54 protein-coding genes (2 of these 54 running past the window's edge) are annotated in these 56,890 nt (G+C 60.6%); 23 read left to right on the top strand and 31 right to left on the bottom strand.

Annotated features, from left to right (window positions below):
• The 4 genes from P2T68_RS34870 to P2T68_RS34885 form a co-directional block, all read right to left on the bottom strand.
• Positions 1-2,384: the 5' portion of a fimbria/pilus outer membrane usher protein gene (locus P2T68_RS34870; RefSeq protein WP_227496830.1), read on the bottom strand. It extends 124 nt beyond the left edge of the window; the window shows 2,384 of its 2,508 coding nt (coding positions 1-2,384); its start codon is at positions 2,382-2,384; its stop codon lies off the left edge, out of view.
• A gap of 6 nt (positions 2,385-2,390) precedes the next feature.
• The gene (locus P2T68_RS34875) at positions 2,391-3,107 is read right to left on the bottom strand and encodes a fimbria/pilus chaperone family protein (RefSeq protein WP_024078027.1); all 717 of its coding nucleotides are present in this window, start codon (positions 3,105-3,107) and stop codon (positions 2,391-2,393) included.
• A gap of 98 nt (positions 3,108-3,205) precedes the next feature.
• Positions 3,206-3,850, bottom strand: coding sequence for a DUF1120 domain-containing protein (locus P2T68_RS34880; protein WP_277378882.1), 645 nt, complete (start codon positions 3,848-3,850; stop codon positions 3,206-3,208).
• Positions 3,851-3,989: 139 nt separating this feature from the next.
• A complete protein-coding gene (locus P2T68_RS34885) occupies positions 3,990-4,643 on the bottom strand; it encodes a DUF1120 domain-containing protein (protein WP_024078029.1) in 654 nt (217 codons plus the stop codon).
• Positions 4,644-5,142: 499 nt separating this feature from the next.
• Here P2T68_RS34885 and ppx point away from each other — a divergent pair, with 499 nt between their 5' ends.
• Both ppx and P2T68_RS34895 read left to right on the top strand, forming a co-directional pair.
• A complete protein-coding gene (gene ppx, locus P2T68_RS34890; protein ID WP_069077252.1) occupies positions 5,143-6,645 on the top strand; it encodes an exopolyphosphatase in 1,503 nt (500 codons plus the stop codon).
• Between the two features lie 228 nt (positions 6,646-6,873).
• Positions 6,874-8,115 (top strand): hypothetical protein, encoded by a 1,242-nt coding sequence (locus P2T68_RS34895; RefSeq protein WP_024078031.1) that lies wholly within the window; start codon positions 6,874-6,876, stop codon positions 8,113-8,115.
• A gap of 997 nt (positions 8,116-9,112) precedes the next feature.
• Here the strand turns inward: P2T68_RS34895 and ppk1 are convergent.
• Both ppk1 and hemB read right to left on the bottom strand, forming a co-directional pair.
• Positions 9,113-11,341, bottom strand: coding sequence for a polyphosphate kinase 1 (ppk1, locus tag P2T68_RS34900; protein ID WP_024078032.1), 2,229 nt, complete (start codon positions 11,339-11,341; stop codon positions 9,113-9,115).
• A gap of 18 nt (positions 11,342-11,359) precedes the next feature.
• The gene (hemB, locus tag P2T68_RS34905; RefSeq protein ID WP_069077254.1) at positions 11,360-12,373 is read right to left on the bottom strand and encodes a porphobilinogen synthase; all 1,014 of its coding nucleotides are present in this window, start codon (positions 12,371-12,373) and stop codon (positions 11,360-11,362) included.
• 207 nt (positions 12,374-12,580) lie between these two features.
• Between hemB and P2T68_RS34910 the strand changes: the two genes are divergently transcribed.
• Positions 12,581-13,228, top strand: coding sequence for a DedA family protein (locus tag P2T68_RS34910; protein WP_024078034.1), 648 nt, complete (start codon positions 12,581-12,583; stop codon positions 13,226-13,228).
• Here the strand turns inward: P2T68_RS34910 and P2T68_RS34915 are convergent.
• The gene (locus P2T68_RS34915; protein WP_024078035.1) at positions 13,209-14,444 is read right to left on the bottom strand and encodes a sterol desaturase family protein; all 1,236 of its coding nucleotides are present in this window, start codon (positions 14,442-14,444) and stop codon (positions 13,209-13,211) included. The genes P2T68_RS34910 and P2T68_RS34915 overlap by 20 nt on opposite strands.
• Before the next feature lie 116 nt (positions 14,445-14,560).
• On the opposite strand from P2T68_RS34915, the gene elbB reads away from it, so the two are divergent.
• Positions 14,561-15,226, top strand: coding sequence for an isoprenoid biosynthesis glyoxalase ElbB (gene elbB / locus P2T68_RS34920; RefSeq protein ID WP_041161052.1), 666 nt, complete (start codon positions 14,561-14,563; stop codon positions 15,224-15,226).
• A 280-nt stretch (positions 15,227-15,506) separates the two neighbouring features.
• Here the strand turns inward: elbB and P2T68_RS34925 are convergent, their stop codons facing one another.
• Positions 15,507-15,962, bottom strand: coding sequence for a YaiI/YqxD family protein (locus P2T68_RS34925; protein WP_024078037.1), 456 nt, complete (start codon positions 15,960-15,962; stop codon positions 15,507-15,509).
• Between the two features lie 2 nt (positions 15,963-15,964).
• Positions 15,965-17,860 carry an FTR1 family protein gene (locus P2T68_RS34930; RefSeq protein ID WP_150054581.1) on the bottom strand — a complete coding sequence of 632 codons (1,896 nt, stop codon included), beginning with the start codon at positions 17,858-17,860 and terminating at the stop codon, positions 15,965-15,967.
• 316 nt (positions 17,861-18,176) lie between these two features.
• Between P2T68_RS34930 and P2T68_RS34935 the strand changes: the two genes are divergently transcribed.
• From P2T68_RS34935 to P2T68_RS34950, 4 genes are read left to right on the top strand one after another with little or no spacing between them, the layout of a single operon-like run.
• A complete protein-coding gene (locus P2T68_RS34935; RefSeq protein ID WP_069077257.1) occupies positions 18,177-19,574 on the top strand; it encodes a hypothetical protein in 1,398 nt (465 codons plus the stop codon).
• A gap of 10 nt (positions 19,575-19,584) precedes the next feature.
• Positions 19,585-19,956: a YcfL family protein gene (locus tag P2T68_RS34940; RefSeq protein ID WP_024078040.1), complete on the top strand. Its 372-nt coding sequence runs from the start codon at positions 19,585-19,587 to the stop codon at positions 19,954-19,956.
• Positions 19,957-19,991: 35 nt separating this feature from the next.
• A complete protein-coding gene (gene lpoB / locus P2T68_RS34945; protein ID WP_024078041.1) occupies positions 19,992-20,579 on the top strand; it encodes a penicillin-binding protein activator LpoB in 588 nt (195 codons plus the stop codon).
• Between the two features lie 3 nt (positions 20,580-20,582).
• Positions 20,583-21,323 (top strand): penicillin-binding protein activator LpoB, encoded by a 741-nt coding sequence (locus P2T68_RS34950; protein WP_277378883.1) that lies wholly within the window; start codon positions 20,583-20,585, stop codon positions 21,321-21,323.
• Between the two features lie 93 nt (positions 21,324-21,416).
• Here P2T68_RS34950 and P2T68_RS34955 read toward each other — a convergent pair whose 3' ends face one another.
• The 3 genes from P2T68_RS34955 to P2T68_RS34965 form a co-directional block, all read right to left on the bottom strand.
• Positions 21,417-22,049: a LysE family transporter gene (locus P2T68_RS34955; RefSeq protein ID WP_024078043.1), complete on the bottom strand. Its 633-nt coding sequence runs from the start codon at positions 22,047-22,049 to the stop codon at positions 21,417-21,419.
• A 172-nt stretch (positions 22,050-22,221) separates the two neighbouring features.
• The gene (locus P2T68_RS34960; RefSeq protein WP_024078044.1) at positions 22,222-22,788 is read right to left on the bottom strand and encodes a mechanosensitive ion channel family protein; all 567 of its coding nucleotides are present in this window, start codon (positions 22,786-22,788) and stop codon (positions 22,222-22,224) included.
• On the bottom strand, positions 22,788-24,698 hold the full coding sequence (locus tag P2T68_RS34965; protein ID WP_277378884.1) for an ATP-binding cassette domain-containing protein: 1,911 nt from the start codon (positions 24,696-24,698) through the stop codon (positions 22,788-22,790). Before P2T68_RS34965 ends, P2T68_RS34960 begins: the two co-directional genes overlap by 1 nt.
• Positions 24,699-24,748: 50 nt before the next feature.
• Between P2T68_RS34965 and P2T68_RS34970 the strand changes: the two genes are divergently transcribed.
• Positions 24,749-25,216: a TIGR02444 family protein gene (locus P2T68_RS34970; protein WP_069077261.1), complete on the top strand. Its 468-nt coding sequence runs from the start codon at positions 24,749-24,751 to the stop codon at positions 25,214-25,216.
• On the opposite strand, the gene P2T68_RS34975 is transcribed toward P2T68_RS34970, so the two are convergent.
• Positions 25,213-26,382 carry an AlgP family protein gene (locus P2T68_RS34975; protein WP_277378885.1) on the bottom strand — a complete coding sequence of 390 codons (1,170 nt, stop codon included), beginning with the start codon at positions 26,380-26,382 and terminating at the stop codon, positions 25,213-25,215. The genes P2T68_RS34970 and P2T68_RS34975 overlap by 4 nt on opposite strands.
• A 193-nt stretch (positions 26,383-26,575) precedes the next feature.
• On the opposite strand from P2T68_RS34975, the gene P2T68_RS34980 reads away from it, so the two are divergent.
• Positions 26,576-27,253 carry an FKBP-type peptidyl-prolyl cis-trans isomerase gene (locus tag P2T68_RS34980; protein WP_277378886.1) on the top strand — a complete coding sequence of 226 codons (678 nt, stop codon included), beginning with the start codon at positions 26,576-26,578 and terminating at the stop codon, positions 27,251-27,253.
• Positions 27,254-27,308: 55 nt separating this feature from the next.
• Here P2T68_RS34980 and P2T68_RS34985 read toward each other — a convergent pair whose 3' ends face one another.
• The 7 genes from P2T68_RS34985 to P2T68_RS35015 form a co-directional block, all read right to left on the bottom strand.
• Positions 27,309-27,767, bottom strand: coding sequence for an Rsd/AlgQ family anti-sigma factor (locus P2T68_RS34985; RefSeq protein WP_024078049.1), 459 nt, complete (start codon positions 27,765-27,767; stop codon positions 27,309-27,311).
• A gap of 209 nt (positions 27,768-27,976) precedes the next feature.
• Positions 27,977-28,498, bottom strand: coding sequence for a disulfide bond formation protein B (locus P2T68_RS34990; protein ID WP_277378887.1), 522 nt, complete (start codon positions 28,496-28,498; stop codon positions 27,977-27,979).
• Between the two features lie 237 nt (positions 28,499-28,735).
• Positions 28,736-29,977 carry a heme biosynthesis protein HemY gene (locus tag P2T68_RS34995; RefSeq protein ID WP_024078051.1) on the bottom strand — a complete coding sequence of 414 codons (1,242 nt, stop codon included), beginning with the start codon at positions 29,975-29,977 and terminating at the stop codon, positions 28,736-28,738.
• A 5-nt stretch (positions 29,978-29,982) separates the two neighbouring features.
• Positions 29,983-31,098 (bottom strand): uroporphyrinogen-III C-methyltransferase, encoded by a 1,116-nt coding sequence (locus tag P2T68_RS35000; protein ID WP_024078052.1) that lies wholly within the window; start codon positions 31,096-31,098, stop codon positions 29,983-29,985.
• Between the two features lie 42 nt (positions 31,099-31,140).
• Positions 31,141-31,890, bottom strand: a complete 750-nt coding sequence (locus tag P2T68_RS35005; protein WP_102624921.1) for a uroporphyrinogen-III synthase — start codon at positions 31,888-31,890, stop codon at positions 31,141-31,143.
• Positions 31,887-32,828, bottom strand: a complete 942-nt coding sequence (hemC, locus tag P2T68_RS35010) for a hydroxymethylbilane synthase (protein WP_024078054.1) — start codon at positions 32,826-32,828, stop codon at positions 31,887-31,889. Before hemC ends, P2T68_RS35005 begins: the two co-directional genes overlap by 4 nt.
• 138 nt (positions 32,829-32,966) lie before the next feature.
• A complete protein-coding gene (locus P2T68_RS35015; protein WP_024078055.1) occupies positions 32,967-33,713 on the bottom strand; it encodes a LytTR family DNA-binding domain-containing protein in 747 nt (248 codons plus the stop codon).
• 502 nt (positions 33,714-34,215) lie between these two features.
• On the opposite strand from P2T68_RS35015, the gene argH reads away from it, so the two are divergent.
• Positions 34,216-35,610: an argininosuccinate lyase gene (argH, locus tag P2T68_RS35020; protein ID WP_024078056.1), complete on the top strand. Its 1,395-nt coding sequence runs from the start codon at positions 34,216-34,218 to the stop codon at positions 35,608-35,610.
• 38 nt (positions 35,611-35,648) lie between these two features.
• Here argH and P2T68_RS35025 read toward each other — a convergent pair whose 3' ends face one another.
• On the bottom strand, positions 35,649-36,308 hold the full coding sequence (locus P2T68_RS35025; RefSeq protein ID WP_024078057.1) for a glutathione S-transferase: 660 nt from the start codon (positions 36,306-36,308) through the stop codon (positions 35,649-35,651).
• Between the two features lie 125 nt (positions 36,309-36,433).
• Here P2T68_RS35025 and P2T68_RS35030 point away from each other — a divergent pair, with 125 nt between their 5' ends.
• From P2T68_RS35030 to P2T68_RS35040, 3 genes are all read left to right on the top strand, one after another.
• The gene (locus P2T68_RS35030; protein ID WP_024078058.1) at positions 36,434-36,718 is read left to right on the top strand and encodes a hypothetical protein; all 285 of its coding nucleotides are present in this window, start codon (positions 36,434-36,436) and stop codon (positions 36,716-36,718) included.
• A 152-nt stretch (positions 36,719-36,870) separates the two neighbouring features.
• Complete coding sequence (locus tag P2T68_RS35035) at positions 36,871-37,125, top strand: TIGR02647 family protein (protein ID WP_024078059.1); 255 nt, start codon at positions 36,871-36,873, stop codon at positions 37,123-37,125.
• A 168-nt stretch (positions 37,126-37,293) separates the two neighbouring features.
• On the top strand, positions 37,294-40,134 hold the full coding sequence (locus P2T68_RS35040) for a class I adenylate cyclase (RefSeq protein WP_277378888.1): 2,841 nt from the start codon (positions 37,294-37,296) through the stop codon (positions 40,132-40,134).
• On the opposite strand, the gene rnk is transcribed toward P2T68_RS35040, so the two are convergent.
• The 3 genes from rnk to cyaY all read right to left on the bottom strand — a co-directional run bounded on the left by rnk (position 40,131) and on the right by cyaY (position 41,241).
• Positions 40,131-40,541, bottom strand: a complete 411-nt coding sequence (gene rnk / locus P2T68_RS35045) for a nucleoside diphosphate kinase regulator (RefSeq protein ID WP_024078061.1) — start codon at positions 40,539-40,541, stop codon at positions 40,131-40,133. The genes P2T68_RS35040 and rnk overlap by 4 nt on opposite strands.
• Positions 40,542-40,672: 131 nt before the next feature.
• A complete protein-coding gene (locus P2T68_RS35050) occupies positions 40,673-40,891 on the bottom strand; it encodes a DUF1289 domain-containing protein (protein ID WP_024078062.1) in 219 nt (72 codons plus the stop codon).
• A 2-nt stretch (positions 40,892-40,893) separates the two neighbouring features.
• Positions 40,894-41,241: an iron donor protein CyaY gene (cyaY, locus tag P2T68_RS35055; RefSeq protein ID WP_024078063.1), complete on the bottom strand. Its 348-nt coding sequence runs from the start codon at positions 41,239-41,241 to the stop codon at positions 40,894-40,896.
• A gap of 238 nt (positions 41,242-41,479) precedes the next feature.
• On the opposite strand from cyaY, the gene P2T68_RS35060 reads away from it, so the two are divergent.
• Genes P2T68_RS35060 through P2T68_RS35085 form a run of 6 tightly spaced genes read left to right on the top strand, consistent with a single transcriptional unit; the run spans position 41,480 to position 46,053 of the window.
• A complete protein-coding gene (locus tag P2T68_RS35060; RefSeq protein ID WP_024078064.1) occupies positions 41,480-41,638 on the top strand; it encodes a lipoprotein in 159 nt (52 codons plus the stop codon).
• Between the two features lie 9 nt (positions 41,639-41,647).
• Positions 41,648-42,895 carry a diaminopimelate decarboxylase gene (gene lysA, locus P2T68_RS35065; RefSeq protein ID WP_024078065.1) on the top strand — a complete coding sequence of 416 codons (1,248 nt, stop codon included), beginning with the start codon at positions 41,648-41,650 and terminating at the stop codon, positions 42,893-42,895.
• Between the two features lie 3 nt (positions 42,896-42,898).
• Positions 42,899-43,729, top strand: coding sequence for a diaminopimelate epimerase (gene dapF / locus P2T68_RS35070; RefSeq protein WP_024078066.1), 831 nt, complete (start codon positions 42,899-42,901; stop codon positions 43,727-43,729).
• A gap of 13 nt (positions 43,730-43,742) precedes the next feature.
• Positions 43,743-44,459, top strand: coding sequence for a DUF484 family protein (locus tag P2T68_RS35075; protein WP_024078067.1), 717 nt, complete (start codon positions 43,743-43,745; stop codon positions 44,457-44,459).
• Between the two features lie 2 nt (positions 44,460-44,461).
• Complete coding sequence (xerC, locus tag P2T68_RS35080; protein ID WP_024078068.1) at positions 44,462-45,361, top strand: tyrosine recombinase XerC; 900 nt, start codon at positions 44,462-44,464, stop codon at positions 45,359-45,361.
• Complete coding sequence (locus P2T68_RS35085; protein WP_069077279.1) at positions 45,358-46,053, top strand: HAD family hydrolase; 696 nt, start codon at positions 45,358-45,360, stop codon at positions 46,051-46,053. Before xerC ends, P2T68_RS35085 begins: the two co-directional genes overlap by 4 nt.
• Positions 46,054-46,184: 131 nt before the next feature.
• Here P2T68_RS35085 and sutA read toward each other — a convergent pair whose 3' ends face one another.
• The 4 genes from sutA to glnK all read right to left on the bottom strand — a co-directional run bounded on the left by sutA (position 46,185) and on the right by glnK (position 48,961).
• On the bottom strand, positions 46,185-46,511 hold the full coding sequence (gene sutA / locus P2T68_RS35090) for a transcriptional regulator SutA (RefSeq protein ID WP_010567186.1): 327 nt from the start codon (positions 46,509-46,511) through the stop codon (positions 46,185-46,187).
• Positions 46,512-46,613: 102 nt separating this feature from the next.
• The gene (locus P2T68_RS35095; protein WP_017845176.1) at positions 46,614-47,039 is read right to left on the bottom strand and encodes a secondary thiamine-phosphate synthase enzyme YjbQ; all 426 of its coding nucleotides are present in this window, start codon (positions 47,037-47,039) and stop codon (positions 46,614-46,616) included.
• A gap of 211 nt (positions 47,040-47,250) precedes the next feature.
• Positions 47,251-48,588 (bottom strand): ammonium transporter, encoded by a 1,338-nt coding sequence (locus tag P2T68_RS35100; RefSeq protein WP_024078070.1) that lies wholly within the window; start codon positions 48,586-48,588, stop codon positions 47,251-47,253.
• A gap of 34 nt (positions 48,589-48,622) precedes the next feature.
• Positions 48,623-48,961 carry a P-II family nitrogen regulator gene (gene glnK / locus P2T68_RS35105; protein WP_002555808.1) on the bottom strand — a complete coding sequence of 113 codons (339 nt, stop codon included), beginning with the start codon at positions 48,959-48,961 and terminating at the stop codon, positions 48,623-48,625.
• 422 nt (positions 48,962-49,383) lie between these two features.
• Between glnK and P2T68_RS35110 the strand changes: the two genes are divergently transcribed.
• Positions 49,384-49,644, top strand: coding sequence for an accessory factor UbiK family protein (locus P2T68_RS35110; protein WP_010567183.1), 261 nt, complete (start codon positions 49,384-49,386; stop codon positions 49,642-49,644).
• Positions 49,645-49,797: 153 nt separating this feature from the next.
• Complete coding sequence (locus P2T68_RS35115) at positions 49,798-51,315, top strand: YifB family Mg chelatase-like AAA ATPase (RefSeq protein WP_069077278.1); 1,518 nt, start codon at positions 49,798-49,800, stop codon at positions 51,313-51,315.
• A gap of 91 nt (positions 51,316-51,406) precedes the next feature.
• Here the strand turns inward: P2T68_RS35115 and P2T68_RS35120 are convergent, their stop codons facing one another.
• On the bottom strand, positions 51,407-52,657 hold the full coding sequence (locus tag P2T68_RS35120) for a benzoate/H(+) symporter BenE family transporter (protein WP_277378889.1): 1,251 nt from the start codon (positions 52,655-52,657) through the stop codon (positions 51,407-51,409).
• A gap of 142 nt (positions 52,658-52,799) precedes the next feature.
• Here P2T68_RS35120 and P2T68_RS35125 point away from each other — a divergent pair, with 142 nt between their 5' ends.
• On the top strand, positions 52,800-54,299 hold the full coding sequence (locus P2T68_RS35125; protein WP_150054425.1) for a PLP-dependent aminotransferase family protein: 1,500 nt from the start codon (positions 52,800-52,802) through the stop codon (positions 54,297-54,299).
• A 20-nt stretch (positions 54,300-54,319) separates the two neighbouring features.
• Here the strand turns inward: P2T68_RS35125 and P2T68_RS35130 are convergent, their stop codons facing one another.
• Positions 54,320-56,296, bottom strand: coding sequence for a methyl-accepting chemotaxis protein (locus P2T68_RS35130; RefSeq protein WP_277378890.1), 1,977 nt, complete (start codon positions 56,294-56,296; stop codon positions 54,320-54,322).
• Between the two features lie 177 nt (positions 56,297-56,473).
• Positions 56,474-56,890, bottom strand: partial view of a LysR substrate-binding domain-containing protein gene (locus P2T68_RS35135; RefSeq protein ID WP_024078075.1) — the 3' end only. Its footprint extends 504 nt past the window's final position; only the last 417 of its 921 coding nucleotides appear in the window; its start codon lies beyond the right edge, outside the window — the gene reads right to left on this strand; it ends in the stop codon at positions 56,474-56,476.

The raw sequence follows: 56,890 nt of genomic DNA on the forward strand, positions 1-56,890 counted from the left end.
GCATTACTCAGGAAAATCATGCCGTCACCCACTACCGTGGTCAGGAAAGTATTGTCAGCTCCAAGGACCGCAGCGCCCTGGGGCAAAGGGTTACCCCACGAGTCGGTGGCACGCAGCAGCACTCGTCGCACCTTCACCACATCGAAGTTGACCTGACTGAACGAACCTCGCCCTGCCTCCAGGGTCCGGGTGCCATTCTTGATATCCACTTGTTTCGGCAAGCTTTTGCCTTCGACTTCCAACTGGCTGGTTTGATAGGCCGGCAAGGCGGCAATGACCGCATTGCCCCATGGGTCGGTCCATACGGGGCCTTGCGGCGTGGTAATCCGTGCGCCAGGGATATCGCCGACCGAGACCACGCCAAACGTGTCCTCGACAGGGTAAGGCGATAGCGTGACGCCTTCCGAGTGAGCAACCACACCGCCTTGCACCTGTCCGCTGTAGCTGGTGTTGTAAGAATCGCGGTTGATTCCCAGGCCCACCTGGGCATAGCGGGATGTCGTATTGAGCGTTGCGCCCAGTGTGTTTCCAGCAGGTTCACCCAGCTCATGATCACTGCGGACCTGGTAGTTCAGCGTTTCATCGACGCGCTCGTCATAGGCGGTACCGATGCTGGATCGCAGGCCCTGGCGGCGGGCATACGTACTCAGGGAACGATCGCCACCCAAGGGCACGCTGACCTGCAAGCGCACACCTACGCCGTCGTCGTTTCGGCCCTTGTCCTTTGCCTGGCTGGATTGGCCTACTTGCGAGTCCACCGTCACGCCCACGTTGGCGTACAAGAAGTTCTTGTTCCATGAGCCATAGACGTGTTCGGAAGTGCGGCTGTTGAAATGCGATCCACGCGTATAGCCGATAGAGAAGCCACCGAATAGCGGGTCTGCCCAACTGAAACCCGCGGTGTACTGGTTCTTGAAGCGCGAGCCTTCATGCCCTTCACGGGATACGGCATCGAGTACGTCCCGGTAACCCTGCGTCTGGGTCGTGGCGCTCAACGCCATCTGCACATCCCAGGGCAATGCAGCGCCTACGGAAATACTGCTTCGGGCGCCCTGCACTTTTTTCGAATGGTCTCGAGACAGGTTATTACGCACCCCGACGGAAAAGCGCTGGGAGAAATTACTGTCCAGCGCCCATCCCAACGAGTTATAGCCTTCAGTGGCCTGCACACCTGCGCTGAGCGCGCTGTTCCTGCCCACCGCCCAAGTGCCACTCCCCATGGCCATCAAGGGCTCCCTGGCGCCTCGCCGCTCGACATCGCGAATCTTGCCCACCGACGCGGCGTAGCCCGACTTGACGGGCACTGCCGCACGAAACGAGGCGGCGGGTACCACAAAGCTGCGCTGGCCACCGCGAGTGTCAATGACGGTGACGTTAAGATCGCTGGTGCCATTGAGCAAGGGCAGGTTCTTCAAGGCGAAAGGCCCCTCTGGCACCACTGTTGTGTAGATCAGGGCACCGGACTGCCTCACCTCGACCCGTGATTGGCTAAGAGCCTGCCCTTCCACCAGGACGCCTGCGTTGGCCGCACGGTTTTCTATACCGTCAGGGAACAGCTGTGCCCCCATCAGTTGCACGCCACCAAACACAGGACTGGTTCCAGAAACCTGTCCGACTTGGAATGTAGAAGCCAGCGGCGCAAAGTCGCGCTGTGCATAGGCGTACAGATGCTCGGACGTGGTGTTACGGTCGTTGGCGATGTAGAGCTGGCGACTGCGGGCAATCCAGTCGCCCAGGTTGAAACCCACCTCGGTGGAGGCGGACATATAACGGTTGGTGTCTGCTCGCGAGTGACTATTGACTGCCTGAATGTCGTAATTGAGCAGTGCGGCGGTGCCCCCCCGAGCGTAGCTGCCGGAACCTCGCTGACCATCGTGCAGCGCGTCCGTGGGCACCACTAACGCCACTTCTTCACTTCCAGGACGCAGGGTCGTGACCGTCTTGGGGTACTCGGCCCGAAAATCATGGCAGGCGTGATCAGCGGCGGCCCCCTTGTCAATCACCGAGGAAGGCACACGCAGGCCTGCGCGCTCCAGCAAGGCACGGGTAAAACACAATTCGCCCTCGCTATCGAAGCGTGCATCCGTCAAGCCAATACGTTCACCATTCACGGTCAGGTCTACGACCCTCAGGCCCTCGCTAAAACGCGGGGCGCTACGGAAATACTGGGCAACCGAAGGGCTGATGCCACGCGCCTGCAACGTCGCCAGATCAAAACCCGCGATGGTCGATGTCGGTGCCGCATAAGACCCCGTCGCCACACCCGACATCATCACTACACACACCGACAGGCTCAGGCCATTGACGCTGAACAGCGGCTGGGGTGTTTGTTTTTCACGTGAACGACTACGAACCGTGCCGGTGACTCCGTTGATATCACTCATGGCGGATTACGGTGCGTTCGCTACGAGCAACGCTTCGTAGCTATCGACGGAAAAACCATACACGGTGGCAGGTTCGAGGGTGACGGAGGTCGCCCCTGGTGCCGCTGTCTTCAACTCCACGCTCAATACTTCGCCCGGCAGGATGTAGGTACGGGGAAGGCTGGTGCTGATTTTCTGCGGATTGAGCCGTACTTCAGCCGCCAAACGAACCACATAGGGGCTGTCGTTACGCACACTCAAGGTTTTGTTCCGGAGTTGCCATGCCAGCAACTCCCAGGGTGCCTCGTGCCGCGGCAGTCCCTTCGGATGCAGGATCAGCGGCAGATTCTGTCGAAGGCTGATACCGATGGTTGCGCCCGAACCGGGTTGAGCCTGGGGAATGCCTTCGAAGGAAACGCGCTTCAACCGCTGGGTCTTGAGCGGTTCCTTGGCGGTTATCAGGAACCTCACCATTTGCCGCTCACCACCATCGACCCGTGCAACCGGCGGGGTCAACACCACCAGGGGCTCAAGATCTTCTGGAATATCCTCGATGGTCGAATGCAGCAACGCGGGTCGGGCATCCGTATTTGTCACATTGATGCTGGCCTCCCCATCGGCCTCATTCAAAACGACGACAGTGGTTTCAGGTTGCATGCCATCGCCCACCGCCACGCTGCATAAAAGAAAGTTGAAGCATACAAACAACGAAAGGAGAGCCTTTGCCTTTGACACTATTATCATTTGTTCTTCCCTTCATTTAACGAGCATCAAAACGATTGGTGCAACTTCCAGCACGCCACGCAAGAGCACCGATTTGCCCTGACCACACCCACTACCCCTTAGAGATAGCGCAACTCCAAAGTCGCGAGACCGTCCAACCTGGCCACATCCTTAAAATTCAATTCGGAGGTTTTATTGATGACGGCTTGAAACTGTAGATCTCCAGAAATAACAGTAAGCCGCACAGGCGCCATTGTTCCTGAATACCAGCTGGTTAAATGTCCCCCCTGCCCCAGCGCACCCTCACCCCCCACCCAGCGTCCTTGACCGTCCCCATAAAGAGGCAAAACAGGCCTTCCGTCAGCGGTGGAATTAAGCAATTGCATTATGTAACCACCAATCTTTTGATTCGCCGCGGTCAACCCAAGCCCGAAATTGAAGCGATCAGTAACCGGATGATCGAACTGACGCCTCATCATGTCCGGAATTTTACTGGCGACGCGATTATCTACAGCGGTCACAGCCAACTGGGTTCCAGAAGAGCACTTAATGTTATAAGGCGTACTTTTCGCTTCCAGCGTGGTGTAGTTTGTAGCGCTTAATAGTTGAGGGTCAATGGTGCCATAATCGATGACCGCATTGACCAATGTGAAGCTGCAACTTGCAGGCACAATAAAGCCCTTTACACGCACATCAATAGCCTGGGCATTAAAACCTGCGACAACCAGAAATATGCCCATCATCACTGCAACTATTTTTTTCATACAATTTACCGCTCATAAGACTGTCTGTTGCAGGTTTTGTAGTCCTGCCCCAATCACGCCTCTCTGACAGGTAATGAAATCCAATACTGTTAAAGGGAACGTTCACGAGACAGGAACCTGTAGCAGGTGGGCACACGTCTTAGAGGTAGCGCAGCTCCAGTGTGGCCTGACCATCCAGGCTTACCCGGCTACTCAAGTCGAGCTCGGACGTTTTATTGATGACGGCCTGGACTTCCAGGTTTCCGGAAAGGGTATTGAGTTGAATAGGGGTAGCGGTGCCCGAGTACCACGAGGCAACATTGGAAACGAGCCCCAAGGCTTGGCCACCCGCCGACCAACTTGCACCATTATTGGTGGAGGTCAGAACGCCGACCGCTTTACCATCCGCTACCGAATTGCGCAGGTGAACAACATAGCCGCCAACCTTCTGATTTTTGGAATTAACGCCCAGGCCGTAGTTGTAAGTATCCGTGTAGCTACTACCGAACTGAGACACCATCAAGTTAGGGATGCGGGTACTGGCACGGTTATCGACTGCCTTGATGCCCACTTTGGCCTTGGCGTGAGATCCGCACCTTATTGCATACGGCGTGCTTTTCTTTGCGAGCTTGGTGTAATTTGTTGCACTCAGTGTATTCGGATCAATACTGCCATAATCAATAACCGAGTTAGTAATAGTAAAGCTGCAGCTGGGAGGAGCAATGGATCCTTTTACGCGTAGATCTGCCGCTTGAGCTGTCAAGCCAGCAACAGCCAAAAATACACCTGCGAATATTGCTATATTCTTCTTCATCTAAAGCGCACCTTAATCAAGAATTAGAGGGTGTATCAATAAAGATCAAAAAGCTCCTCATGCGCGCCCGGCGACGACGCCTACCAATATCTTCTTCCTGAAACGCTGACCGATAGATCAATAACACCACGGCACAATCGCCGGTCGGAAGTATCAACGCTTCACATCGGCGATAAAGCCGGAAAAAATATCAATTTCCGTAAGAACCATCAGCCGCGTAACGCGAAACCTTCAACCAGAGCCGTACGAATAAAAGCGCCACCAATAAGGTACAAAGATAAATCAAGTAGGACTTAGCCAATAAATCAGTAAATTCACGGGTAGCGGAACATGTCTTACAGCGGCTATCCGCCTTGCAATACAATATTTATGAACATTTCTTACATCCCTTACTCAATTGCCCTACCGAGCACGCAGCAAAAATCCCCTGGCACTACGCGTTGGCTCCAGCGGTCGATCGTGGCACGATGGTCAGGTTATCGACCGAGACCCCCAAACCATGCCGCAATCCCAAGCCAAGAATCTGTCCCTGATCGCCGCCATCGACCTGGGCTCCAACAGTTTTCACATGGTCGTGGCCAAGGCCCAGAACGGCGAGATCCGCATCCTTGAGCGGCTCGGCGAGAAAGTACAACTGGCAGCCGGGATCGACGATGAGCGCCAGCTCAATGAAGAATCCATGCAACGCGGCCTCGACTGCCTCAAGCGTTTTGCCCAACTGATCAACGGCATGCCCCAGGGCGCCGTGCGCATCGTCGGCACCAACGCTTTGCGCGAAGCACGCAACCGTGGCGAATTCATCCGCCGCGCCGAGGAGATCCTCGGGCACCCAGTAGAAGTCATCTCCGGCCGTGAGGAAGCCCGCCTGATCTACCTCGGCGTGTCCCACACCCTGGCCGATACCCCCGGCAAGCGCCTGGTGGCCGACATCGGCGGCGGCAGTACCGAATTCATCATCGGCCAGCGCTTCGAACCGTTACTGCGCGAAAGCCTGCAGATGGGCTGCGTCAGTTATACCCAGCGTTATTTCAAGGACGGCAAGATTACCCCGGCGCGCTATGCCCAGGCCTACACGGCGGCACGCCTGGAAATCATGAGCATCGAGCACGCCCTGCACCGCTTGACCTGGGATGAGGCTATCGGCTCTTCAGGCACCATTCGCGCCATCGGCCTGGCCTTGAAGGCCGGTGGCCATGGTACCGGCGAGGTCAATGCCGAGGGCCTGGCCTGGCTCAAGCGCAAGCTGTTCAAGCTGGGGGATGCCGAGAAAATCGACTTCGATGGCATCAAGCCGGACCGTCGCACCATCTTCCCCGCCGGCCTGGCGATCCTCGAAGCGATCTTCGACGCCCTCGAACTGCAACGCATGGACCACTGTGACGGCGCTCTGCGCGAAGGCGTGCTGTACGACCTGCTGGGCCGTCATCACCATGAGGACGTGCGTGAGCGCACCCTCAGTTCGTTGATGGAGCGTTATCACGTCGACCTTGAACAAGCGGCACGCGTGGAGCGCAAGGCCCTGCATGCCTTCGACCAGGTGGCCGAGGACTGGGATCTGGAAGACGGTGTATGGCGCGAGCTGCTCGGCTGGGCGGCCAAGGTGCATGAGGTGGGCCTGGACATTGCCCACTACCATTACCATAAGCACGGCGCCTACTTGATCGAGCACTCCGACCTGGCCGGCTTCTCCCGGGAAGACCAGCAGATGCTTGCGCTGCTGGTGCGCGGCCATCGCCGCAATATCCCCAAGGACAAATTCGCCGAGTTCGGCGATGAAGGCATCAAGCTGATTCGCCTGTGTGTGCTGCTGCGTTTTGCAATCCTGTTCCACCACATCCGTGGCACCCAGGAAATGCCCCAGGTGACCCTGCGCGCCAACGGCGACAGCCTGGACGTGGTGTTCCCGAAAGGCTGGCTGGACGAAAACCAGCTGACCCAGGCGGACTTCGCCCAGGAAGCGGAATGGCTGACACGGGTGGGTTTCAGCCTGAACCTGCGCTGAGCCGATCCAAGACACACCGCAAACCAAATCTGGGAGGGGCGCACCGCCCCTCCCACATTGGCTCGCGTAAGACACTTCGCTCTTCCCCCCGTCACCACTCGTACAGACCTGTCAAATATGACAGTTGCGAACGCCTGCCGATCAGTTTTTACTCACACTCACCCCCTCGCGTAACAGGCAGTAACGCCAAGGGCCAACAGACCGTCTCGTTCCAGGGAAGGGCACACTATGAAATTATCAGCGATCACGCTTACAGGCCTAGGCCTCTGGACAGCTGGCCTGAGCATTGCTCATGCAGCCACATGGACACCTTTCTCCGCAACCGTAGGTGCACAATGCGCGCCGGTCGACATCAACGATAGTGGCACGACCGTGGGCAACTGCAAGCCGGCCAGCGCCACCGCCAACAACATCCCATGGGTGGCCGACGGCTCCGCACACGGCCCCCAAACGGCACTGCCCCCTCTGGCGAGCGGGCAACCCTGCAGCGTTTGGGTAGTGTCCAACAATGGGAAAGTGGCGGGCAATTGCAGGGACGCCAGCAATTCCCACTTCGCAGTGGTGTGGGACGCCGCGTCTCCCGGAACGGCGCCCACCAAGCTGGATTCGCTACCCGCTACATTGTTAATCCCCCTGCTACGCCCCAAAGATGTCGCGACCGAAAGCGTTGCGATCAATGACCAAGGCGACGTGGCGGGTTCAAGCTTCGATGCCGATAGCCGGGGAACCGTAGTGTTTTATGCCTCCGGCAGCGGGACACCTGAACGCGTGTCCGGCTGGGGGGACAATTGCACCGTCGCAGATATCAACCGGCCCACCACCGGCACCCCGCAAATCGCGCTCAATTGCCCGAACAATGCAGGTAATACCACCCCGCGAGTCGCGGAAAAAACCGGACTATCCTACAACCTGACTGACTTGGCCCTGCCCACTGGGGCTAGTTACTGTACGGTCAGCAGCGCCACTAACACTGCAAGGTTTGTGGGGACATGCATTTATCCAAACTCGTCAGTAAACGTGGCGAAAAGTGCCTTCTGGAGCAGCAAGAATGCCATGCCCCTGGTACTGAACTTGTCCTCGGGCTCAAAAAACATGGCCATCGATATCAACGAGGAAGGCCTGGTGCTGGTGTCCCAGAACACCGCAGATGGGCGATACCAGTACATGACCTGGGTACCCTCCGTGCTCCCTATCCCGGTCATCACGATCATCCCTCTTCCGAGTGGAAGCGTATGGGGCGAAGCCGGTGCGATTTCCAGCAGTACTGTCGTTGGGTTGAACATCCTTACCAGCGACCAATACTCACAGGGTTGCACCTGGACACCGACGGCAGGAACGGTATGCCTGCCGTCGATTGGCGGCGGCAAAAACAACCAGGTGACGGTCATTTCCAAAAATGGAACGTACATAGCCGGAGTGGTCATGGACAGCACACAAACCGTTGTTGCTGTAACGACGCGGCTCCCCTGAAAAGCAGGTTTGCGGGACATCAATAGCCATCGCGGCGCTGCATGCACTGAAAGAAGGAGTTGCACTTATGAAATGCAGAATGGTTGTCAGCGGCCTCCTGTGTCTATGGGCCGTCAGTCAAATCACAATGCCGCCATCTGCTGAAGCCGGGCGTTGGTTCTTCGGTAGATACTATGCAAAAGGAGGCTATGTAGGAGGAGGATGGTATATCCCTCTATTCCCTCCAGGGAATAGTGACTCGAACATAGCAGGAGACTCGAACCCAGGGCCTGGCACTTCGGTCACTGAGCACACCGCACCTAACCCTGCCGTCTGTAAGGGTGGATACCGATGGGGGCGAGTAACCCCTGACGACTTCATCACAAAAATCTATTGCTAAGTCCTTAACCAAAGCATCGAGGGCGACTGACAGCTAGCCAACAACATCGAAAAAACCGCGGGGCCTTTCGCCCCCGTCTTCCATCTTCGCTGTTTGAGGGCATTCCCTAAGCCCGAGTACCGCCTCAGTTCACCGACAGAATCGGGCTACCCAACCTCTCCAACAACGTCGCCTGCGCGCTGCGTGGGTTCTGGTTGCCAGTTGGCGTATTACGCACATAGCGCCCGTCCGACTGCAGTTACGGGACATCAATAGCCATCGCGGCGCTGCATGCACCGAAAGAAGGAGTTGCACTTATGAAATGCAGAATGGTTGTCAGCGGCCTCCTGTGTCTATGGGCCGTCAGTCAAATCACAATGCCGCCATCTGCTGAAGCCGGGAGTTGGCACGGCGGTGGACTCAATACGGGAGGAGAATTGAATTCCCGTCAATGGGGTAGTGTTTGGAGAAGCGACCTGAGCGTGCCCCTTTGGACATTGGGCCCAACGCAAATAACCCTGCGGCCTGTAAGGGTGGGCGACTGACAGCTCGCCAACAACATCGAAAAAAAAGCGGGGGCTTTCGCCCCCGTCTTCTATCTTCACTGTTTGAGGGCATTCCCTAAGCCCGAATACCGCCTCAGTTCACCGACAGAATCGGGCTACCCAACCTCTCCAGCAATGTCGCCTGCGCGCTGCGCGGGTTCTGGTTGCCGGTTGGCGTATTGCGCACATAGCGCCCGTCCGACTGCAGGCTCCAGCTGTGGGTGTTGTCGGTCAGATAGCTTTCCAACTCTTTCTTGACCCGCATGATCAACTTCTTGCCTTCCACCGGGAAGCAGGTCTCCACGCGCTTGTCGAGGTTGCGCTCCATCCAGTCGGCGCTGGAGAGGAACATCTGCTCTTCGCCGCCGTTGAGGAAGTAGAACACCCGCGTGTGCTCCAGGAAGCGGCCGATGATCGAGCGCACATGGATATTGTGCGAGACGCCGGCAATGCCTGGGCGCAGGCAGCACATGCCACGCACCACCAGGTCGATGCGCACGCCGGACTGGCTGGCCTTGTACAGCGCGCGGATGATCTTCGGATCGGTCAGCGAGTTGAACTTGGCGATGATATGCGCCGGCTTGCCTTCGAGGGCGAACTGGGTCTCGCGGGCAATCATGTCGAGCATGCCCTTCTTCAGGGTGAACGGCGCGTGCAGCAGCTTCTTCATGCGCAAAGTCTTGCCCATGCCGATCAACTGGCTGAACAACTTGCCGACGTCCTCACACAGGGCGTCATCGGAGGTCAGCAAGCTGTAGTCGGTGTAGAGTTTGGCGTTGCCGGCATGGTAGTTACCGGTACCCAGGTGCGCGTAACGCACGATCTCGCCGGCTTCGCGGCGCAGGATCAGCATCATCTTGGCGTGGGTCTTGAAGCCCACCACGCCGTAGATCACCACCGCACCGGCCGCTTGCAGGCGGCTGGCCAGTTGCAGGTTGGACTCTTCGTCGAACCGCGCACGCAGCTCGATCACTGCCGTGACCTCCTTGCCGTTACGCGCCGCATCGACCAACGCATCGACGATTTCCGAGTTGGCGCCGCTGCGGTACAGGGTCTGGCGTACGGCCAATACATGCGGGTCCTTGGCGGCCTGGCGCAGCAGGTCGACCACCGGGGTGAAGGACTCGAACGGGTGCAGCAGCAGGATGTCCTGCTTGCTCACGACGCTGAAGATGTTCTCGCTGTTTTGCAGCAGTTTCGGGATCTGCGGCGTGAACGGCGTGTATTGCAGCTCTGGATGACTGTCCAGGCCAGTGATGCTGAACAGGCGCGTCAGGTTGACCGGGCCGTTGACCTGGTATAGCTCGCTCTCGCCCAGGTTGAACTGTTTGAGCAAGTAGTCCGAGAGGTGCTTCGGACAGGTGTCGGCCACTTCCAGGCGCACCGCATCGCCGTAGCGCCGCGAGAACAACTCACCGCGCAGGGCACGGGCCAAGTCTTCGACGTCTTCGGAATCCAGCGCCAGGTCCGCGTTGCGGGTCAGGCGGAACTGGTAGCAGCCCTTGACCTTCATGCCCTGGAACAGGTCATCGGCGTGGGCGTGGATCATCGACGACAGGAACACATAGTTATCGCCAGCGCCCCCTACCTCTTCCGGTACCTTGATGATCCGTGGCAACAGGCGCGGTGCCGGGATGATCGCCAGGCCGGAATCGCGACCGAACGCGTCGATACCTTCAAGCTCAACGATGAAGTTCAGGCTCTTGTTCACCAGCAACGGGAACGGGTGCGTCGGGTCGAGGCCGATGGGCGTGATGATCGGTGCGATTTCGTCACGGAAGTAGCGGCGCACCCAGGTCTTGATCTTGGTGGTCCAGTGACGACGACGGATAAAGCGGACCTGATGTTTTTCCAGTTCCGGCAGCAGGATGTCGTTGAGGATCGCGTACTGGCGATCGACATGCCCGTGCACCAGCTCACTGATGCGCGCCAGCGCCTGGTGTGGCTGCAGGCCGTCGGCACCGGCTTGTTCACGGGCGAAGGTGATCTGCTTCTTGAGGCCGGCGACGCGGATTTCGAAGAACTCGTCCAGGTTGCTGGAGAAGATCAGCAGGAATTTCAGCCGTTCCAACAATGGGTAGGACTCATCCAGCGCCTGCTCCAGCACGCGGATGTTGAATTGCAGTTGTGACAGCTCACGGTGGATGTACAGGCTGCTGTCATCCAGGTTGGTCACCACCGCCACCGGTGCCGGCGCGGGCACGGGCGCTTCGGCGACCGCAACGGGCGGGGCCGGCTCCAGCTCCGGCGGGGTCTCGGCGATTTGTTCAACCACCGGGTGAGCGTCTTTTACGGCAACTTCGGAGAGTCCTTCGGTATTCATCGAGTGTTCCTGTGAGGGCTATTGTTGCTCTCTAAGCAATTGGGCAGCGCGGGCAGCGAAGTAGGTCAGGATGCCATCAGCACCCGCACGTTTAAAGGCAGTCAGGGATTCGAGGATCACCCCTTCGCTCAACCAACCATTCTGGATCGCGGCCATGTGCATGGCGTATTCACCGCTGACCTGATAGACAAAGGTCGGCACCTTGAATTCCTCTTTGACCCGGTAAAGGATGTCCAGGTAGGGCATCCCGGGCTTGACCATCACCATGTCGGCACCTTCGGCCAGGTCGGCCGCCACTTCGTGCAGGGCCTCATGGCTGTTGGCCGGGTCCATCTGGTACGAGGCTTTGTTCGCCTTGCCCAGGTTCAGTGCCGAGCCCACCGCATCGCGGAACGGGCCATAGTAGGCACTGGCATATTTGGCCGAGTAGGCCATGATCCGTACATTGACGTGGCCGGCCAGTTCCAGGGCTTCGCGAATCGCCTGGATGCGACCGTCCATCATGTCCGACGGGGCGACCACCTGGGCGCCGGCTGCGGCGTGAGACAAGGCCTGCTTGACCAGCGCGTCAACGGTGATGTCGTTCTGAACATAGCCGTCTTCGTCAAGGATGCCATCCTGCCCGTGGGTGGTGAACGGGTCCAGGGCCACGTCGGTGATCACCCCCAGCTCCGGGAACCGTTTGCGCAAGGCGCGGGTGGCGCGCTGGGCAATACCGTCCGGGTTCCAGGCTTCGGCAGCGTCGAGGGACTTGAGTTCAGACGGGGTCACCGGGAACAGCGCCAACGCCGGAATACCCAGCGCCACCCAGTTCGCGGCTTCTTCGAGCAGCAGATCAATGGTCAAGCGCTCTACCCCAGGCATCGATGCCACCGCTTCCCGACGATTCTCACCGTCGAGCACGAACACCGGCAGGATCAGATCGTTCGTCGTCAGCACGTTTTCACGAACCAGGCGGCGAGAGAAATCATCACGGCGATTGCGACGCAGACGAGTGGCAGGGAACAGGCGATTGGCAGGGGTAAAGCTCACGACAGACTCCTGAGCCCGTGTTTACGGGCGAGCGTTGCAGTTATAAGCGGCCATTATGACGAAGGAATGACAGTTGTGCTTATCGATGCGACCTGTAGTCGCATTCGTCGTTTCTGTAGGAAATGTTCACTTCGTGACACATCTCGATACTTTCATGAATGATCACGAAGGCGTAGGCTGCGCGTTCATTTCGCCAGCACCCAGACCATGCTTCAACAATTTCTGCATGACTTCGGCTACTTTGCCCTGTTCCTAGGCACGTTCTTCGAAGGTGAGACCATCCTGGTACTCGCAGGCTTCCTGGCGTTCCGTGGATACATGGATATCAACCTGGTGGTCGTCGTTGCCTTTTTTGGCAGCTACGCCGGCGACCAGTTGTGGTACTTCCTGGGGCGCAAGCACGGCCGCAAACTGTTGGCGCGCAAGCCGCGCTGGCAATTGATGGGCGATAAGGCCCTGGAACATATCCGCAAGCACCCGGACATCTGGGTGCTGAGCTTCCGGTTCGTCTACGGCTTGCGTACGGTGATGCCGGTGGCGATTGGCTTGTCAGGCTACCCGCCGGCCCGCTACCTGATCCTCAATGGGATAGGCGCAGCCGTCTGGGCCGCCGCGCTCGGGGCCGCGGCCTATCACTTCGGCGCGGTGCTGGAAGGCATGCTGGGCAGCGTCAAGAAGTACGAGCTGTGGGTGCTGGGCGCATTATTGCTGTTGGGCCTCGGCCTGTGGCTGCGCCGCCGCTTCAAGAACGCACGCATCACCCGCCAGGCGTGCGCCGACGCCAAGGCCCGACTGGCCGAACAGCAACAGGCCGAGCCCGCTAAAGTCGATGCGCCTAAGACGCCAATCGAGTAAGCCGGCCTCTGCAGCAGTAGAGGCCGATCACACTGAGCAAGCTGTAACTGAGCAGCCCCAGCCAGCCCAGGTGGCTGGCCGGCCATAGCCCCAGCAGCGGCGCCAGCCACACCAAGGGCACGTTCAGCGCCAGGCGCACCAGCTCCGCCTTCAACGCCCATGGGCGATTCTCCAGGGCCACGCCCAACGTAAACAGGCCCAGCGCCATTGCACTCCAGCCCAGGATCAGTGCGGCCGTGGGCAAACCTTCGCCGAAATTCATCAAGTAGCTGCCAAACCCCACATACGCCGCAAATTGCAGGGCGATATAGACCTGCTGGCGCGCGTCCAGCGGCACGTCGAATTTACGGAACTGGCTCAGGTCTGGCTTGGCCAACGGGTATTTGGCCTTCACGTCCGCCGGGCGCCAGCCGGTACGCATGAACCAGATGCGCAGCTTGTCCCACCAGCGTTCGGTGCGTCGCGCATCACTCCACAACTGCGCATAGAACTGCAGGTTGGCCCACAGCGGATTCCAACTGGCCAAAGGCGTGGTCACGCCGAAAATCACCGGCTCGTTGTCGTCTTCTTCCTGGAAGGTGCCGAACAGCCGGTCCCAAATAATGAACACCCCGCCGTAGTTGCGATCCATGTAGAGAGCGTTCTGTGCATGGTGGGCCCGATGATTGGATGGCGTGACGAAGAACCACTCGAACCAGCCAAGCTTGGGCACATGGCGGGTGTGAACCCAGAATTGGTACAACAGGTTGAGCGAAGCCACGCTGATAAACACCACCAGCGGCACGCCAAGCACGGCCAGGGGCAGGTAGAAGATCCAGCTCAGCAGAAAGCCGGTGCTGGTCTGGCGCAGGGCGGTGCTGAGGTTGTAGTCCTCGCTCTGGTGATGCACCGAATGGGCGGCCCACAGGATATTGCGTTCATGCCCCATGCGGTGCAGCCAGTAGTAGCAGAAGTCGTAGAACACAAAAGCGAACACCCAGGTCCAGGCACTCTGGGCAGGCAACTCGATAAGTGCCAGGTGCTTGAGGGCGAACGCATAGGTCAGCAGCCCCACGCCCTTGGTCAACAAGCCCGTGGTGGTAGACAGCACGCCGGTGCTGAGGCTGTTGATGGCATCCGCCACCCGGTAGTTACGCTGGCTGCGCCAACGATCGGCCAGCAACTCAACCACGATCAAGGCGATGAAAAACGGTACCGCGTAAGGCACGAAGTCCATGGGCTAGTCCGGTCTATTTTTGTTACATCAAGATTAGGTGCTGCGGCGAGAGTTCCCATTGGCAACAGATGACAAATTAGTAGACATTTAACGCCAAGACCCCAGGAGAAATGCCCATGAGCAAAAAGATTGCAGTGATCCTTTCCGGCTGCGGCGTGTATGACGGCGCAGAGATTCACGAAAGCGTGATCACCTTGCTGCGCCTGGACCAGCGCGGTGCTCAGGTCCAATGTTTTGCCCCGGATATTGCGCAACTGCATGTGATCAATCACCTGACGGGCGAAGAAATGCCTGAATCGCGCAATGTGCTGGTGGAGTCGGCACGCATTGCCCGGGGCAACGTGAAGGACATCCGTGACGCCAACGCCGAAGACTTCGACGCGTTGATCGTGCCTGGCGGGTTTGGCGCGGCGAAAAACCTGTCGAACTTCGCCGTCGAAGGTGCCGGTTGCAGTATCAACCCGCAGGTCTTGGCACTCGCCGAAGCCTTTGCCGAAGCGGGCAAGCCGATAGGTTTGATCTGCATCTCGCCGGCCCTGGCGGCGAAGATCTATGGCCCGGGCGTCACCTGCACCATCGGCAACGATGCCGACACCGCGGCCGCCATGGACAAGATGGGCGCCACCCACCAGGAATGCGGGGTTGAAGACATTGTCGAGGACAAGGCGCGCAAGCTGGTGAGCACCCCGGCCTACATGCTCGGCAAGAACATCAGCGAGGTCGCGTCAGGCATCAACAAGCTGGTGGACCGAGTGCTGGAGCTGACGCACGAAAACGATTAGTCGCGATGAATAGGCTTCTGTGAGGTGGACGCTTGCTGAACGAGCAAACAGTAACCTGTGGCGAGCGGGCTTGCCCCGCGTTGGGCTGCGCAGCAGCCCCAATCAGAACGCTGCAGTGTGCCAGGCTGCTCCGGGGCTGTGTTTTGGGGCTGCTGCGCAGCCCAACGCGGGGCAAGCCCGCTCGCCACAACAAGCCCCCTTGCCACAACAAGCTCACTCTCGACAACAAGCTCACTCTCCACAGCAAGCGCCTTCTCCACAACGCTCAATCTCCACAGGATCAGGTCTGGCGCATCAACCGCGTCAGTATCCTGTCGAGTGCGTTGGCAAACGCCTGCTTGTCCTTTTCCCCATGGGGCGGCGGGCCGCCGCCCATCTGGCCCTGCTCGCGCAGATCGGTGAACAGGTTGCGTACCGCCAACCGTTCACTCATGTTTTGCGGGCTGAATTCCTTGCCCCGTGGATCAAGGGCTGTAACCCCCTTCTTCACCAGGCGATCAGCCAGGGGGACATCGCTACAGATCACCAATTCGCCGGGCACTGCGTGCTCCACCAGGTAATCATCCGCCGCGTCCGGGCCGCTGGGTACCACGATCAGCTTCACGCAGGCAAAGCTCGGCTTGATCTGGCTCTGCCCCGCCACCAGCACCACCTCGAACTGACGCTTGAGGGCAAATTTCACCACCTGATCCTTGGCGGCCCGAGGGCAGGCATCGGCATCGATCCACACGCGCATGGTCATGCCGCCAATCGGCGCTTGTCAGCCACACGGCTGCGGCTGTACAGCACCACAATTGCCAGGATCGCCACCACCTGTGCACTCAGCGAGTAGGCATCGGCGTGGATACCCAGCCAATCGAAGTCAAAGAACGCCACTGGCCGCGTGCCGAAAATGCCCGCTTCCTGCAACGCCTTCACGCCATGCCCGGCGAACACCACCGACAGCGCGCACAACAGGGCGGCGTTGATACCGAAGAACAGCGCCAATGGCAGCTTCGCCGAACCGCGCAGGATCACCCACGCCAGGCCCACCAGCAGCACCAGCGCCGTGGCACCACCCGCCAACACAGCGTTGTGCCCGGCCGGGCCGGCTTGCAGCCACAGGGTTTCGTAGAACAGGATCACCTCGAACAGTTCGCGGTACACCGAGAAGAACGCCAGCACCGCAAAGCCAAACCGCCCACCGCCGCCCACCAGGCTGCTCTTGATGTAGTCCTGCCAGGCTGCCGCGTGGCGCCGGTCGTGCATCCACACGCCAAGCCACAGCACCATGACGCTGGCGAACAGCGCCGTGCAGCCTTCGAGCAATTCGCGCTGTGCACCGCTGACGTCAATCACATACGCCGCCAACGCCCAGGTCGCGAGGCCGGCCAACAACGCCAGGCCCCAGCCAATATTGACGCTGCGCACCGCCGATTGCTGGCCGGTATTGCGCAGGAAGGCGAGGATCGCCGCCAGCACCAGAATCGCTTCCAACCCTTCACGCAACAGGATCAACAGCCCGGAAATAAAGCTCAGCGACCAACTCAAACCGTCGCCACCCAGTAAACCGGCAGACTCGGTGAGCTTGCCCTTGGCCACGTCCAGACGCTGCTGCACCTGTTCGATCGGCAAGCCATCCTGCAACGACTGCCGATAGGCCATCAGGGCCTTTTCGGTGTCCTTGCGTACAGTGGCGTTGACGTTATCCAGGGAGCTTTCCACCAGCTCGAAGCCTTCCAGGTACGCCGCGACCGACAAGTCGTAGGCCTGTTCACGATCACCGTTGCGGAACGCGGCAAGGCTCTTGTCCAAGGTCGCGGCGGTGTAGTCGAGCAACTGCGCCGGGCCACGCTTGACCTGCGGCGGTTGCGCGCGCTGGGCCCGGAACGTTGCGGCAGCGGCCGGACCGGCACTGGCCAGCACTTCATTGGGTGTCTGACGGGCGAGGTCGGCAAGGTTGAAGGGGTGTTCGCTTTTGGCTGCGGCCGGATCGGCTGTAAAGCCTGCGATGTAAGTGGCCAGGTCCCAACGCTGGCGATCGTCCAGTTGGTCGGCGAAGGACGGCATGTCCGTGCCTTCGACGCCCAGGCCAAGGGTGTTGTAGATCGCATACAGGCTCAGGCGGTCCAGGCGTACAGCATTTCGCAGGTTCGCCGGAGGTGGCGTCATGCCCACGCTCGCCGGGCCATCACCGGTACCCGCCGTGCCGTGGCAGACCGAACAGTGCTGTGCATAGAGCGGTGCACCTCGCGTTGGGTCAGGGGTGATTGCCGGGGCCTGGCTGACTTCATACGCCACCGCGAGCTTGGCGCCCAACTGACGGGCCTGGCGGGCCACGGTCGCGCCATCCTGACGAGCCGTCACGGCCGCCTGTAATTCATCCACACCCTTTACCAGCTCGGCGTGCTCGGGTTTCGACGGCAAGTCCGCGACCAGGCCCTGCAAAACCCCAAGAAACTCCACCTGCTCACGGTATTCCGACTCATCAACGACTTTGCCCGCCGCCACTGTCGGAGGGTAGTCCGCGCCAATGTAATCCAGCAAATGCAGGGCTTTTTGCGCGCCTTCAGGACTCGCGGCCAACAGGTTGAAGCTGCACGACATCAACGCCGGCAACACCAGCCAGGCGAGAACACGGAAGGGGGCAGTCATGAATGAATCTCAAGGGGAAATACGAAGTAACACATTGTTGAGGTTTATGCGCTTTGACTCAAGGCGTATATGATTCGCCGAGCAGAAGAAGAACCGAGCCTTTTGAAAAGCCATGATGGCTTTTTGTCGATTAGATCACGGCAAAAAGCCATTGTTTTGCCATTAATGACGCCTATAATGCCGCGCCCTGTTATCGCGAAAGGGAATTTTGCTCCTCGTTTTTATGAGGAATTAGTAGGACGCGCCGTGCATCCTGCGATTGGTGATTCGAGCCGACCAGCACCTCGGCTGATTACGTTCAGGGAAGAAGCTTGCCATGGCATTTCGCGCCTTAACCCCGCTAGCGCTCGCGGCGGTCACCGTGTTGTCCGGTTGCTCGATGTTTCGTAGCTACGATTCCGAGCTGCAAGCCACCAATCAGCAGTTGGCCACGGGCAATGTCGACGCCGCCCTGACCCTGCTGGAAAAGAACAACACCGGCGAAGACAAGGACCTGCTCTATTTCTTTGAAAAAGGGGAATTGCTGCGGGCCAGGGGCGACCTGACTGGCAGCCAGACCGCCTGGCGCAGCGCCGACCTGCAAGTCTACAAATGGGAAGAGTCGGTCAAGTTCGACAGCGAAAAGTACCTTTCCCAATTCGGCAGTTTCCTGGTCAACGACAAAGTGCGTCGCTATGAAGGCTATGACTACGAAAAAGTCATGCTGACCACCCAGATGGCCCTGAACCTGCTGGCCCTGAATGACTTCGACGGCGCGCGCACCGAGATCAAGAAGACCCACGAACGCGAAGCCGTGATCGCCGACCTGCGCGACAAGGAGTACCTCAAGCGCGAAGACGAAGCCGAGCGCCAGGGCGTGACCACCCAGATCAAGGACCTGCGCGGCTATCCGGTGCAAGCCCTGGACGCTCCCGAAGTGGTCGGCCTGAAGAACAGCTACCAGAGTGCGTTCAGCCATTACCTCGCCGGGTTCGTCTACGAAGCCCTGGGTGAAAAAGACCTGGCCGCACCGGGTTATCGCAAGGCGGCCGAGTTGCGCCCCAATACCCCGCTGCTGGAACAGGCCTTGCTGGACCTGGATAAATCCAAGGTCGGCGCCGATGAAACCGACGTGCTGATCGTGGTCCAAAGCGGCCTGGCACCGGCCCGCGATTCGATCCGCCTGCCCTTGCCGATACCGATCAACGGCAACCTGGTGATCACCCCACTGTCGTTCCCGGTGATCAAGGCAGACACCTCCACTCCGGCCTTCGCCCAAATCGGTGTCGACGGGCGGCAGCAGAACCTCACCGCGCTCAACAGCACCACCGCGATGTCCCGTCGCGCACTGCGTGACGACATGCCGGGAATCATCCTGCGCACCACCGTGCGCGCGATCAGCCGTGGCGTGGCGCAAAACAACCTGAACAAGACCAACCCCATGGCGGGCCTGGTGCTGGGTATTGCTTCGGCCGTGGCCGAAGGCGCCGACACCCGGACCTGGCGCACCTTGCCGGATATGACCCAAGTCACGCGCCTGCGCCTCAAGCATGGCGAGCACCAGGTCAGCCTGCCCAACGCCTTGGGTGGCACGCTGGTGACGATCAAGGCCGATCAGCGCTACCAGGTGATCACCCTGCGCGTAGTCGGCAACCAGGTGTTCGCCGGCGGCCTCGCGGCCCATGTGGTCCCGAGCACTCAACCCCAGGCTATCGCCACCCTCAAACAACCCTAAGGAGCGCGCTATGCGTCATTTCATCCTCGGCGCCTTGGCGCTGGTCCTGCTCGCCGGCTGCGCGACCCCGCCGCCCCCGGCACCCGGCAGTGCCGCCAGCAAGATCGTGGTGATGGGCAAGTTCAAGGGCATCGCCGTCGGTGCCATCCGCGTCGCCCGCGAGAACGGTTTTCTAACGGCCAAGGTGCAGTTGAGCAACATCACCAGCAGCAACCAGATGATGTATTACCGCTTCGCCTGGCTGGGCGCCGACGGTTTCCCGGTAGGCGATGAAGAGACCTGGAAGGTGCTGAATCTGTACGCCAACCAGGCCACGTTCCTGCCGGCCATCGCCAATTTGCCCCAGGCGGCGGACTTCCGTCTTGAAGTGAAGACGCCTTGAAGCCCTCCTCCCTCCGCTTACAGAGAGATATCCCCATGTTTGCACGCTTCTCGATGCTCGCCGTGGTCGCCGTCCTGGCCAGCGGCTGCGCCAATACTTCACCGGTATTGGGCGGCAAAAATATCAGCTACGGCGATACCAAGGCTGTGGAACTGGTGACCAACGAATTCGGTTCCACCGACCTGCAGATGATCGCCGAGAGCATGACCCGCTCCCTGGCCCAGTCCGGCATCCTCCAGGGGCGCCCGGTAGTGCAGGTGTATGACGTGAAGAACAAGACCAGCGAGTACATCGATACCCGCGAGATCACTACGTCGATCAAGACCCAGCTGATGAAGACCGGCACCGCGCGGTTCGCCAGCGACAACACCGATATGCAAAGCCAGGTCGACCAACTCAAGCTGCAGAACCAGAGCGGCCTGTACAAGAAATCCACCGTGAGCAAGACCGGCAATATGGTCGCCGCCAAGTACCGCCTGGAAGGCTCGATCAGCTCCATCGTCAAGCGCAGCTCGGACTACAAGGACGTGTTCTACAAGTTCAGCCTGCAACTGATCGACGTCGAGAGCGGCCTGGCCGAATGGATGGACGAAAAAGAAATCCGCAAGACCACGGAGCGCTAAGCAATGCGTGCATGGATCTGCATGATTGGCCTGCTGTGCGCCTTTGGCGCCTCGGCCGCGCCGAAGATCGCGGTGACCGACCTGGCCTATGAGGCGCAGGTCGAGGAGTACATTCACCAGGTCTCGGCCAGCAACAACTTCCAGGCCGGCGCTTACCACGCCAGTGGCGCGTCGAACTACAGCGAGTACGAAAGCCGCACCCGCTACATCGAACAAACCGAGCTGCGTAAATTCAGCGGTGACATCAAGGGCGAGATCCTCAAGTCGCGCCAGTTCCAGCTGGTGCAGGGCACGCCTTACACGGCCGACGCCAAGGCAGACGTCTACGATGTGATCAAACGCATCAAGGCCGGCAACTTCAAGGGTGCGGACTACGTGCTGTTCGGCACGCTGTCAGACATCGACTTCACCCAGGACATCAACGCCCTGGACCACACCAACAGTTACTCGGCGGTGCTGGGGCTGACACTGGTGGCGGATTTCAGCCTGATCAACACCCGCACTTTCGAAATCACCTCGGCGTTCACCGCCATGGGTGAGGGCCAGGACACCAAGCTGGTGAACAGCCGTGATGTGCGCGTAAGCCTGAACCGGCCGCGTGTGGTGAAGGAGGTGTCGAAAGCGCTGGGTGAAGATGTGACGCGACAGTTGGCGGAGCAACTGGGCGGAGGGTATCAAGACCCCGGTCAGCCGGTGTTGCGCAACAACCTGCCAAGGGATGAAGCGCCGAAGATCCTGCGCTGACGCCCTATTCACACACACCGCAAAACTAATGTGGGAGGGGCGGTGCGACGATTCGACTTGCCCCCTCCCACAGTTTTGATTCGGTTTCGTCAGTTATGCCGTGGCGCGGTGAAGGCTGGCGAGGAAGCCGGCAGCCCCTACGAACAACCCGGCAAACGTGCGGTTCATACGCTTCTGCTGCTTAGGCGTGCGCAACAACCGCAACACCTTCGACGCCAACCCCGTATACCCCGCCATCACGATCATATCGACGCTGATCATCGTCGCACCCAGGATCAGGTACTGGATCAACAGCGGCGCCTGCGGGTTCACGAATTGCGGCAGCACCGCGAGCATGAACACCAGCGCCTTGGGGTTGCTGGCGTTAACCAGAAAACCCCGGAACATCATCGCCATCGGCTTGCCGATCGGGCGCACCGCCGCGTCATCGGTCATGTCCATGGGCAGCGCACGCCATTGCTTGACGGCCAGGTACACCAGGTACGCCACGCCAAACCATTTGATCGCATAGAAGGCGGTGGAAGATGTCGCCAGAATGGCACCCAGGCCGCAAGCAACGACCGCAATCTGCATCGCCAGGCCCAGTTGCAGGCCAATGGCATTCCAGTAACCGCGCAGGAAACCGTATTGCAAGCCACTGGACATCGAGGCGATGGCGCCAGCGCCAGGAGAAAGGGAGATGATCCAACTGGCCAGGAAAAAGGCCAGCCATGTGTCGAGTGCCATTACACACCTCGGGAAAGAGTCAGCGATTGTTGTGCCTTAAGCTAACTCCGACGACCAAGGAATGGCTATAGATTTCTTGCAGGAGCGAGCTTGCTCGCGAAAAGCCAAGAGGCGCCGCTGGGCGTCAGGCTCCCCGCGGTATCGTTCACGTTCTTCGCGAGCAAGCTCGCTCCTACAGAGGTGAGACGCTTGTATCGCGCCAACGTCGTACCGAACGCTGGAAGAACAAGCTGTTGGGCACCTGCACCACTGCGCTGCCGGTCCCTGCTTCCTCGACCTCGATCAGCGTGGTGTAGAGCAGGTTGATCGCCACCACCCGGCCTTTCACGCCGGGCTTGTCGACGGTGTCTACCAGCTCAACGATATCACCGAGACGAAACGGTCCGACCGTGAAGATCAGGATCGCGCACAGCAGGTTGGACAACACCGACCACATGGCAAAGAACGCCACCGCCGCCACCGCCACAAACCCCGACAGTGCCGTCCACAACACCGTGGCGGAAACGCCCAGGCGCTCCAACACAAAGATCAGCGCGCTGCCCATGATCAGCCAGCGCAAGCCGCCGCGCAGCGGCATCAGCAATTGTGGCGGGAACGGGTAACGCTCACCCAGGCGGGTCAGGCCTTTTGCGACAAAGCGCTGGGCAAGGTAGCCGGCCAGCAGGATCAGCAGGATTTGCACACCGATCCACACCGGCTCGACCCATTGCGCCGGGAACGGCAGCTGCAACGCATCCATCAGGACAGCGCCTCCAGCTCCGCTTGCAGGCTTTCGAGCAGCTCGAGGGCTTCCATCCAGCTTTCCTCCAGTTGCCCTTCACGGACCTTGAGCTTGGCCTGCTCGGCCAGCAGGTCGCGCAGTTCGTCCTTGCGGGCCGCTTCATACACGGCACTGTCGCCCAGGCTGGCTTCGATTTTGGCCAGGCGCTCATGGACCTTGCCCAGCTCGGCTTCCAGCTTGTCGGCCTCGCGTTTGTGCGGCGCCAATTGCTGGCGCAGCGCGGCAGCGGCCTGGCGCTGGGCTTTCTTGTCGGTCTTGTCCGGGTTGACCGGGGTGTTGCTGACCGGTGCGTTGCGCAGGCGGTAATCCGTCAGCCAGCGCGCATAGTCGTCCAGGTCGCCATCGAACTCTTCGACTTTGCCATCGGCCACCAGCAGGAAGTTGTCCGTGGTGCTCTTGAGCAAGTGGCGATCGTGAGACACCACCAGTACCGCACCGCTGAATTCCTGCAGGGCCATGGTCAACGCCAGGCGCATCTCCAGATCCAGGTGGTTGGTGGGTTCGTCGAGCAACAACAGGTTCGGTCGGTCCCAGGCGATCAACGCCAGGGCCAGGCGAGCCTTTTCGCCACCGGAGAAGTTCAACACGGGCTCATCGATCCGTGCGCCACGGAAGTCGAACCCGCCGAGGAAATCGCGCAAGGTCTGCTCGCGCTCGGTCGGTGCCAGGCGCTGCAGGTGCAGCAACGGGCTGGCCTTGGCATCGAGGGAGTCCAACTGATGCTGGGCGAAGTAGCCCACTACCAGGTTCTCGCCACGGGTCAGGCGGCCGGCCAGGGGCTGCAGTTCACCCGAGAGGTTCTTGATCAGCGTCGACTTGCCCGCGCCGTTAGGCCCGAGCAAACCGATGCGTGCGCCCGGCGTGAGCTGCAGCTTGACCTTCTCGAGGATGGTTTTGTCGCCATAGCCCAGGCGCGCATCCGAGAGGTCGAGCAGTGGGCTGGAGATTTTCACCGATTCGCGGAACACAAAATCAAAGGGCGAATCGACGTGGGCCGCCGACAGCTCTTCCATGCGCTCCAGTGCCTTGATCCGGCTCTGGGCCTGGCGGGCCTTGGTGGCCTGGGCCTTGAACCGGGCGATGTAGCTTTCCATGTGCGCACGCTGCGCTTGCTGCTTCTCGTAGGCTTGTTGCTGCTGGGCCAGGCGCTCGGCACGGGCGCGTTCGAACGCGGTGTAGCCACCCCGGTAAAGGGTGATTTTCTTCTGTTCGACGTGAGCGATGTTGTCGACCACGGCGTCGAGGAAATCCCGGTCGTGGGAAATCAGCAGCAAGGTGCCTTTGTAGTTCTTGAGGAAGTCCTCCAGCCACAGGATTGCATCGAGGTCCAAGTGGTTGGTCGGCTCATCGAGCAGCAACAGGTCCGAAGGGCACATCAGCGCCTGGGCCAGGTTCAGGCGCATGCGCCAGCCGCCGGAAAAGTCAGCGACCGGGCGGTCCATCTGCTCGTTGGTAAAGCCAAGGCCGGCCAGCATCTTGCGCGCGCGGGCGTCGGCGGTGTAACCGTCGGCACTGTCGAGTTCCGAGTGCAGGCGCGCCTGGGCGGCACCGTCCTGGGCTTTCTCGGCCTCGGCCAGGTCGTGCTGAACCTGGCGCAGGCGCAGGTCGCCATCGAGCACGTAGTCGATCGCAATGCGGTCCAGGGTGTCGATCTCCTGGCGCATATGGGCGATGCGCCAGTCGGCCGGCAGCAGGCAGTCCCCGGAATCTGGGGTCAGCTCACCCAGCAACAGGGCGAACAACGTGGATTTGCCGGCGCCGTTGGCACCGATCAGGCCGGCTTTGTGACCGGCGTGCAGGGTCAGCTCGGCGTCTTCGAGAAGACGTTGCGGGCCACGCTGTAATGTTAGGCTTTGAAGTCGGATCATAATGGCGGCGGAGTCTACCAGCTTCGCAGGCCGCTGGCTTGGGTGTGAATATGTGTGCTGACCTGTGGAGCTTTGCCCTCTCGACTTACACCCGTCCGGGCGTGGAGGCCGCGTGCCTGCGCCTCCAGGAACAAGGAGCGGATGTGTGCCTGTTGCTCTGCGGGGCCTGGCTGGAACAACGAGGTGTAGGGTGTGTACCCGAGCGCGTGCAGGCACTGCAACAAATTGCCCGGCCTTGGCAGATGCAGGTCATCGAACCCTTGCGTCGGGTGCGGGTGCAATGGCGAGAGCTGGCACAGCAGGATGAATCATTGGCGGCATTGCGGGAACGGGTCAAGGCCCTGGAGCTGGATGCCGAGCGACAGTTGCTGGCACGCCTGGAGGCGTTGGTTCTGGGATGGCAGGCGGGTGATGGCGTGGGTCAACCGCAATGGTTGGAAAGACTGGCGACTGAGGATGCCGCCAACCTTGACCCCGACGCGCTGCAGCAGCTGCGCGTCGAAGTCACCGGCACTTAGGAAGCGCTGGTTGGGGTGGTGCTTGGCGCTACCGGTGCAGGGGTGCTGCTGGCCGATGCGGTTGGAGCGGTGGTCGCTGCCGGGCTAGCAGCAGGCGCTGCTGGAGCCGTTGGCTTGGCCGGTGCAGGCTTGGCAGCAGCGGGTTTCGCAGCAGCGGCTTTAACCACTGGCTTGGCGGCTGGTTTCGCGGCAGCGGCTTTAACGGCCGGCTTGGCGGCTGGTTTCGCAGCAGCGGCTTTAGCGACTGGCTTGGCAGCTGGTTTTGCCGCAGCGGCTTTAGCGACTGGCTTGGCGGCTGGTTTTGCAGCAGTGGCTTTAGCAGCTGGCTTAGCGGCTGGTTTTGCAGCAGCAGTTTTAGCAGCTGGCTTGGCGGCTGGTTTTGCAGCAGTGGCTTTAACAGCTGGCTTAGCGACTGGTTTTGCAGCAGCAGTTTTAGCAGCTGGCTTGGCGGCTGGTTTTGCAGCAACGGTTTTGGCAGCTGGCTTGGCGGCTGGTTTTGCAGCAGTGGCTTTAACAGCTGGCTTAGCGGCTGGTTTTGCAGCAGCGGTTTTAGCAGCTGGCTTGGCGGCTGGTTTTGCAGCAGCAGTTTTAGCAGCTGGCTTGGCGGCTGGTTTTGCAGCAACGGTTTTGGCAGCTGGCTTGGCGGCTGGTTTTGCAGCAGCGGTTTTAGCCACTGGCTTGGCAGCCCCTTTAGTCGGCGCCTTCGCTGCAACAGCTTTGCTCGCCGGTTTTTTCGCCGCGCTGGTCGCTACAGCTTTTGCAGGGGTACGAGCGCCGAGCACTTTAGATACAGCTTCCTTCACACGACCAACGCCCTGGGCCAATTTCAGGCTTTCTTGAGCATCTTTTTTGAGTTGGGAAATGTAGGTGCGGGTTTCGGCTTGGCGATCCTTGAGGGCGTCCAGCAGGTCCTCAAGTTCTTTGACAGCGTCTTTGGCTTTGGCTTGTGCCTTGGCCTTGCCGGCAGTGGCGGCGTCTTGCAGTTTGGTGCGGGATTTGTGCAGCTTCTCTTGCGCTTTACCGCGTTGTTTTTCCAGTTTGGCGAGCAGTTTTTCTGCATCGGCCAACGCTTGGGAACATGCGCTTTCCAGATGTTCGAGCAGGCTGCCCGAAAGTTGTTGGAGTAAATGCAACGGGGTATTTACAGGCTTCTGTTTGGCCGACATGGTTTACCTCCTGGCTGACGTGGGTGCGGCTCATACTAGCCCTCTGCTCTTACCGCCGCTAGGGCATGTTGACAGTATCCTTTGCCTTGCGTTGCACCGTGCGAAAATTCTTATCGATATAACGAAAGACCACGCCACTTTTTACCTCATCACACTGGCATAATCCGTCGCACTTTCGGCGGGAGACATGCGTATGTCGCGTTACCTTTTTCTTGTGCTTGGCTTGGTGCTTGGCGGGGCTAATGCAAGCGAGCAGTCGCCGCCCAAAACCTCACCCCAGGACCAGCACGACCTCGCGTACAGCCTGGGCGCCAGCCTCGGCGAACGGCTGCGCCAGGAGGTCCCCGACCTGCAGATCCAGGCGCTGGTCGAGGGCCTCAAGCAAGCGTATCAAGGCAAGCCACTGGCACTGGATAACGCACGCATCGAACAGATTCTGGCCCAGCACGAAGAACAGAGTGAAGCCGACACACAGGTTCCAAAAAGTGAAAAAGCGCTGGCGGCGGAACAGCAATTTTTAACCAAGGAAAAATCGGCAACCGGTGTGCGCGAATTGGCGGATGGCATCCTGCTCACAGAGCTGACGCCCGGCAATGGCAACAAACCATTGGCCAGCGATGAGGTGCAAGTGAAATACGTGGGGCGTTTACCCGATGGTACGGTGTTCGATCAGAGCACCCAGCCTCAATGGTTCCGACTGGACAGTGTGATCGACGGCTGGCGCAGTGCGTTGCAACAGATGCCTGTCGGCGCGAAATGGCGACTGGTGATCCCCTCGGCACAAGCGTATGGCGCCGACGGGGCCGGCGAATTGATCCCGCCTTACACACCGTTGGTATTCGAGATCGAGTTGCTCGGTACTCGCCACTGACCCAATAAAAAAACGGTGCGCCATGCGCACCGTTTTTTTATCTCGCCAGCAAAGGTCAGGCCTGGGTGGCCGTCTCTTCCTTATGGGCGTTGTGGAGTACTTCGATCAGGCAATCTTCCAGTTCGAAACGTTCATGGAGCAGGCCACCCAACTCCTTGAATTTCTCGGCAACACATTGGCCGGCATCACACAGATCGGTGAACGCCAGCAATTTCTCAGTGATGACATCAATGCGCGGGTAAAGAGTCTCGGCCAGTTCCAGCCCACGCTGATCATCGAAGGCTTCCGCCTCTTTGGTCAGCTGCTCATAGACACCGAAATGGCCAGCCGACGCATAGTCCACCAACACGCCACAGAATTCCTGCAACGGCTTGCGATTCTCAGCCAGAGACTCGGGCTTGGCGCCAAGAGCATCAAAGGCCCGAACCAGTTCGTGACGTGCCTTCAACCAGCTGTCGATCAGCTTGTGCACCCCACCCCAGCGTTCCTGAGCATTCTGACAACTTTCCAGCATGATGATCTCTCTTCCCTATTGGGGGCGCTGCCGCGCTGTGCCCGCGCAACACTTCAAGGATAAAGCGGCGGCCGGACAAGGCAGCATCTGGCTAACAGTTTCATAACGCCTGCGGGCCAGATTATGCCCGCATGACTATGGCTTCAAGGTACGCAGGAGAGAAAGTTCATACAAGTGTTTAATCCCGTCCTACAGCTTTTGAGCTGTTTTCAGTGCCTTGCCAAGCTTAAACGCTGACTGAACAACAGCCGCGAAAACTGCACGCCTCCCAGGATCAGCATCGCCACGAAGAACAACAGGCTCCACTCCGGAAGGCTTAGGTCGAACAGCGTCCAGTTTATCTCCATGCAATCGACGGTGCCTTTGAACACCGAGCGCACCGCATCCTCAAGCGACAGGTTTTCAATCATGTCCTGTGCGCTGGGCCAACAATCGGGGGCTTGATCCGGCACGCTGTTCTGCAGCAGCACCTGGCGTACGGCGGCAGTCGCACCGAGCACGGCACAGCTCATGCTTGCCAACCCGTAAAGGAAGACGCCAGAGCGCCTGGGGTTATGAATGGCAGCGCTCAGGTTGATCAGCGTAAAGACCGCTAAAAATAGCCGCTGCACCTGGCACAGGAAGCAGGGCCGAAGCAGCGCGCCATATTCCAGATAGAACGATGCGCTCAACGTCAGCGCACCTGCCATGAACGCCAGCAAAAACAGGGAGCGTGAGGGGGCCAAAGACATTGTCGATCCGTAACGCAAGAGATAGGCCGTTACGGTAGAGGAAAGGCCCGAGCCCTTTCAATACACGCTAGAGCAGACGATTCCGCGAAAACGTAGGGACATCCCGTCAGAACGCGAAGGGCATCACCTAGGAATACGTAGGAACACATTACGAGCCCCATTAAACCGAGGCCATTGGCAAAATTGAAGCGTTGGCTACCAGACAATTCCGAGCCAACGCTCACTCTTTTTCCTACCTCAAACCCGCGCCGGTACCGGCAATGGAGAGGCCAGCAGACGACTGTCCAGCAGACCCAGGCCTTCCTGGAACAGCTGGTTGCTGCGCTCAGTGTCGCCTAATTGGGCCAGTAGTCGCGCCAACTCGGCGCAGGCTTCGGGATTGCGCTGCACCTGCAGGCTGCCTTCCAGGTAGTCCCGTGCCTTGCCCCACAGGCTGTTCTGCAAGCACAGGCGACCCAGAGTCAACAGCAGGCTGGCGTCACCGGAGTGGTCCTTGAGCCAGCCTTCGGCAAACTTCAGTTGCCGCGCCGGGTCACTGCCTCGTAGCAGGCCGTATAACCGAATCAGATGGCTGTCGTAGCTGCGCTTGATCGCACCCCGCAGCACTTCCTCGGCCTTGGCATCCGCGCCTAACTGACGCAGTTGCTCAGCGTAGGCCAACACCAGCTGCGGCTCCTGACGCTGGGCAGAGGTCAGTTGCTGCCAGGCCCGTTCAAGGGACTGCAAACCGGCTTCGCCCTGCTCTTCCCGCTGGGCCGCCAGGCTCAGGTTTTCACCCCAGGCGCGACGCTCCAGCTCGGCCAGTTCACCAGGGGGCAAGACTTTGTCTTTGCGCAACTCGGGCAATAGTCGAATGACCGACGACCAGTCGCCCCGCTGCTGATGCAGGCGCTGCAATTGACGCAGTACCTGGGCGTTATGGGGATGGCGCTCATGCATCGCCTGCAGGGTCACCAGGGCGCCCTCGGTATCGCCGCGGTCCGTCTGCAATTGCGCATGGCTCAAGGCAACCGCCAGCTCGGCTTGAGGCTGACGCTCCAGGGCGCGCTCGAGCAAGCTGTCCGACTCTTCGTAGCGCCCCTGCTCATTGGCCGCACGGGCCGCGCCGAGGTAATACAGCAACGGTTGACGCTCGGCTTCGGCAGCCCGGTGCAGGTGGCGCTCGGCACTGGCCCAGCGCCCTTCGGCGAGGTCCATCTGGCCCTGTTCGATCGCGATTTGTACGCGACGGCTGCGGTTACGGCGCGACCATGGGTTGACCACGCCACCGGAGGTGGTCACCAGGCTCAGCAACACGCGGAGCAGGTAGATCGCCAGGACGATGACAAACACCGCCACCAGGGTGGCCCACAGGCTCGACTCGTAATGCAGCACATGGGGATAGGTAATCAGCACGTAGCCAGTATGTTTCGAGATGCCCACGGCCAGTGCCAGGGCGATCGCAATCGCCAGCACCAGGATCACATAGAAACGCTTCATCGGCTCTACTCCTGGGTCGCCGGCGTGCCAGCCGAAGCCTTGGCTTCGTCAGCAGACAGATGACGACGCTCGAGATACGCCTGCACGGCCGCCAGGCTCGCGGCCAGGTCCGGTGTCACCACCGAGACGGCCTTGGGCTCAAGCTCGGCGATCCGTGCCAGCATCGCCTTGCTCTGGGGGTTGTCCTGGTTGAAGTTGTCCTGCAACACGCTACGCGCTTCACCCAGCGAACGGCTGTACACCGCCGACTCGCCATTGAGCGCGGCCCATTGAGCTTGCTCCAGGGCCAGGCTCAGGGCCAGACGCACCTGGTTCAAGCCCTGGCCGGCCAGCAGCGGGCGAATGTTGTCATCGGGGTTGAAATCGATGCGGAAGTAACGGGAAATCTGTTCCCACCATTGGCTCCAACGGTTGTCAGTGTCCGTAGTTGGACGCCCTTGAGAAGCCGGCTCCGTAAGCTGGTATTCCGGCGCAATCGCCGCCAGTTGCACGACCTGATCGCGCAACGCCGCCAACTGCAGATACAACCCGGTACGGTCCGGCTGCTCGGTGCTGCGCAGCGCGGCCAGGCTCTTGGCCAGTTGCTCGCGGGCAGCGTAGGAACCCGGATCATTCTGCTCGCGCAGGATCTCATCGGCGCCCTGGACCAGCGACTGAGCACTGTTGATATCCTGCAAGGCCGACAGTCGCAAACTCGCCAGACGGATCAGATGCTCGGCTTCAGCCAGGCGCCAGTCCTTGCGGCTGGCCCCCAGCACGGTTTCCAGGCGTTGGTTCAGGCGCTGCTGATCACCTTGCAACTGGGCCACCAGGCGGCGACGCTCCTCCAGCTCATCAGCGCCCGGCAACTGTGCCAGGCGTGCCGCCAACTGTTGCTGGCCTTGCTTGAGAGACTGGGACTGGTCATCAAGGGTCTGCACCTGGCCCAATTGATGCTGGCTGCTGGCTTGCAGGGCACGGACCTGCCAGATCCCCCAACCGCCAGCGGCAACACCCGCGGCGCCCAGCAGCAGGGCAACGATTGCCAGGCCATTGCCACGGCGTGGCGCGGCGACCGGTGTCTCGACCGGCGCATCAAGCGCGGGCTGAGTTTCATCTTTAGGCAAGGCTGTATCGCTCACGTATCCGTCCTTTGCGTATCAGAGAGTGGGGGCGGGATGTTTTTATAAGACAAAGCCGCCTAACGCCACTAACAAAGCCGCAGCACTCGCGCCGCGACAATCCACAACATTTTCTGCCCCAGCGTCCCGCGCCATCTCATAGACTCGCGGGCTGGGTACGAACAACGGCAGTCGGGCCACCTGTGGCCAATCGGGTCCGGCCAGGGCTTGCAGATGTAAGAAACCCTGCCCACTGCTGACCACCAGGCCGTTCAAGCGTTCCAACTGGATGCGCTGCATCAGTACCCCGGCGTCGTAGGCCGGCAGGAAGCGGCGATACAACTCCAGATAGTCGACACTAGCACCTTGCTCGCGCAAACGCTCAGCCAGCAGTTCTCGGCCGCCTTCTCCCCGCAGGATCAACACCCGCGCCCCAGGGCGTGCAATAGCCTCGCGCAAGGCGGGTAAGGCGAGCAAGGCTTCGCTGTCATCACCGGTGGGCGGATAGTGAACGTCAAGGCCCTGGTCAGCCAGCACCTGGGCGGTCGCCGCGCCAACGCTGAACCACGGCAATTGCGGCCAGTGTCGATCCAGCTGTTGCAAACCCAGGCGCGCAGCCGGTTTGCTCACCACGATCACTGCGCAATAACGGCCCAGGTCGCGGAAAACCGCCTGTTGTGCGGGCGTGACCGGCAACGCCTCGATCTCCAGCAAGGGCAGGCTGCTGCTGAAAATGCCGGCTTCGGACAACGACGCCGCCAGGGCCTTCGACTCCTCGGCAGGCCGCGTCAGCAGCACACGCCAGCCGGTCACTGCGGACCGGCCTCGCCATAGACTTTTTGCAGAATGGCGCCAGCGCCTTTTTCCAGCAGCTCTTCAGCCACCTGGATACCCAGGGCGCTCGCATCACGCCGTGGCCCGCGCATCTCGGCGGTGAGCAGGGTGCCACCGGCCGGATCCCCAACCAGGCCACGCAGCCACAGAGTGTCACCTTCGAGCACGGCGTAGCAGGCGATCGGCACCTGACAGCCACCGTTGAGGTGCTTGTTCAGGGCGCGCTCGGCCGTGACGCGCACTTCGGTGTCGTGGTGATCGAGGGGTTTGAGCAACGCGTGGATTTCGCTGTCTGCCGTGCGGCATTCAATACCTACCGCCCCCTGGCCGCCAGCGGGCAAGCTGTCTTCAACGCTGATCGTTGACGTAATACGGTCTTCGAAGCCAAGGCGGATAAGCCCGGCCGCAGCGAGGATAATCGCGTCATATTCGCCGGCATCCAGCTTGGCCAGGCGCGTGTTGACGTTGCCGCGCAGAAAGCGGATCTGCAGGTCTGGACGACGGGTCAACAACTGCGCCTGGCGACGCAGGCTCGAAGTGCCGACGATGCTGCCCAAAGGCAGCTCATCCAGAGATGCATAGGTATTGGAAACGAACGCATCGCGCGGGTCTTCGCGCTCGCAGATGCAAAAAAGGCCCAGGCCTTCGGGGAAGTCCATGGGCACATCTTTCATCGAATGCACGGCGATGTCGGCTTCATTTTCCAGCAGCGCGGTCTCCAGCTCCTTGACGAACAGGCCCTTGCCGCCAATCTTCGACAGCGGCGAGTCCAGCAGCTTGTCGCCGCGACTCACCATGGGCACCAAGGATACCTTGAGACCTGGATGAGCCTCTTCAAGGCGAGCTTTGACGTATTCGGCCTGCCACAAGGCCAGGGCGCTTTTACGAGTGGCGATGCGGATTTCGCGAGAGGACATGGATCAATCCGTACTGAATAGATACGGCAGATAATAACAGCTCAGGCAAATACGCTTTGATTTGAATCAGCAAGTGCGGGGCCTCCCTGGCCGCATCACACCGGGATAAGCACTGCAGTCCACGCTACAGCCCTCGGGCTAAAGCTGCTGCATCATCTTGCGCACGCCGGCGACATGGCGTCGGCTGACGATCAAGGCATCGCCATTGAGCCCTTTCAGGAACAGCTGGAAGTGCCCCAGGGGCGTACGTTGCAGGCGCTCGATTCGTTCGCGGGCCACCAACGCATTGCGGTGGATTCGCACAAAGCGGTCGCCAAACTCATCTTCAAGAGCCTTGAGCGGCTCATCGAGCAGGACTTCACCGGCTTCATGGCGCAGCGTCACGTACTTGTGATCGGCAATGAAGTACACCACCTGGCTCAGGGGGATCAGCTCGATACCTTTGCGCGTACGCGCACTGATATGGCTGCGCGGCCCGTTGCCACTCTGGGCGGCAGGTTGAGTCAGGGCAGCGAGTTGGACCCGGTTAGGGCGCTCGGCCTTTTTCAATGCCTTGAGCAACGCGTCGCCAGTCGCCGGCTTGACCAGGAAACTGACACCACTGGCTTCCAACGCTTCCGCGGAAAACTCTTCCTGGGCAGCGCACAACACCACCGACGGAGGTGATTCTCTCTCACTCAGGCGGGCGGCGACCTGCAGGCCATCAAGGCCGGGCATGCGGATATCGAGCAGCACCACATCCGGCTTGAGGCTATCGATCAACGTCAACGCCTCCTCCCCGTTGGTGGCGCTCGGTTCAAGGACTGTATAACCCTCGAGTTCACTGACCAGGCGGCTCAGTCGCTCGCGGGCTTGGGGTTCGTCATCAACGATCAGGACATTCATATTGCGCTGGATTCCTGCGTGAGTCTCGCACAAGGATAGCGTAGACAGGTGCGGTGACTTGCGTCACAGCGATCCACGCTAAGACTAGCGCGAGCGGCAAAAAGTGCCCTGAGAGCGGCACGCATATTTACCCGGACCTGTTCAATAGCGCCCAAAACCTGCTGCCCTTGGGCATAGTCGTAGGGTTTGCTGATACACAATCCGAATACCCCCCTTTTTAATGGATAGTCTGGGTTATGACCGCATCACCCGACTTTGGTGCATTCACACACTATCAGTCCAACTGTAGACGCTCGCTGAGACGACATTACTCAATCCTCAAATATCGTTTCAACAAGCACCTGGCCCCAGTCTCTTCCCGGACGCGCTCGGCGGCAAGGCACTTAGCCATCCTTCGCGCAAATAAAAATGCCGGCCACCCACAGCACCGCCTCCACGAGCAACCCTGTTATTATCGGCGGCACACCTCCACGCCTCTTTTAAGCAGATCACGAGCGAATCCATGAGCACCGACAAGACCAACCAGTCCTGGGGCGGCCGCTTCAGTGAACCCGTCGACGCCTTCGTCGCCCGCTTCACCGCCTCCGTCACCTTCGACCAGCGCCTGTACCGCCACGACATCATGGGCTCGATCGCCCACGCCACGATGCTGGCCAAGGTCGGCGTGCTGACCGACGCCGAGCGCGACAGCATCATCGACGGCCTGACCACCATTCGCGGTGAGATCGAAGCCGGTACGTTCGACTGGCGCGTCGACCTGGAAGACGTGCACATGAATATCGAGGCCCGCCTCACCGACCGCATCGGCGTGACCGGCAAGAAACTGCACACCGGGCGCAGCCGCAATGACCAGGTGGCCACCGATATCCGCCTGTGGCTGCGCGATGAAATCGACCTGATCCTGGCCGAAATAACTCGCCTGCAGAAAGGCTTGCTGGAACAGGCCGAGCGCGAATCGGACACCATCATGCCCGGTTTCACCCACCTGCAAACCGCCCAGCCTGTCACCTTCGGCCACCACTTGCTGGCCTGGTTCGAAATGCTCAGCCGCGACTACGAGCGCCTGGTGGATTGCCGCAAGCGCGCCAACCGCATGCCCTTGGGCAGCGCCGCGCTGGCCGGCACCACCTACCCGATCGACCGCGAATACACCGCACAACTGCTGGGCTTCGATGCCGTGGGCGGCAACTCCCTGGACGGCGTGTCGGACCGCGATTTCGCCATCGAATTCTGCGCCGCCGCCAGTATCGCGATGATGCACCTGTCGCGTTTCTCCGAAGAACTGGTGTTGTGGACCAGCGCGCAATTCCAGTTCATCGACCTGCCGGATCGCTTCTGCACCGGTAGCTCGATCATGCCGCAAAAGAAAAACCCCGACGTGCCCGAGCTGGTGCGTGGCAAGAGCGGCCGCGTATTCGGCGCACTGATGGGCCTGCTGACCCTGATGAAAGGCCAGCCCTTGGCCTACAACAAGGACAACCAGGAAGACAAGGAACCGCTGTTCGACGCCGCCGACACCCTACGTGATTCGCTGCGTGCCTTTGCCGACATGATCCCCGCGATCAAGCCCAAGCACGCGATCATGCGTGAAGCGGCCCTGCGTGGATTCTCCACCGCGACGGACCTGGCGGACTACCTGGTGCGCCGTGGCCTGCCGTTCCGCGACTGCCACGAAATCGTCGGCCATGCCGTGAAATACGGCGTGGACACCGGCAAGGACCTGGCGGAAATGAGCCTGGAAGAACTGCGCCAGTTCAGCGACCAGATCGAGCAGGACGTGTTTGCCGTGCTGACCCTGGAAGGCTCGGTGAATGCCCGTAACCACGTGGGCGGCACCGCACCGGCGCAGGTGAAGGCCGCCGTCGTGCGCGGCCAGGCCCTCCTCGCCAGCCGCTGAAAAATGAGGGAGGGGGGGCAACCCCCTCCCACACTGGATCACTTTTTGGCCGCAACCATCGCCATGAACGCCGGCATCGCGGCTTCCCTGTCCGCCGCCACCTTCTGCGCATTGGGCATGGCATGCAGCCGCTCCAGCAACACTTTGGCCGCCGGGAGTTCAGCCAACAGGTCCAGGCCAAACAACTTCTCGCCCACGGCACAGGCGAGGTTCACGCTATACATGAAATACAGATCCGCAATCGTAAAGCTCTCCCCTGCCACATAAGGCGCGAACTTGCCGTGCCGACCTAAAGAACCGATCCCCAGCAGCAACTCAGCCTTGGATTTCTCCTTGATCGCGTCCGGCACCTGCATGCCGAAAAACGCCTCGGCGAAACACGCGCGGGCGGGCAGTTCGATGTACAGCTCGATTTCCCGGCACAACGCCAGCACCTGGGCACGCTGAAAAGGATCAGCAGGCAGCAGCGAACGGCCCTCCTGGGTTTGCTCGATGTATTCGAGGATCACGCTGGTTTCATTGACGAAACCCTGCTTCACCCCCAGTACCGGCACCTTGCCTCGCGGACTGACGGCAAGCGCCTCAGGGGTTTGCCCGGCGTAAAAAGGCACCTCTTCGAACGGTAGCCCCTTCTCCAGCAGCGCCAGTTTCACCATGTTGTAGTAGTTACTGACCGAAAATCCGTAAAGCTTGAGCATCGCAAAGCCTCCAGGCCGTGTGCGGGGTTGGCCGCAAGAGTTATAGATGCCCGGGCCCGCCCTGACCAGCAGCATCACCGGCCTGAATGGAGTTAGACTGGCGCCCTTTCCTTGAGGAGCCTGCCATGAGCGAGCCGACCGATATCGACAGCGACGAAGAAGCGTTCACCGAAAGTACACTGATTGAAGCCATCGAGAATCAGATCGAAAGCGACACTCCGCCTGCCGCCAAGGCCACGTTCAACAAGCTGACCCTGGTAGGTTACGAGCGCGAGGAGATTCTGAATCTCATGGCCCATGTGCTGGCGGTTGAAATCGACCAGATGCTCGACGAAGACCGTGCATTCGATACCCAATGGTATGAGACAGCCCTGCGGGCGCTGCCGGAATTGCCGCCGGAAAACGACTGAAGCCCCCCTCTGCGTGGCCGGGAAGCCTGCTTCCTCGCCACAAATCTGCGGCATATCAATACCCATGACTTTCTCACTGGACAGCCCGCCAAAGTGCGTTCACCTTATGGCCTGCTAGCCTCTAATAAATTCTTAGAAAGTCTGGAGTCCTTATGTCGTATACCCCTGAGTTGGTTGCCGAACTGGAAATCCTTGCACTCTTCAACCTGGGCAGCTCCCAGGAAGGTCTGAAAGTCCACCAGACTGCCGCTCCCACTGCCATCGCCGCGGCCAAACGCCTGTTCGAGAAAAAGCTGATCGACCAACCGGACGGAGGCTATCTGACCAGCCTTGGCCGAGACGCCGCCGAGCAAGCGCAAACCCTGCTGACGATCTTGAGCACCGCGACAAGCAAAGAAGCCGCCTGACACCTGATACCGCCCATGGAGTCCGCCCCTTGCGGATTCCGAGGGCGCTGCTGTGGACGCGAGAAAATTCTGACGTCAAAAAACATTTCCCTCTAAACCTCCTACGCTTCTGACTGTAAACTCCTACACGGCCGCCCATGTCGGGCCTTGCGAGCCACCGAGTTCGACATGACCCGCACCCATGAAATCCGCCCCGACCTGGACGAAGGCATCGACCGCAAGGTGCTGGCTCAGCTGCGCGCGCGCTTCATGGCCCTCAACGAAGGCCGCATGGCCCGCGCCATCGAGGGGCTAACGCCGCGCCAGCAAAGCGTACTGACACTGTTGCCGCTGTTTTTCCACGTCAATCACCCGCTCCTGCCAGGCTATGTGTCGGGCAGTACACCGGCCGGGCTGTCGAACTTCGAGCCTGATGCCCAGGCCCTGACCGAAGCCCAGCGCCTGACCCGTTCATTCTCCTACAAGCCGCGCCATGGCAACCCGCCCCGTCCGATCCATGGCCTGTTCCTGATGGGCAGCCTCGGCACCCTGGCCCAGGCAGACCAGAGCGATATGGATGTGTGGGTGTGCCACGCCGCCGACCTGGACGAAAGCGAACTGGCCGAGCTGCGCAAGAAATGCCAGCTGCTGGAGGCCTGGGCCTTGAGCATGGGCGCCGAGGCACATTTTTTCCTGATTGAGCCGACGCGCTTCGTACTGGGTGAGCGCGACACCCAACTGAGCTCCGACGACTGCGGCACCACCCAGCATTACCTGCTGCTGGACGAGTTCTACCGCACCGCCATCTGGCTGGCTGGCCGTACACCGATCTGGTGGCTGGTGCCCGTCTATGAAGAAACCCGCTACGCCGAATTCACCCACACGCTGATCTCCAAGCGCTTTATACGCGCCGATGAAACCCTTGACCTGGGCCACCTGGCACGCATCCCTCCGGGCGAATTCATCGGCGCCGGGTTGTGGCAACTGTTCAAAGGCATCGAGTCGCCCTACAAGTCAGTGCTCAAGCTGCTGCTGACCGAGGTTTATGCCAGCGAGCACCCAAACGTGCAGTGCCTGAGCCTGCGCTTCAAGCAGGCGGTGTTCGCCAACCAGATGGATCTGGATGAGCTGGACCCTTACATCGTGGTCTATCGCCGCATCGAGGAATACCTCAAGGTCCGCAACGAACCGGAGCGCCTGGAGCTGGTAAGGCGAGCGCTGTATTTAAAGGTCAACCGCAAGCTCAGCGCTGGCCAGCGTAGCTCTAGCTGGCAACACCTGTTGCTGGAGCGCCTGGCCCAGGAGTGGGGCTGGAACCCGCGCCAATTGGCCCTGCTGGACAGCCGCAGCCAATGGAAAGTGCGCCAGGTCGCCTCCGAGCGTCGCGCATTGGTCAGTGAGCTGAACTACAGCTATCGCTTCCTGACGCAATTCGCCCGCAGCGAACAGACAGTCAGCCTGATCAATAAGCGTGACCTCAATGTGCTCGGCCGCCGCCTATATGCGGCGTTCGAGCGTAAAGCCGGCAAAGTCGAGTTCATCAACCCCGGCATCGCCCCGGACCTGGCCGAAGACACCCTGACCCTGGTGCAATCGCCCAACCGCAAAGAGCCGGGCCAGCACCATTGGGGGCTGTACAACGGCAACCTCACCGCCCTGGAATGGGAGCACTTTGCGCCGATCAAGCGCAGCCGCGATTTGCTGGAAATGCTGACTTGGTGCCACCGCAACGGCGTGATCGACAGCAGCACTCGCCTGGCGCTGCACCCGGGCACCAGCGACATGACCGAGTTCGAGCTGTTCAACCTGCTGGGCAGCCTGCAGCAGAGCATTGCCCTACCCTTGCCCAGCGTCGCTGAAGAACGCCTGTTACGCTCGGCGGTGCCCGAAGAGGTATTGCTGTTGATCAACGTCGGCGTCGACCCGCTCAAGCATCACCGCGACCTGAATATCCTGATGACCACCGAGCGCACCGACTCCCTGAGCTACGCCGGTGTGCGCGACAACCTGGTGCTGACCCTCGACCAGGTCACCCTCAATAGCTGGAACGAGGTGATGGTCAGCCGCTACGACGGCCCCCATGCTCTGCTCGATTGCCTGCGCGACTACCTCAACCAGCTGCCATCAGATCACCTGCCGCGGCTACGGGTGCGCTGCTTCTGTCACAACCGTGCGCAGTTCATTGCCCAGCGCGTAGAAGAAATCTTCGACACGGCGCAGAACCTGCTGCTGGGGCAGGGCAATCACCGCTACTTGCTCCAGGTGCAACAGCACTATCACGTGATGGAGTTGATGCCCGGCCAGGCCACCCACGTATCACTGGCGACCCAGGATGCGCTGATCGCCTACCTCAGCGAAGAACTGGCCAGCTACAGCCCGCTGCACCTGGATGCCATGGCCCTGGAGGACCACGACCTGGCGCTGCTTTTGCCCATGGGTATGGCCGATTGCGTGCAAGTGTTCTACCGGGTCAATGAAGGCTTCGCCGAGCTGTATGTGCTGGATGAGTTCAACGCGCTCTGGCAGCAGCGCCTGCCGTTTCATGACGAGCAGAGCCTGTTGGCACCGCTGCAGCGCTTCCTGCAATCGATCATCTATCGCCGGGACGCGCTGTCGCCGCTGGACCCACAGGAACCGCTGGGCGCGGTGCAAACCCTGTACTACCAACTATTACCGTCAGGCAATAACCGTGCACGCGGCATAGAGCCTCGGCCAGCACCACAAAATCCGGCCAACAAGCCGTTTTATGACGTGCAGGCGATTATCGGCAAGGCGGCGCCGGGCCAAGTGGGGATTACCCTGTACTGCAATCAGCGGGAGTTTTCCGAACTGGAATTTGGCGACCAGCTGTTTGCAGTGGTCGCCCAGGAGATCGTCGGGCAGCGCCGCGAAACCGAGCGCTACCGCTGCTATATCACTGATCTGGACCTGTCGGGTCTGATCGGTGATGTGCAAAGCCCGAGCAATTTGTACCTGCGCTACAAGGCCGAGCTGGAGCAAGCGCTCAATGAAGCACTGAACCAGATTTAAAGCGAGAAAGCGCCGCCGTCTTTGGGCTGGCCTTCCACTTTGAGCAACTTGAGCTTGAGAGTCTTGCCGCCGGGAGCCGGCCAGTCGATATGCTGGCCCACTTGCAAGCCAAGCAACGCACTGCCCACCGGTGCCAGGATCGAAATCTTGCCTTCGTCGGCGTTGGCATCCTTGGGGTAAACCAGAGTCAGGTGATAGTCCTTTCCGCTGCTTTGCTCGCGGCAATGCACGCTGGAGTTCATGGTCACGACATTCGCAGGCACTTCATCGTGGCCAACCACTTCTTCGGCGCGGTCGAGTTCGTGTTGAAGGGCTTCGACACCCGGCGAGTCCTCGCCTACACGGTCGATCAGTTGCTCAAGACGCTGCACGTCGAGACGGGTAAGAATGATGGAAGGTGCGGTCATGATTCAGGCAGACTCCTTTTTTCTGCACAAAAAAGCAAAACCCCGCCAGGAAAAGGCGGGGTTCTCACGGACCTCGATGAGTTGAGGTGTACCCGGACACTACCACAGCACCGTAAATAAACAAGACGGGGTCAAGGCGCTGCCTTGCGCTGCTCGGCCTGGGCCACGATCACCCGCCGGCGCTGATCGTCGGCGGAGCGCCATTCACGGATGTCTTCCACGTGGCGGAAACAACCAAGGCAAACTTTCTCCTCGTCCAGCCGACACAAACTGATACAAGGTGACGGCACGGCCGGGCTGACATTGCTGAACAGCGGCTTCGGCGGACGTACAGGTGCAGGTTCGGTCACGATCAGTTCTCGTCGGGGTTCAGCTCATCGAAACTCAACTCGATGCCTGCCTGCTCCAGCGAGAGGCGCGCGAGCATTTCGCTGAGCAGCTCATCGCTGGTATCGCACTGCCAATTGCAGTCTTCTTCGTTGTAATCGAAGTGAAAACCACCGGAACGTGCCGCCAGCCACAGTTGGCGCAACGGTTCCTGGCGACTGAAGATCAGTTGAGTGCCGTTCTCGAACTTGACGGTCAGCACCCCGGCCGAGTTTTCCAGGTCCACATCCAGGCCGCTGTCGTCGAAAATATCTTCCAGCGCCTGCTGGGTCGAATCCACCAGGTCGTGAAAACGGGCTTCGGTCAAACTCATTGTGGCAACCTCAAAAGTGTCTGGTTTTGCTCGAGCGGCGCACGATACGGGCGAGCCCCGCCGATTGCAAAGGATACCGATTTCATCACAACTGACGGCATGAAATATCCCCCGCCAGCGTAGCCCGTTTCTCAACCCACTCAGCAAAGCCCCGCCGGACGGGTATTCCAGCGCATAGGCAAGCTGGCAGGTGGTCGGTATACTCGGGCGCAATTAATGCATATTCAAGGATTTCGCCATGAAGCGCCTGATCTCTTCCCTTGCTGCGCTCGTCGCGGTCGCCTGCCTCGTTAGTGCCTGTGGTCAAAAAGGCCCGCTGTATCTGCCTGATGACAGCAAAGACCCGAATGAACAGGCGCAATCGTCGCAAAAAGCGCACAAGCACGACACTTACTAAGGGTAAATCATGGACGCTTTTAACTACCGGGACGGCGAGCTGTTCGCGGAGGGCGTGGCGCTGTCCGCGATTGCCGAACGCTTTGGCACCCCGACCTATGTGTACTCGCGCGCGCACATCGAAGCGCAATACCGCTCGTTCACCGATCCGCTGGACGGCGTGCCGCACCTGGTGTGCTATGCGGTGAAGGCCAACTCCAACCTCGGTGTACTCAATGTCCTGGCGCGCCTGGGCGCTGGTTTCGACATCGTGTCCCGTGGCGAATTGGAACGTGTTCTGGCCGCAGGCGGCCAGGCTGACAAGATTGTGTTCTCCGGCGTCGGCAAGAGCCGCGAAGACATGCGTCGTGCCCTGGAAGTCGGCGTGCATTGCTTCAACGTCGAATCCACCGACGAGCTGGAGCGCCTGCAGGTCGTCGCCGCCGAAATGGGCGTTCGCGCGCCGATCTCACTGCGCGTCAACCCGGACGTCGATGCCGGCACCCACCCGTACATTTCCACCGGTCTCAAAGAGAACAAGTTCGGCATCGCCATCGCCGACGCCGAGGACGTGTACATCCGTGCCGCCCAACTGCCGAACCTGGAAGTACTGGGCGTCGACTGCCATATCGGCTCGCAACTGACCAGCCTGCCCCCGTTCCTTGATGCCCTGGACCGCCTGCTGGCGCTGACCGATCGCCTGGCCGAGTGCGGCATCTACCTGCGCCACATCGACCTCGGTGGCGGCGTGGGTGTGCGTTATCGCGATGAAGAGCCTCCGCTGATTGCCGACTACATTGCCGCCGTGCGTGAACATATCGGCGGCCGCGACCTGGCGCTGTTGTTCGAACCAGGCCGCTATATCGTGGCCAACGCCGGCGTGCTGCTGACCCAGGTCGAGTACCTCAAGCACACCGAGCACAAGGATTTTGCGATCGTCGATGCCGCGATGAACGACCTGATCCGCCCGGCGCTGTACCAGGCCTGGATGGATGTCACCGCCGTAACGCCTCGCGACAGTGAAGCCCGCGCCTATGACATCGTCGGCCCGATCTGCGAAACCGGCGACTTCCTGGCCAAGGATCGTCAACTGGCCCTGGAAGAAGGCGACCTGCTGGCCATTCATTCGGCCGGTGCCTACGGGTTTGTCATGAGTTCCAACTACAACACCCGCGGGCGTACCGCCGAGGTGCTGGTGGACGGTGATCAAGCGTTTGAAGTGCGTCGCCGCGAGACGGTAGCCGAGTTGTATGCTGGCGAAAGCCTGCTGCCGGAGTAAGCCATGCTGCTGCGTTTTACCAAGATGCACGGACTGGGCAATGACTTCATGGTCCTTGACCTGGTCAGCCAGCACGCGCACATCCTGCCCAAGCACGCTAAACAGTGGGGCGACCGTCATACCGGCATCGGCTTCGACCAGTTGCTGATCGTTGAGGCGCCGAGCAACCCGGAGGTGGATTTCCGTTACCGGATCTTTAACTCCGACGGCTCCGAGGTGGAACAATGCGGTAACGGCGCCCGCTGCTTCGCGCGCTTTGTGCTGGACAAGCGCCTGACCGCCAAGCGGCAGATTCGCGTCGAGACCAAGAGCGGCGTGATCGAACTGGATGTCCGCAGCGACGGCCAGATCAGCGTCAACATGGGTGCACCGCGCCTGGTGCCGGCGGACATTCCGTTCCAGGCCAGCGAGCAGGCCACGAGTTACACGCTGGACGTTGAAGGCAAGGCCGTCGACATCGCCGCAGTGTCCATGGGCAACCCCCATGCAGTACTGCGGGTCAACGACATCAACAATGCCCCCGTGCATGAACTGGGGCCGAAGATCGAACACCACCCGCGCTTTCCGGCACGGGTCAATGTGGGCTTCCTGCAGGTGATCGACCGTTCCCGCGCGCAATTGCGTGTGTGGGAACGCGGCGCCGGCGAAACCCAGGCCTGCGGCACCGGCGCCTGCGCCGCTGCCGTAGCCGCAATCAGCCAGGGGTGGATGGATTCGCCGCTGCTGATCGACCTGCCAGGTGGACGCCTGTCCATCGAATGGGCAGGCCCCGGCCACCCGGTGATGATGACCGGGCCGGCCACGCGCGTATACGAAGGACAGGTCCGTCTATGAGTGAGCCAAGCAAATGACCGATAAGCCTCAAGTACCCGCACAAGCATCCCCGAGCGAAAGCCTGGAGGCCGCCGCTGTCGCGGCGTACCTTGAGGCTCATCCGGACTTCTTCGTTGAGCATGAAGAACTGTTGCCGGCCTTGCGCATCCCCCACCAGCGCGGCGATACCGTGTCACTGGTGGAGCGGCAGATGAAGATCCTGCGCGAGCGCAACATAGAAATGCGCCATCGGCTCTCGCATCTGATGGACGTGGCCCGCGACAACGACCGCCTGTTCGACAAGACCCGCCGCCTGATCCTGACCCTGATGGACGCCACCAGCCTGGAAGAAACGGTGATCGCCGTGGAAGACAGCCTGCGCCAGGATTTCCAGGTGCCCTTTGTCAGCTTGATCCTGTTCAGTGACAACCCGATGCCGGTGGGACGCTGGGTCAGCGGCAGCGAAGCACAGACCGCGATCGGCGGCCTGCTCTCCGAAGGCAAGACCATCAGCGGCACCTTGCGCGAGCACGAACTGGACTTCCTGTTTGGCGCGGAACAACGCCAGCAGATCGGCTCCACCGCCGTCGTTGCCCTCAGCCACCAGGGCCTGCACGGCGTACTGGCCATCGCCAGCCGTGATCCTGCGCACTACAAGAGCTCGGTGGGCACCCTGTTCCTCACCTACATCGCCGAAGTCCTGGGCCGCGTGTTGCCGCGTTTCACTACCGCCCTGCGCGCGGTGCGCTAGCCATGGAACGGCAACTGGACGCCTACTGCGCTCACCTGCGCAGCGAGCGCCAGGTGTCGCCCCACACCCTGGAAGCCTACCGACGGGACCTGAACAAGGTCCTGGCCTACTGCGAGAAACACCAGATCGCCAGCTGGAAAGCCCTGGATATCCAGGGCCTGCGCAGCCTGATCGCGCGCCTGCACCAGCAAGGCCAATCCTCACGCAGCCTGGCCCGGTTGCTGTCGGCGGTGCGCGGCCTCTACCACTACCTCAACCGTGAAGGCCTGTGCGATCACGACCCAGCCAACGGCCTGGCCCCACCCAAGGGCGAGCGGCGCCTGCCCAAGACCCTCGACACCGACCGCGCCCTGCAACTGCTCGACGGCGCGGTCGAGGATGACTTCCTGGCCCATCGCGACCAGGCGATCCTCGAACTGTTCTATTCTTCGGGCCTGCGCCTATCGGAGCTGACGGGGCTGAACCTCGACCAACTGGACCTGGCGGACGGCCTCGTGCAAGTGCTCGGCAAAGGCAGCAAGACCCGCGTGTTGCCAGTGGGCAGGAAGGCCCGGGAAGCCCTGCAACTGTGGTTGCCGCTGCGCGCCCTCACCAACCCGGCCGATGATGCGGTGTTTGTCAGCCAGCAAGGTCGGCGCCTGGGGCCACGGGCCATCCAGGTACGGGTCAAGGCGGCGGGCGAACGCGAACTGGGGCAAAACCTGCACCCGCATATGCTGCGGCACTCCTTCGCCAGCCATCTGCTGGAATCATCCCAGGACCTGCGCGCAGTACAGGAACTGCTCGGCCACTCCGATATCAAGACCACGCAGATCTACACCCACCTGGACTTCCAACACCTGGCAACGGTGTATGACAGTGCCCATCCACGGGCCAAACGTATCAAGGGCGGCGACTCATGAGTATCAAGCTGATCACTTTCGACCTGGACGACACCCTCTGGGACAACGTCCCCGTCATCGTAAGCGCCGAGGCGTCAATGCGCGAATGGCTGGCCACCCATGCCTCCAAGGTCGGCGACTTGCCCCTGGAGCACTTCGCCAGCCTGCGCCAGCAAGTGCTGCAACGTCATCCCGAACTCAAGCACCGCATCAGCGTCCTGCGCCATCGAGTGTTGATGCATGCGTTTGAAGAGGCCGGTTATCCACAGCCTCAGGCCACCGAAATGGCCGATGTGTGTTTCGAAGCGTTCATTCACGCCCGCCATCAGCTCACGCCCTTCCCCGAAGCCGAGCCGATGCTGCAAGCGCTGCGCCAGCACTTTCTGCTGGGTGTGATCACTAATGGCAATGCCGATGTGCAGCGTGTGGGCCTGGCGGACTACTTCCACTTTGCGCTGCGTGCCGAAGATATTGGGATCGCCAAGCCGGATGCGCGCTTGTTTCAGGAAGCGCTGCAGCGCGGCGGAGTGGATGCCAGTGCGGCGGTGCATGTTGGCGATCACCCCGGGGACGACATTGCCGGGGCGCAGCAGGCGGGGCTGCGGGCGGTGTGGTTCAACCCCAACGCCAAGGCATGGGAAGCAGATAAACGCCCCGACGCGGAGATTCGTAGCCTCACGGAGCTGCCGGAATTACTCCGCAAGTGGCAGTAGCACTGGAGATCCAAATGTGGGAGGGGCAAGCCCCCTCCCACATTTGGATCACCACAAAGCTCAAATAAATCAGAAAGCATGAAAAAGCCCGCAGCGACGGCGGGCTTTTTCATACAGGCATGCGGCGGGCCTTAGATAGGCCGGCTGCCATACTTGTTGTCAGGCTTCTTGGGCGGATCTGCAACCACGTTGGGCTCGACTTCAACCACCTTGCCGCCTTTAGCGAGGAACTCTTCCATCGCGCGGGCCAGCGCATCGCGTTCTTTGTTCTTGGCTTCAACGCTCGGCAATTCGTCTACCGAAACAGCAGCCTTCGCCTTGCCCTTGGCAGCCGGAACAGGAACATCGTCACCGCCATCGTCGTCGGCAACGTCTTCCGCCGCCGCTTCAAGGCCTTCTTCGGTGTCGTCTTCGTCACCTACTTCCAGTTCGTCGTTTTCCAGATCATCGTCGCTCATGTTCTACCTCATGACTTGCGAAAAGCAGATTAGTTATAGCCCAGCCTCACCCTCTGTCGAGGTCGCCGGAAAAAAATCAACATCCACCGGATAACCAGTGGCTTATGCCCCATCACCGTGCAAGGTGGCGAGGACTTTACGAGCACCACCATGATCACGGTGCTCGCCCAGATAAACACCTTGCCAGGTCCCCATCGCCAAGCGGCCGGCCTTGACCGGCAAACTCAGCTGGCAGCCCAGGAGACTGGCCTTGAAGTGCGCCGGCAGATCGTCCGGGCCTTCGTCGTTGTGTTCAAACCCCGCACGCCCTTGCGGCACCAGCGAGTTGAAGAAACGCTCGAAGTCACGACGAACCGCCGGATCGGCATTCTCGTTGATGGTCAACGAAGCCGAGGTATGCTGCAGCCACAGGTGCAACAGGCCCACGCGGCATGCCTTCAACTCAGGCAAGCCGGCAAGCAACTCATCGGTTACCAGGTGAAAACCCCGGGGCTTGGCCCGCAAGGTAATCAGGGTCTGTTGCCACATACAGTTCTCCGCCCATCGGCGCGCATTCTAGCGCGCTCTGGGAAAAAACAAAGTGCCGAATACGCCTACATGGCTGTAAGACATTCGCACGCTTACAAGTACCGTGTGCGCGCCATCACAAACTTTGCGCTAAAACCGGTACAGCTTGTTATGACTGACAAACGCCAGGCAAAAAAATGCCCGGCAAGCCGGGCATCTTTTTTTTGCGTACTTACAAGTTGTAGCCGCGTTCGTTGTGTTGCGCCAAGTCGAGGCCGACAGCCTCTTCTTCTTCGGTAACCCGCAGGCCCATGACCATGTCCAGCACCTTGAGGATGATGAAGGTCACAATAGCCGTATAGATCACGGTGAAGCCGACGCCTTTGCACTGAATCCAGACTTGGGCCGCCACATCAGTCACGGTGCCGAAGCCACCCAGTGCCGGCGCTGCAAACACACCGGTGAGGATTGCGCCGAGGATACCGCCGATACCGTGAACACCGAAGGCGTCCAGGGAATCGTCGTAGCCCAGTTTGCGTTTCAGGGTCGTCGCGCAGAAGAAGCACACCACACCCGCCGCCAGGCCGATGATCAGCGCGCCCATCGGGCCCACAGTGCCGGCTGCCGGCGTAATTGCCACAAGGCCCGCCACCACACCCGAGGCGATGCCCAGGGCACTTGGCTTACCGTGGGTGAGCCACTCGGCGAACATCCAGCCCAGCGCAGCGGCAGCAGTAGCGATCTGGGTCACCAGCATTGCCATACCGGCAGTGCCGTTGGCCGCAGCAGCGGAACCAGCGTTGAAGCCGAACCAGCCCACCCACAGCATGGCCGCACCCACCAGGGTGTAACCCAGGTTGTGTGGCGCCATTGGCGTGGTTGGGAAACCTTTACGCTTGCCGAGGACCAGGCACGCGACCAGACCGGCCACACCGGCGTTGATGTGCACCACGGTACCGCCAGCGAAGTCCAGCACGCCCCAGTCACCCAGCAACGAACCCGGACCGCCCCAGACCATGTGGGCAATCGGTGCGTAGACCAGGGTGAACCAGACGCCCATGAAGATCAGCATCGCGGAGAACTTCATACGCTCGGCGAAGGCGCCGACGATGAGCGCCGGAGTGATGATGGCAAAGGTCATCTGGAAGGTGACGAACACCGCCTCAGGGAACAGCGCCGCCGGGCCGGTGATGCTGGCAGGGGTCACACCCGACAGGAACAGCTTGGACAAGCCGCCCACAAAGGAGTTGAAGTTGACGACGCCTGCTTCCATACCCGTGGTGTCGAACGCCATGCTGTAGCCGTAGACGAACCACAGGATGGTGATCAAGCCGGTAATGGCGAAGCACTGCATCATCACGGAAAGAATGTTCTTGGAGCGCACCATGCCGCCGTAGAACAAGGCCAGGCCGGGAATGGTCATGAACAGCACCAGCGCGGTGGATGTGAGCATCCACGCCGTGTCGCCGGAATTGAGGACTGGAGCCGCCACTTCGTCTGCCGCCATGGCCAGGCTTGGCATTACGATGGACAACAGGGCTCCGAGCCCTGCGAATTTACGCAGAGTCATATTGTTTTCTCCTGGGGCGTTGGGGTTTGGCGGCTTAGATTGCGTCGGTATCGGTTTCGCCGGTACGGATGCGAATAGCCTGTTCCAGATTGACCACGAAGATCTTGCCGTCACCAATCTTGCCGGTGTTGGCGGCCTTGGTTATCGCCTCGATAACCCGGTCAAGATCCTTGTCGTCAATGGCGACATCAATCTTCACCTTCGGCAGGAAATCGACCACGTATTCCGCGCCGCGATACAGCTCGGTGTGACCCTTCTGCCGACCGAAGCCTTTGACCTCAGTAACGGTAATGCCCTGCACGCCGATCTCGGACAACGACTCGCGTACATCGTCCAACTTGAACGGCTTGATGATGGCAGTGACTAGCTTCATGAAAACTCTCTCCCGAATTGGTGGACTTGCCCCAGGAAAACAAACCCGTCTCAAGTCTAAGCGCAGTGCCTGGCTTTGTAACGCGTCGTCGCAAGAGCAGTTGCCGTTGCAACGCCAGCGAACCACTGGTGACGAAACCTGTACCCCTGATCCGTCGGCGCACTGCATTCGTCACAGCGACTGCATCAGTGCATGGGTCATGATCGTCTAAGCAGAAACCTTGCCAGCTCCGTAAAAATCACTGAAATCAGTCCTTTGCTCCGCTACGCCCACCTGCGAGGCTTTTTGGCGGCGCCATTGCGCACGAAAACAGTGCGCAGACGCCCGCCCCCATGCGCGAAAAGCGTGCGCCTGCGGCCGTGGAAATGACTATAGACGCTGCGTGATACACTGCCCGCCAACAGTTTTCCGGAATATTTCCCATGCTCGCGCCCAAAGACCTCCTCGACGCCCTGAGCGGCCACGCCTCTCGCCTGTTCAGCGGCGACACCCCGCTGCCCCGCAATGAAATCGAAAGCCAGTTCAAGGCGTTGCTGCAAAGCGGCTTCAGCAAGCTGGACCTGGTGAGCCGGGAAGAATTCGATAGCCAGATGGTCGTACTTGCCCGCACCCGTGCGCGCTTGGAGAGCCTGGAGGCGAAAGTTGCAGAGCTGGAAGCGCGGTTGAACCCTCCTGCGGAATAAATGCGATCAGTGTGGGAAGGGGCTTGCTCCCTCCCACATTTGCTCTACCTTTTGTTCTGGATACGTTCTGTAAAACCTCCCCGCCTCGCTCTTCCCCACCTCGTCTACCCTTGAAAAACCGCAGGAAGCGGCCACCTCTTTCAAGGAACGAGCATGTCCCTCGCCATCGTCCACAGCCGCGCCCAGGTCGGCGTCGAAGCCCCTGCCGTCACCGTCGAAGTGCATATGGCCAACGGGTTGCCGTCGCTCACCCTGGTGGGGCTGCCAGAAACCGCGGTCAAGGAAAGCAAGGACCGCGTACGCAGTGCCATCCTCAACTCAGCGCTGCAATATCCTTCCCGCCGTATCACCCTCAACCTCGCGCCCGCCGACCTGCCCAAGGACGGTGGGCGCTTTGATCTGGCGATCGCCCTGGGGATCCTGGCGGCGAGTGTGCAGGTGCCGGCGTTGATGCTGGATGACGTGGAGTGCCTGGGGGAGTTGGCGTTGTCCGGCGAGGTGCGGGCGGTAAAAGGCGTATTGCCCGCCGCATTGGCGGCGCGCAAGGCCGGGCGCACCGTGATAGTGCCGCGGGCGAATGCCGAGGAAGCGTGTCTGGCATCCGGGCTGAAGGTCATTGCCGTGGATCACCTGCTGCAGGTGGTGGCACACCTGAATGGGCATGCACCGATTGAGCCCTATAAGTCTGACGGGTTGCTGTATTCGAACAAACCCTACCCGGACCTGAGTGAAGTTCAGGGCCAGCTGTCAGCCAAGCGCGCACTGCTGATTGCAGCAGCGGGCGCACATAACCTGCTGTTCAGCGGGCCACCAGGTACCGGCAAGACCTTGCTCGCCAGCCGCCTGCCCGGGTTGCTGCCGCCATTGAGTGAACAGGAAGCACTGGAAGTGGCGGCGATTCAATCCGTGGTCAGCCTGGCACCGCTGAGCCATTGGCCCCACCGGCCGTTTCGCCAGCCACACCATTCAGCCTCCGGTCCGGCACTGGTGGGCGGCGGATCGAAACCGCAACCGGGGGAAATCACCCTGGCCCATCATGGAGTGCTGTTCCTGGATGAACTCCCGGAGTTTGATCGCAAGGTGCTGGAGGTCTTGCGCGAGCCACTGGAGTCGGGGCACATCGTGATTTCCCGCGCCCGTGACCGAGTGCGCTTCCCCGCGCGCTTCCAACTGGTGGCGGCGATGAACCCCTGCCCCTGCGGTTATATGGGCGCGCCCTGCAACCGATGCCGTTGCACGCCCGAGCAAATCCAACGCTATCGCAACAAACTCTCCGGGCCCTTGCTGGATCGGATCGACCTGCACTTGACGGTCGCCCGCGAAATCACCGCGCTGAACCCGACCCCACAGCCCGGCGGCGACACATCCACCGCCTCCGCGCTGGTCGCCCAGGCTCGAGAGCATCAACAGCGGCGCCAGGGTTGCGCCAATGCGTTCCTGGATCTCTCTGGGTTGCGCCAGCATTGCGCGCTGTCCAAGCCGGATGAAGCCTGGCTGGAAAGCGCCTGCGAGCGCTTGACCCTGTCCCTTCGAGCCGCCCACCGCCTGCTCAAGGTCGCCCGCACTCTGGCGGACCTGGAGCGCGCAGACACTATCGGCCGCAACCACATTGCCGAAGCACTGCAATACCGGCCCTCGGCCTCCAGCCAAGTCGACGGCGCAAACGGCTAGAAACACCCCTCGGCGATACACCGGGCGACGGCGGCACAGCGCAACCACGCGTTCACGCACCTGTAGGTCGTTAACGGCTGATTGGCGCGCATCATTGGGCCGCTCCCTTCGCCGTCACCACCGGCTCGGAGACCGGCGCCACAGTCGCCCGACGACGGGGCAGGCGGCCGTTCAGCAGCACATACGCGGCCAATCCGATCAACAACCCCCAAAACGCTCCACCGATCCCCAGCAGGGTGATGTTTGCGGCGCAGGCCAGAAAGGTGATCAGCGCAGCTTCACGGGATCGGGTGTCCGCCATGGCGTTGGCCAGGCTGGTGCCAATGGTGCCCAACAGCGCCAAGCCGGCCAACGTGGTGATAAACGCCGACGGGAACGCCATGAATACGGCGGCCAACGTCACCCCGAACACCCCGACAAGGATATAGAACACCCCTGCGGCAACACCCGCGAGCCAACGTTTGGACGGGTCTTCCGAGGCTTCCTTGCCCGTGCAGATGGCCGCCGTGATGGCCGCGATGTTGAACGCGTGCGAGCCGAATGGCGCCATCAACAGCGAGCCCAGCCCGGTCACTGCCAGGATGGGGTTGGCGCTGGTCTTGAAGCCATCATTGCGCAACACCAGCATGCCCGGCATGTACTGGCCCGTGAGGGTGATCAGGAACAGCGGCAATGCCACACTGAGGAGCGCATTGACGGAGAATTCAGGCTGGGTGAAAACCGGCGCGGCCCATTGCAGGGACAATCCCGATAGATCCACTCGCCCTTGCACCAGCAGCAATACCAGCCCGAGCACCAGAATTCCGACGACCGCGTAGCGCGCGGTAAACCGCTTGAACCCAACGTAAGCGGCAATCAGCAACCCCACCAGGGCAGGGTCCAGGCTCATGCCACTGAATGCGCCGATCCCGAACTGCAGCAGAATGCCGGCCAGCATGGCGGCCGCAATGCCTGGCGGAATCAACCGAATGACTTTTTCAAAGCAGCCGGACAACCCGAGCAGCACAAATGCCACGGCCGAAATGATGTACGCACCGACCGCCTCGGCATAAGGCGTGGTCGACAATGCGACGATCAGAAACGCCGCCGCGGGAGTCGACCACGCGGTGATGATCGGCTCACGACTCACCCAACTGAGAGCCAGCCCCGTCACCCCAACACCGATCGACACCGACCAGACCCACGAAGCGGTCAGCTCCGCGCTGAGCCCGGCCACCTTGGCGGCCTGGAACACCAGGATGAACGTACCGCCATAATTGACGATGACTGAAATCAGACCGGCTACCAGGGGGTGAAACAGGTCGCGTGGGCGCAGCGAAGACGACGATATCGAAGAAGACATGAGGGCATTGCTCCTTGCCATACGAGAAATAGAGCCTCACGCAGTGGGTTGCTCACCAACGTGAAGGCTGTGGCTCAGACCCAAGTCTACGGATAGACTGGCCTGCCATTACCGGCCAATTCTTCGGGGAAAGGCAGACCGCATGGCGAAAACGTTCGAGCTTGAAACCCTGAAAATGCGCCTTGACGATGTGCAGCTCCAGGGGTTGGGCCTGCACCAGCGAATTCAACGCGCGCTGCGGGCGTTGATCCTCGACGGGGCACTGGCGCCCGGCCTGAAGCTGCCCGCGACGCGGGTGTTGGCCAAGTCATTGGGGATCGCACGCGATACGGTGGAGAACGCCTACGTGCAGTTGCAGCGCGATGGCTTTATCGCGCGGCGCGAAGGTTCCGGCAGTTATGTGTGCGAGGCCCTCGGCACCGAATTGCGCGGCGGGTCCGGCCGCCGTATCAAGGCGCAGGCAGGCAAAAGCAGTCTCGCGCCCCTCGGCACCGGCTTGAGCCAGCGCGGACGGATGATCCTCGACAGCGGTGGCGTAAACGACCAGCAGGTGATCAAAGCCTTCGCCACGGGCCTGCCTGAAACCCGCTCCTTTCCCACCGACGTCTGGGAACGCCTGCAACGTCAGGTGATGAGGGACTCTCGCAGCAGCGTGCTGTTGCACGGCGACCCGCAAGGGGCCGAGCCGTTGCGCAAAGCCATCGCTACGTATTTGAACCTTGAACGCGGCGCCCAGTGTTCGCCCGACCAGATCCTGGTGCTGAGCAGCACGCGCCAGGCGCTTTTTCTATGCGCGCAGTTGCTGGTGGACGTCGGCCAGCCGATCCTGCTGGAAAACCCGGGCTACTACGGCGCCAGGAAGGCTTTTGAAACCGCCGAGGCCAAGGTCGTGCCCATCGATGTCGATGAATCGGGCATCCGCACCGACCTGCTGCACGCCGACCGCAGCGGCGCCCACTGCGTGTATGTCACGCCCTCCCATCAATACCCGACCGGCGCCACGCTGACACTGGAACGGCGGCTTGAGCTGATCAACTGGGCGGCGGAAAAAGGCAAATGGGTCATCGAAGATGACTACGACAGCGAGTTCCACTACGACGGCAAACCCACGGCCTGTGTACAGGGCTTGGACAAGTACCAGCGCACGCTTTACCTCGGTACCTTCAGCAAGACCCTCTTCCCCGGGCTGCGCATGGGCTACATGGTGCTGCCCCCTGCGCTGGTCAAAGCCTTCACCTATGCTCGCAGCATGATGGACGGCCACACGCCTCAACTCCTGCAATTGACCCTGGCGCGTTTTATGGAGGACGGTCATTACAACGCCCATGTGCGCGCAATGCGCAAACTCTACGCCGGGCGCCAAACCGTCATGCTCGATGCCATCGGCAAGCATCTGGGCGGCGTGGTCACGGCATGCCGCCCCCAAGGCGGGCTGCAAATTCCCTGCGTGCTCCATGAGGGTTGGTCGGAAGAAAAAACCATCCACAAGGCCGCCAGCGCGGGTGTGCAACTGTCCGGCCTGAGTCGGCTATACGCCGGCACCGCACAGAAACAGGGCTGGCTATTGGGCTACTCGTCCTTGACCGCCCATGAAATCGAAATCGCCATGCTGCGCCTGGCTAACGCACTCAAGACCCGCTAGACACACGCCCTGGGCCGCCTTCAACGAAAACGATCCACCTCGTGCCGCAAGCTTGCCGCCAGCGTCTCCAGTTCCTTGGCGGTAATGGCCAGGTTGGACACCACCTCACGCTGCTCGCTGTTGGCCAGCGCAATGCTCTGCAAGTTGCTGCTCAGCAAGGTCGCCGTGCTGCTCTGTTCCTGGGTGGCGGTGGTGATCGCAGCAAACTGCTGACCGGCCGAGCGGCTTTGCTCGTCGATCCGCGCCAGCGCCGAAGCCACGTCGGCATTACGCGCCAGGCCTTCCTGCATCAGTGCATTGCCGTGTTCCATGGTGCTGATGGCGTTGCCGGTTTCCTGCTGGATGCTCTGGATCATCCCGGAAATTTCGTCGGTCGCCTGGCGGGTGCGCGACGCCAGGTTGCGCACTTCATCGGCCACCACCGCAAAGCCACGGCCTTGTTCCCCGGCGCGGGCGGCTTCGATGGCGGCGTTCAGTGCCAGCAGGTTGGTCTGTTCGGCAATCGCGGTGATCACCCCGACGATGCCGCCAATTTCCTGGGAGCGCTGGCCCAGGGTGTTGATGACGGTGGCAGTGCTGTTCAGCGCGGTCGCGATATGCTCCAGGGACGACGACGCCTCTTGCATGGACGTGCGCCCGATACGGGTCTGCTGGGCATTTTCCTGGGCCAGGCGTTCGGTATTGCCCATGTTGTCAGCGATATTCAGTGAGGTGGCGCTGAACTCTTCGACCGCGCCGGCCATGCTGGTGATCTCGCCAGACTGCTGCTCCATGCCTTCATAGGCGCCGCCGGATAACCCGGACAGTGCCTGGGCACGGCCGTTGACCTCTTCAGCCGCCTTGCGGATATGCGAAACCATGGTCGACAGCGCTTCCCCCATCTGGTTGAAGCTGCGTGCCAGTTGGCCGATCTCGTCATGGCTGGACACATTGAGGCGTACGCTCAAGTCACCCGCGCCCAGGGCTTCGGCCTGGCGTACCAGGTCACTCAAGGGGGCCAGCTTGCTGCGCAACAACCAGACCGTTGCCCCCACCGCCAGCAGCATCGCCAGCACACTGCCGATCACCAGGCGAATACCGACGCCCCAGGTCACCGAGCGAATCTCGGCCTTGGGCATGCTCGCAACCACCGACCACGGGCCGCCCTCGAACGGCACCGAGACACTGTAGAAATCTTCGTTCTTGTCGCTCCAAAAGCGGCCCTTGCCTGGGGTCTTGGCCAGGTCCAGCATCACCGGAACCGCTTGATCCAGCGCCTGCACGCCTGCGGGTGGCACCAGCCAGCGTTTCTGTTCATCCAACAGGGCCAGTGAACCGGTCTGGCCGATGCGGAAGCGCTTGAGGTTGTCGAACTGCGCGTTCTGCGCGTCGGTGTAGTCGAAGCCGACAAACAACACCGCGATAACTTTGCCAGCCGCGTCACGCACGGGCGTGTACTGGGTCATGTAGGAACGTTCGAACAACACGGCGCGGCCGACATAACTCTGCCCCGCGAGCAGGCGCTGATAGGCCGGGTGCTGGTGGTCCAGGGCCGTACCGATGGCGCGGCTGCCATCCTGTTTGGTCAGGGAGGTGCTGATGCGGATAAAGTCTTCGCCGCTGCGCACAAACACGGTGGCCACGCCGCCGGAGGTGTCCTTGAATTCATCGACCTCATCGAAATCATTGTTCAACAGGTCACTGCCCAGGTAGAGGGCCGGGGTCTGTACGCCAGCCACAGCCATCTGCTGATCACCGTGCACGCTCAAACCCGCGCCGAAACGCTTTTCAAACAGCCCGCTCAAACGCTGAGTGCTCTCGCGCAAGGTGCTGTGGAAGGTATTGAGTTGGTCGGCAAGCAAGAGCGCCTCGCTGGCCAAGTGCTCCTCGCGGGTGGCGAGGTTGGCGGAGTCAAGGGAACGCAAGGCGAAAACAGTGCTGCCGCTGATAACGACAGCCAGAATCACGGCTAATGCGAGACCTAACTGGGAAGCGATCCGGGCACGAGGTTGAGACATGACAGCTCCTGGCCGAGGCCAGGATCATCCTGATCTCATAGCGCTGCTCGGCGAATTATCTGGTGGGTAACGTTGGTGCACGATAGTTCCAACACCCCTACTTCGGCGGGCTTGGGCAATACTTGAGCTATTCACAGGGGTATCACGCAAACGGTTGCGAGAAAGCGCTGAAGCGATTCAATCGAGACGCTCGACTGCCGGCAGCACCATCGCCTGCACTTCGCCCTGCAGAAACTCCGCCAGCCGACGCAAGCGCTCGCCACCCGGGCGGGTTTTCGGCCACACCAGGTAGTAACTTTCACCACTGGCGACAGCCGTTGGCCACGGCAGGCTCAGCCTTCCCTGGGCGACGTCCTCGGCCACCATCAGTAAATCGCCCATGGACACCCCGTAGCCGCGCGCAGCGGCGATCATGCCCAGCTCCAGGGTATCGAACACCTGCCCACCCTTGAGCGACACCTGGGAAGCCAGGCCCATGCGCTCCAGCCAACTGCGCCAGTCCCGACGGTCGGGCGTGGGGTGCAGCAACTCGGCGGTGGCCAGGCGGCTCACGTCCCAGGGACCGTCACTCAACAGGTTCGGCGCACCCACCGG

The sequence above is a fragment of the Pseudomonas sp. G11 genome, assembly GCF_029457515.1.
GTDB classification, from domain to species: Bacteria; Pseudomonadota; Gammaproteobacteria; order Pseudomonadales; family Pseudomonadaceae; genus Aquipseudomonas; species Aquipseudomonas gorinensis.

Coding starts and splice junctions, on each gene's coding strand:
- P2T68_RS34875 (WP_024078027.1), bottom strand. CDS start 3,107: ATGATAATAGTGTCAAAGGCAAAGGCTCTCCTTTCGTTGTTTGTATGC.
- P2T68_RS34880 (WP_277378882.1), bottom strand. CDS start 3,850: ATGAAAAAAATAGTTGCAGTGATGATGGGCATATTTCTGGTTGTCGCA.
- P2T68_RS34885 (WP_024078029.1), bottom strand. CDS start 4,643: ATGAAGAAGAATATAGCAATATTCGCAGGTGTATTTTTGGCTGTTGCT.
- ppx (WP_069077252.1), top strand. CDS start 5,143: ATGCCGCAATCCCAAGCCAAGAATCTGTCCCTGATCGCCGCCATCGAC.
- P2T68_RS34895 (WP_024078031.1), top strand. CDS start 6,874: ATGAAATTATCAGCGATCACGCTTACAGGCCTAGGCCTCTGGACAGCT.
- ppk1 (WP_024078032.1), bottom strand. CDS start 11,341: ATGAATACCGAAGGACTCTCCGAAGTTGCCGTAAAAGACGCTCACCCG.
- P2T68_RS34910 (WP_024078034.1), top strand. CDS start 12,581: ATGCTTCAACAATTTCTGCATGACTTCGGCTACTTTGCCCTGTTCCTA.
- P2T68_RS34915 (WP_024078035.1), bottom strand. CDS start 14,444: ATGGACTTCGTGCCTTACGCGGTACCGTTTTTCATCGCCTTGATCGTG.
- elbB (WP_041161052.1), top strand. CDS start 14,561: ATGAGCAAAAAGATTGCAGTGATCCTTTCCGGCTGCGGCGTGTATGAC.
- P2T68_RS34925 (WP_024078037.1), bottom strand. CDS start 15,962: ATGCGCGTGTGGATCGATGCCGATGCCTGCCCTCGGGCCGCCAAGGAT.
- P2T68_RS34930 (WP_150054581.1), bottom strand. CDS start 17,860: ATGACTGCCCCCTTCCGTGTTCTCGCCTGGCTGGTGTTGCCGGCGTTG.
- P2T68_RS34935 (WP_069077257.1), top strand. CDS start 18,177: ATGGCATTTCGCGCCTTAACCCCGCTAGCGCTCGCGGCGGTCACCGTG.
- P2T68_RS34940 (WP_024078040.1), top strand. CDS start 19,585: ATGCGTCATTTCATCCTCGGCGCCTTGGCGCTGGTCCTGCTCGCCGGC.
- lpoB (WP_024078041.1), top strand. CDS start 19,992: ATGTTTGCACGCTTCTCGATGCTCGCCGTGGTCGCCGTCCTGGCCAGC.
- P2T68_RS34950 (WP_277378883.1), top strand. CDS start 20,583: ATGCGTGCATGGATCTGCATGATTGGCCTGCTGTGCGCCTTTGGCGCC.
- P2T68_RS34955 (WP_024078043.1), bottom strand. CDS start 22,049: ATGGCACTCGACACATGGCTGGCCTTTTTCCTGGCCAGTTGGATCATC.
- P2T68_RS34960 (WP_024078044.1), bottom strand. CDS start 22,788: ATGGATGCGTTGCAGCTGCCGTTCCCGGCGCAATGGGTCGAGCCGGTG.
- P2T68_RS34965 (WP_277378884.1), bottom strand. CDS start 24,698: ATGATCCGACTTCAAAGCCTAACATTACAGCGTGGCCCGCAACGTCTT.
- P2T68_RS34970 (WP_069077261.1), top strand. CDS start 24,749: ATGTGTGCTGACCTGTGGAGCTTTGCCCTCTCGACTTACACCCGTCCG.
- P2T68_RS34975 (WP_277378885.1), bottom strand. CDS start 26,382: ATGTCGGCCAAACAGAAGCCTGTAAATACCCCGTTGCATTTACTCCAA.
- P2T68_RS34980 (WP_277378886.1), top strand. CDS start 26,576: ATGTCGCGTTACCTTTTTCTTGTGCTTGGCTTGGTGCTTGGCGGGGCT.
- P2T68_RS34985 (WP_024078049.1), bottom strand. CDS start 27,767: ATGCTGGAAAGTTGTCAGAATGCTCAGGAACGCTGGGGTGGGGTGCAC.
- P2T68_RS34990 (WP_277378887.1), bottom strand. CDS start 28,498: ATGTCTTTGGCCCCCTCACGCTCCCTGTTTTTGCTGGCGTTCATGGCA.
- P2T68_RS34995 (WP_024078051.1), bottom strand. CDS start 29,977: ATGAAGCGTTTCTATGTGATCCTGGTGCTGGCGATTGCGATCGCCCTG.
- hemC (WP_024078054.1), bottom strand. CDS start 32,828: ATGTCCTCTCGCGAAATCCGCATCGCCACTCGTAAAAGCGCCCTGGCC.
- P2T68_RS35015 (WP_024078055.1), bottom strand. CDS start 33,713: ATGAATGTCCTGATCGTTGATGACGAACCCCAAGCCCGCGAGCGACTG.
- argH (WP_024078056.1), top strand. CDS start 34,216: ATGAGCACCGACAAGACCAACCAGTCCTGGGGCGGCCGCTTCAGTGAA.
- P2T68_RS35025 (WP_024078057.1), bottom strand. CDS start 36,308: ATGCTCAAGCTTTACGGATTTTCGGTCAGTAACTACTACAACATGGTG.
- P2T68_RS35030 (WP_024078058.1), top strand. CDS start 36,434: ATGAGCGAGCCGACCGATATCGACAGCGACGAAGAAGCGTTCACCGAA.
- P2T68_RS35035 (WP_024078059.1), top strand. CDS start 36,871: ATGTCGTATACCCCTGAGTTGGTTGCCGAACTGGAAATCCTTGCACTC.
- P2T68_RS35040 (WP_277378888.1), top strand. CDS start 37,294: ATGACCCGCACCCATGAAATCCGCCCCGACCTGGACGAAGGCATCGAC.
- rnk (WP_024078061.1), bottom strand. CDS start 40,541: ATGACCGCACCTTCCATCATTCTTACCCGTCTCGACGTGCAGCGTCTT.
- cyaY (WP_024078063.1), bottom strand. CDS start 41,241: ATGAGTTTGACCGAAGCCCGTTTTCACGACCTGGTGGATTCGACCCAG.
- P2T68_RS35060 (WP_024078064.1), top strand. CDS start 41,480: ATGAAGCGCCTGATCTCTTCCCTTGCTGCGCTCGTCGCGGTCGCCTGC.
- lysA (WP_024078065.1), top strand. CDS start 41,648: ATGGACGCTTTTAACTACCGGGACGGCGAGCTGTTCGCGGAGGGCGTG.
- dapF (WP_024078066.1), top strand. CDS start 42,899: ATGCTGCTGCGTTTTACCAAGATGCACGGACTGGGCAATGACTTCATG.
- P2T68_RS35075 (WP_024078067.1), top strand. CDS start 43,743: ATGACCGATAAGCCTCAAGTACCCGCACAAGCATCCCCGAGCGAAAGC.
- xerC (WP_024078068.1), top strand. CDS start 44,462: ATGGAACGGCAACTGGACGCCTACTGCGCTCACCTGCGCAGCGAGCGC.
- P2T68_RS35085 (WP_069077279.1), top strand. CDS start 45,358: ATGAGTATCAAGCTGATCACTTTCGACCTGGACGACACCCTCTGGGAC.
- sutA (WP_010567186.1), bottom strand. CDS start 46,511: ATGAGCGACGATGATCTGGAAAACGACGAACTGGAAGTAGGTGACGAA.
- P2T68_RS35095 (WP_017845176.1), bottom strand. CDS start 47,039: ATGTGGCAACAGACCCTGATTACCTTGCGGGCCAAGCCCCGGGGTTTT.
- P2T68_RS35100 (WP_024078070.1), bottom strand. CDS start 48,588: ATGACTCTGCGTAAATTCGCAGGGCTCGGAGCCCTGTTGTCCATCGTA.
- glnK (WP_002555808.1), bottom strand. CDS start 48,961: ATGAAGCTAGTCACTGCCATCATCAAGCCGTTCAAGTTGGACGATGTA.
- P2T68_RS35110 (WP_010567183.1), top strand. CDS start 49,384: ATGCTCGCGCCCAAAGACCTCCTCGACGCCCTGAGCGGCCACGCCTCT.
- P2T68_RS35115 (WP_069077278.1), top strand. CDS start 49,798: ATGTCCCTCGCCATCGTCCACAGCCGCGCCCAGGTCGGCGTCGAAGCC.
- P2T68_RS35120 (WP_277378889.1), bottom strand. CDS start 52,657: ATGTCTTCTTCGATATCGTCGTCTTCGCTGCGCCCACGCGACCTGTTT.
- P2T68_RS35125 (WP_150054425.1), top strand. CDS start 52,800: ATGGCGAAAACGTTCGAGCTTGAAACCCTGAAAATGCGCCTTGACGAT.
- P2T68_RS35130 (WP_277378890.1), bottom strand. CDS start 56,296: ATGTCTCAACCTCGTGCCCGGATCGCTTCCCAGTTAGGTCTCGCATTA.